Here is a 57671-nt window from a genome sequence, read left to right as displayed (position 1 = left end):
ATTAGTGTATATTTTTCAAATCTTTTTAAAACTTCATAATGGGTAACAGCTCTCTTTCCACCTTCTACTATCCCCATTTTCAGCCTATCTTTAGGATTTCTTCCTAGTGGCTTGTCAACTACTCCCTTATCCTGCTTTATTACGCCTTCTACTAATGCTATATATTCTCGCTTCATAGAATGCTCTTTTAATTGTTCAGATAACTTATTATGTGATTTATCATTTTTAGCAATAACTAATACACCTGAAGTATCTTTATCAATTCTATGAACTATGCCTGGTCTAGCAACACCATTTATTCCTGATAAATCTTTACAATGATACAAAAGTGCATTTACAAGTGTCCCACTATAGTTTCCTGGTGCTGGATGAACTACTAATCCTTGAGGTTTATTAACCACTATAATATCATTATCTTCATATAGAATATCCAGTGGTATATCTTCAGGTTCTACCACTAATTCTTGAACTTCAGGAAGACTAACTGTAACTTTATCTCCTAATCTTAGCTTATAATTACTTTTCTTTATATTATCATTAACCACAATGTATTTTTCTTCTATAAGTTTTTGTATGTAAGATCTTGATTTGCCTTGAAAATCTTTTGCAACAAATACATCAAGTCGAGTATTTACAAATTCATTATCAACTATAATTTCTCTTTTATCCATCATTTACCTTCCCTCAACACACAAATCGCCAATAAAAACGTTCCTACAACTACTAACATATCTGCTACATTAAAAGTAGGAAAATAATATATATCTCTATAGTGCAACAAAATAAAATCCACTACATATTTATAAAAAACTCTATCATAAAGATTTCCTATAGCACCACTTATAATTAATGCGAAGCTTAACCTTAAAACCTTAGAATCCGGCTTATATTTAATTAAATAATATATCATTCCAATAACAACTAGCAGAGTTACTGCTGTTAGTAAAAACACTTTCCCTTGGAATATTCCAAAAGCTGCTCCCCTGTTTTCCAGATATTGAAAAGAAAAAAAGTTGTCTATTACTACAATATCATTTCCTGTTTTTAAACTTTTAAGGGCCCAAATTTTACTAATCCTATCTAAAGAAATACCTAAAAAAACCAATAAAATTTCCATGCTTTTCCCCCACCCCTTAATTTATTACAAGTACTAAACATCTATCTATATTTTTATTAATCTGGCAATTGACTTTTATACTGTGCATTACTTATCTTTTCTACTTCTTCAACTATACCTATATTATCATCCTCATAATCATCACCATAATCATAAATATTCTCCATAGTATTAAATCTATCTACACTTTGATAACTATCCTCAGCATCAAATTCTACAGCATCTGTAAAATCATTATTTCCATATCCAAAAGGTTTTTCTATAATATCTTCTTCTGGAGGATCATTGTTCCAATCACCTGGCATAGATTTTACCTGTTCATTTTTACAATCAATACAATATTGTGTATATGGTATAAACTCTAGCCTTTCTCTATTTATCTCCTTGCCGCAAGCTCTACACTTTCCATAGGTTCCATTATCTATGTCCTTTAAAGAATCATCTATTGAATTTAAAATCTCTATTTCATTTTTTTGTAATGCTGCACCTTTTTCTTTATCAAATATCTGTTGTGCAGTGTCTGCTGGATGATTATCATATAGTGATAGCTCTGATGATAACTCATTTCCTAATTCTATTCCTTCAAACTCTTTTATTTGCTGTATTAAATTTTCCACCCTCTGCTTTTCTTTCATAAGTTTATCTTTATAATACTGCATTTTAGCTTTATCCATAATAACAGCTCCTTTAAGTTAAATAGTAATTTGCTAAATAATTAGGCCTATTATTATTTTTTCTAAAGTAAAATATTTTATTACAATTATAATAAATAGTATTAATTAACTAAAATGTAGAGTAAAGTTCCTTATGTCCTCTATTATTTTTCCTACTTGTTCTATAGAAACAGTTTGCTGTGCATCTGACACTGCTTTATCTGGATCTAAATGACTTTCAATTTCTAATCCGTCGGCTCCAGCAGATATAGACGCCATAGACATTTTATAAACTAATTCTCTTAAACCGGTACCATGACTTGGATCAACTATTACAGGTAATCTATATCTTTCCTTTACTAATGCAACAGCATTTAAATCTAATGTATTTCTAGTAAAGGTTTCAAAGGTTCTTATACCTCTTTCACATAATACTACATTTAGGTTACCTTCAGACATTATATACTCAGCTGCATATAGCCATTCCTCTATAGTTGCACTTATACCCCTCTTTAATAATATAGGAAGTTTACTTTTACCAACCTCTTTTAACAAACTATAATTATACATATTCCTTGATCCTATTTGAATCATATCAATATACTCTTCACTTTTCTCTACATCTCTTGTGTCCATTATCTCAGAAACAATAGGTAGTCCAGTCTCACTTCCAACTTCCTTCAGTATTTTAAGACCTTCATTTTGAAGCCCTTGAAAGCTATAAGGGGAAGTTCTTGGTTTAAAAGCTCCCCCACGTAAAATATCTACACCTAATTTTTTTAATTCTTTTGCAATATGAACCATAGTTTCATAGTTTTCTACTGCACATGGCCCAGAAATTATAACTTTTTTAGCTCCACCAATAATCACATCTTTAACCTTAACTTTTATTATGTCTCCCTGGGACTTATTTACTATTAATTTATCCATTAATTAATCACCTACATTGATTGCAACATATTTCTTAGAATCTCAGTTGAATTTTCTATAGCAATTGGAATAAATTTTTCATAATCTATATGAGCTCCATTATTAGCATTATCCGAAATGGATCTTATTATAACAAAAGGAATTGAATTTAAATAACATACTTGTGCTATGCTTGCACCTTCCATTTCGCACGCAATAGCTCCGAATTCACTACTTAACCATTTAATCTTATCAATATTGGCTATAAATTGATCTCCAGATACAATTCTTCCTACAAAGCTCTTATATTTTGTAGCATTATCACATGCCTCTTTAGCAAGTTTCACCAACTCATTATCACATTTAAAGTCATATACTTCTAATCTTGGTATCTGTCCAAGTTTATCTCCAAATGCTGATGTATCCATATCGTGTTGTATTAAATTATCTGCCACAACTACATCTCCTGGTAAAATATCCTTTCCTATTCCTCCAGCTACTCCAACATTAATAACCTTATTGACTTTATAATCATCTATTAAAATTTGAGTACATACTGCAGCATTAACTTTCCCAATACCACTTCTAACTATAACTACGTCTTTTCCCCATAGTTTACCTATATTAAATTCCATGCTGGCTTTTTTTTCTTTTTTGTTTAATTGTATGTTTTTTAATAATATTTCTATTTCTTCATCCATAGCACCAATAATTCCAATAATCATTTTACGACCTCCGATTTTAAATAATATATGCTTATAATAGAATACAGTAATCCTTTTTTATTGTCAATTAGAGTACTTTTTTATAAAATAAAAAAGGCTCACAACTTAAGTGAGCCTTAGTTATCCTTAGCAAAAAAGCTTTTTATAGCATCTAATTCATCATTGTTAAATTCTTTATGTTCCTCTATTTTGTTTTTTACACTATTCTCAATTTCTTTTGGCTCTACATTTGATAACTCTGAAATTTTTCCCACATTATAGTCTTTCATGAATTCATTTTCTAACGTGTTAAAAGTGTCTAATTGAGAACTCATAAAATTCTTAAATTTAGCTCTAAATTTCAAAAATTCCTGTTTAATTGTTTCATATTCGTCATTAATTTTTATTACATCATTATGAGCCTTATCAATAATTTGTTTTGCTGATTCATTTGCCTGCCTGATTATTAGTTCTGACTCATTCTTAGCAGATTCTCTTGCTTGTTCTGCAGCATTTTGCGCTAAAACTAGAGTATTTTGAATTGTAGATTCTATTTTAGAATAATGCTTTAGTTTGTCTTCTAATAACTCTAATTTCTCTTTAAGTGATGAGTTTTCTCTATATAGAACTTCATAATCCTCGCCTATTTTATCTAAAAATTCATCAACTTCATCACAATCATATCCTCTAAGTGACTTTTTAAATTCTTTGTTATTAATGTCCATTGATGTAATTACCATGCTAATCACCCCATACTCATATGTATTTTTTTATTATAATCTTTTCTCTCTCTCTTTGTGTCTTTCCAATAGACTCCATAATTTTAAACTTACCGTATCCACGGATTGTAATAATAGAGCCTAATTTTACATATGTATCTTTTTCCACGATCTTTTCATAATCTAATAAAATCATTCCACTTTTGATCATGTCAACAGATGAGTTTCTAGAAACTCCACTTAGTGAAGAAACTACGCAATCAATCCTTAAGGAAGAAATCGTTACAGTTTTCTTTTCGAAATTAAATTTAGGAACTTTAATATCATTTATCTCTAACATTTCTATACTACATGGATTTTTACCAACTCTATCTAAATTATCTTTAATGTATTGATATATATCATTACAAATTGGAACAAAACAACTTTGACCTTCTAATATTAAATCTCCAAACTTTTCACGCTTAATTCCCTGTCCCATTAAAGCTCCTAGAAAGTCAGAATGTTTTAAATTTTTAAAAGCAGATTTATTATTGATTTTAATGAGACAAACTGGATATTCATAAGGGTTATCCTCTGTATCAGGAGGCAAAATAGAAATTACCCTTCTATCACTATCCTCTAGTACACCATATGTACCTATTTTACATCCTAAGTTATGACTAATGTTAGTTAATGCTTTCCAAACATTAGGTGGATAAAATTCATTAAAATATATTGGCCTATTTATTTTTTCATAAAGCATTATTTTATCGTAAATATTAGATAATAAAACTTTATCTTCATAATTAATTCTATTTAAAAATTCTTTTTTATTCATATTATAAGAATCCTAGTAATATAAATATAATACGTCGTAACATTGATAAAATAAATAGTCCAATTATAGGTGAAAAGTCTAATGGAAGATTTGGCATTAAACTATCTTGTATCCTTCTTCCTGGTTCTAAGAATGGTCCAGTGAAAATATGGATAAGCCTTGTAATAGCATTCTCACCTCTATATACCCAAGATAAAACTATATCTACAAGTATTAGAACTTCTAAAAATTGGAACAATAAGTTTACAGCATTCTGCAATAATAGCATTTTTTCCTCCAATCTATCTAGTCCAGTTTAGCAACCCTTTACTTGATAGCTCATTTTTGAGTTCATTAGATATTTCTACGTTAGAAGGTGATATAATATAAACACCTTTTTCTACTTCTTCTAGAGATCCTTCCAGTGCATAACTTGCACCAGCCATAAAATCTAATAACCTTTGAGCTGTTTTTGACTCAAGATTAGTCATATTTATAACTATAATTTTTCTGTTTTTTAGATTATCACATATTTCTATTACTTCATCATAATCTATTGGTTTAACTATTAAAATTTTTGCACTAGCAGCTGTATGTATACTAACTACTTTACCCTTTTGTTTCTTCGGATTAGTAGAACTAATTATATTGTCTATTTCTGGATGTTCTTGTTCAACATTTTCGTTTTCCATTTCTTCTATTTCATCTACTTCTTCTTCTAAACCTAAAAAATCCATAACCTTATTTACTATTTTACCTGCCATTTTTATATCCCTCCTAAATATTATTATATATTCTTTTGCCAAATATTCCTTCACCGATTCTTATCATATTTGAGCCTTCTTCCATAGCTATTTGATAATCACCGCTCATGCCCATAGAAAGGTATTCCATTGATATATTATTATACATCTTTTTTGATAAAGAATCATAGATTTCTTTCATATTTTTGAAATATTTCCTATTACTCTCTTCATCTCCTTTAGGAATTACTGTCATAAGACCTTTGACCTTAACATTTTTACAATTTTCACAAGCTTCTATAAGCTCTTCTAAATTTTCTAATAGAACACCTGATTTGTTTGGATCTCTGCCAATATTTATCTGTATTAATACATTAGCAATTTCATTATTCATAGAATATCTTTTTTCAATTTCTTTTAAAAGTTCAATATTGTCTAATGAATGAATAATAAATACTTTGCCTACTATATATTTTACTTTATTCTTTTGGAGATGTCCAATAAAATGCCATCTTACATCATTATGGAATTCATCGTATTTTTCTACCAGTTCTTGAACCTTATTTTCTCCAAAATCTCTTGAACCTGCATTATAAGCTTCTTCTAATTCATCTAAAGTTCTAGTTTTAGAAACTGCAATGAGCTTTACATTTTCAGGAATTTCATTAATTATTTTATTTATTCTAGCCTCAATAGACAATCTCATCGTCTCCTTACAAGTTATTTAGTTTTTTTGATTTTTATTTCTTTCACATATTTATAATCTATTTTTCTATCATTAGCTAATATCTTTACATTATCCTTTTTAGATACAGATATATTTATATTTCCTCTAATTTTTAAGAATGAAATATAGCCTCCATCGGCTACCATATAACTGTATAATTTTTCTTTATCACCTATTACCTTTATTTCAAAAGGGGCTGGTATCTTTACACCATCTAATTCTATAAACACTCCCCAGCAAAGAATATTAGATCTATCGGTAATTCTATGACCATTTAAAGAAATAGCTTCAGCTCCAGCAATTTTAAGCTCATTTATTAAATTAACTAGGTCACTATCATGTACAATTTGAGCCCACCAATCATTAGGGTCTATAACTTCCCCTTGAGATTGACTTGTTGCATCATTTAGTTCTATTTCAATTCCTTCCCCTTCAATGTCTATATAACCTAAAGCAATTTCATTGCCATATAATTCTTTATTTATTTCACTTAATACGTTGCTCTTATTATTAGGGTTTTCTTTATAGTTTTGTAGCTTTGAATAATATTGATAATATTTTTCAGATAATGTTTTAATGTCTTTATTAAGCTTACTAGTAGACTCATATGCTTCTTGATATTCTGCTGGAGTTAAGAATACTTCATTATTTACTTTCTTAAAGTTCATACTAGTTGAAATTAATATTCCAATTATTATACAAGCTATAAAAACAAATATAGTAGCTTCATTTGTTTTCATCTAATCACCTCACTGATGAGACCTTGCTTTTTCAAGCAATAACCTCCTTAAAGATGCGAAATTATTAAATATTCTTTCTCCAAAAACAATTATTGCTGCCAAATATATAGGCATTCCTAACTTATCACCTAAATATGTTAGTGCTGCTGCTAATACAGCATTCCCAAAAAAGCCTGAAATAAATACATCAGCCCTAAATTTTTTATCCATAGATGCCTTTAAAGCACCAAATACAGAATCTAGGCAAGCAAAAATTGCAACTGATATATAAGGAGAAAATTTCATAGGTATGTTAATGTTCCAAAACATCCCTATAATTGTTCCAATTAAAAGTCCGATAAATATAACCATCTATAACACCTCTAGTCATTTTTAATAGGTTTTGCATATTCAAATTTAAAGTTGTCATTGTATTTTTTTATTTCAATTTTGTCAGATACTTCATATTTTATGTTAAATCCATTAGATCCTGTATCTAGGACTCCTGGAAATTCTAAAGCTTTCTTTAAATTAGTTTTATTTCCTATTGCTTTTATTGTAATTCTTTTATAAGGAGAAATTCTCTCTTCATTTATAATAATATAATTACTAGCACTCCTTATGCCTGTTCTTGCAGTTATTCTTATATCGTTAATAGAAACTGCTTCGGCATCTGCAGCATTTAATTCATTTACTAGTTTGATTAAATCAGTGTCTATTATAGCAGGTCCTTCACTAGTATTACCGAAGAATTCATTTTGAGGTGTTATGTATATAATAACTCCTTCGCCTTCTACATTTACACTTCCAGTAAGAATTCTAGTATCTTCAAGTTTTTTTGCTATTTCTCGAGATATTTCATTACCAGTAGTAGCCGCCGTTTCATAATTTTTTATTTGTGTTTGAAGCTCATTTACCTTATCCTCTAAATTTTGCTTCTGCTTCTTTAGTTGTTCAACTTCTACTGTAATTTGTGCCACATTTCTTTTTTCGTCTAATTCTTTTCTTTGTTTCATTACAGATTTTAACTGATATGTAAGCATAAATCCTAGTAATATACATACCACGCCTACAGAAATTTGTGATCGCAATTTATTCATAAAAATCCTCCTAGTTATTTACCAAGAATACAGGATCTCCTTTATAACTTACATCTATGTATCCTTTTTTGCTTTGAAGACCATTGTGCATCATTACATTTATTGCTTTATTGTACTTTTCCTTCAGATTACTACTTGTCCCTAATTTTATCATCATATTCCCATAAAAAATTTTTATATCTGTTGCATCCTCTATATTTACAATTGAAGGTTCAGGTATACCATCTTTTAAGCTCTTTATTAGGTCAGTAATCTCGCCAATCAACTGTATTTTTCTACTATCTTTATCACTAATTATCTGCCCAACCTTATAACTGTCCTTATCAAAGCCTTCTAATTTAATTAATTTCATATTATTAATTTGTTGTTTTTCTTCTAATACAATCCCATCTTTCCCTACAATTAAATATTTATCCTCTTTTTTTATATAAAATATAGCCGTTCTCTCTTCAACAGATATATTTATTGTATTAGGAAGTTTTCTTTTTATTTCTACATTTAATATATACGAATTGGTAAGTATATTAGTTTTACTCCTATTTAAATTTAAATAAAATATATTTTTGCCTTTATTTATATTAGAAAGTTTTATAATTTCTTCTGAAGGAATATTTCTGTTGTTAACAATTTCTATGTTTTTAATATTAAAATAAGATAGTTTTAGACACAAAGTTATACTTATGGATAATAGCATTATTATAAGTAAAATACCCCTTCTTATCTTCTTTTTTCTCCTTCTTTTTTCAATAAGCTCGTTATTGCCTTTATCTTTTGTTTTAGTATTTATACTTAGGTCACTGCTCATATTCTAATCCTCTCAAATATTCAATTTTATACCTATATGATACCACATTATATATTAATATTAAACGTATTTAATAACTTTTTTAATTAAATTAATTTACAAGCATATAAATAAAGCATTGCCTTAGCAATGCTTTATTCTTATACTTACTCTAAGTAGTTTGCCTTGATATGTTTAACAATACTCCCATAGCAATTAAGTTAAATAAAAGAGAAGATCCTCCATAGCTTATAAATGGAAGTGGAACTCCAGTAACTGGCATAGACCCTGTAACAACGGCAATATTTATTATAGCTTGAATTGCTATTACTCCAGTTATACCTACAGCTAGCAGTGTTCCAAAGATATCCTTAGCTCTTATTGCAATCTTTATACCTCTCCAAATGAAAACAAGGAATAGACATATAATAGCTATACATCCAATTAGTCCTAGCTCTTCGCCTATTATGGAGAATATGAAATCATTGTGAGGCTCAGGTATGTAATAACACTTTTGCCGGGATTGCCCTAACCCCATTCCCAACATGCCGCCGGAACCTAGTGCCAATAGTGATTGTATTAGCTGGTATCCATCTCCTTTTGGGTCTTCCCATGGATTTAAGAAGCTCATAAATCTTCTCATTCTATATGACTCCAATACAGTAAAGGTTACTCCTGCAGCGAATACTAAAGACAGTACTAAAGTAATATCTTTTTTTCTACATCCAGCTGAAAATAGTACTATTACTGTAACTATCATTATTACAGAAGCTATACTTAAATTTTTTTCTAACAATACCATTCCTGCAAAAAAACCAGAAACTAATAAATAAGGTAAAATACCATATTTAAATGTCTTAATTTTTTCACCCTTTTGTTCAATACTTTTAGCTAAATATAAAACTACCATATACTTAGCTATCTCTGATGGTTGAATAGAAGATCCTCCTGGAAGGTAAATCCATCTCCTAGCTCCATGATTATCCGGGAAAGCAAAAACAGCACAAAGTAAAGCTATAGTAATAATCATCAGAATTCCAGTATACTTCTTAAACATATGATAATCTATCTTTTCTGTAATAATCATAAAGGTTATACCTATTATAGCCCATAGGCCCTGCTTTTTTAGAAAAAACATATCATCATAACCATAGGCTTTACTATGTAATGCAGTATATGAACTAGCACTATAAACCATTATAATTCCTATAGATACTAATATCATTATTGTTGCAAATAAAATAAAATCAACTTGACCCATTTTAACTTTGGGTTTTTTCATAACTTATCCTCCTATTTTAATTACTTAAAGGGATAAACCATTCATTTGCATTAATGATAAGAATCCAATTAAACTCAATATAACTGTAATTATTGAAAATACAGTTACAATTTTAGTTTCATGCCAACCACTTAGTTCAAAGTGATGATGCAATGGACTCATTTTAAAAATTCTCTTGCCAAACAACTTAAATGATGCAACTTGAAGTATTACAGATATAGTTTCAGCAACATAGATTCCACCTACTATTACAACTATTAGTGGCAATTTTAGTATCATAGCTACTACCCCAACTGCACCACCTAAAGCCAATGAACCAGTATCTCCCATAAAAATTTGTGCTGGATGAGCATTGTACCTTAAAAATCCTAAAAGCGCTCCTCCTACAGTAGCACAAAATATTGAAAGTGTATAATGACCTGTTGCATAGCTGACTACAGCAAAAAAAGTCATTACAAGTAAAGTTACACTTGTCGCAAGTCCATCTAATCCGTCTGTTAGATTAACAGCATTAGTTGTAGCTGCAAAATATACTATTATAAAAGGTACATAAAACATACCCAAATCCCAAGTTTTGTGAGTAAATGGAATTAATATACTGCTTCCGATTTTAGGACTATTATATGCATAAAAAGCAACTATAGCAGAAACAATAACTAATAGTAACATCTTCTGATAGGCTTTAAGTCCTTCATTCTTTTTATGAATTATTTTTAATAAGTCATCTATAAATCCTATAATTCCAAAACCTACAAAGGCAAACATAGCAAGAGTAGTTTCAGAACCTGGTTTTTTTAAAATAATAAACACCGTAATTATACATGATATTATAAATATAATTCCCCCCATAGTAGGAGTTCCTGATTTCTTCTTATGACTTTCTGGGCCCTCATCTCTAATATTTTGGCCAAATTTTAGCTTATGAAGCAGCGGTATTAATATTGGTCCTTGAAGAATAGATATAAAGAAGGCAACCAATACTGAATAGATCATTAAACTCATTTTTTTCTATCTCCTTTAGCAATTTTTCCCTTTGAGGCTATTTACTATAGTTTCAAATTTCATACTTCTAGAAGCTTTTACAAGTATAACATCCTTTTCTCTAAAATTATCCATTAAAAAATTTGAAGCATCTTCTATATTCTCAAATCCTTTAAATTTGTTATCTTGATTAAGTCCTTCCCTATATGCTTCTTTAAATTCTCCAACAGCTATTAGTAAGTCTACATTCTTATTTTTAGCATACTCAGCAACTTCTTTGTGAAACTTATAGGAATCAACCCCAAGCTCTCTCATAGTACCTAGAACAGCAATTTTTCTACTACCTTTCACGGTATCTAGTACTTCTAAAGCAGCTTTCATAGAATCCGGACTAGCATTATAAGAGTCATCAATTATAGTAAATTTCTCTCCTTTTACAATGTCTAATCGCATAGACGTAAAACTTAAGTTTTTTATTCCTCGTTTTAGTTCATTATTTTCTATATCCAAAGCCTTTCCCGCTGCAATTGCTAATAAAGAGTTTAAAATGTTGTGTTTCCCTGGTACCGGAACTATAAATCGTCCCTCTTCACCATTATGTCCAAGTGAAAATTCAACATGTTCTTCATCCACTAAAATATCACTTGCCTGTACATCTGCATCTTCGTTAAACCCAATCTTAACTACCTTATACTCCTTTTCGGAAATAGTAGATAGTAAGTCATTTTCATCATTTATAATAAGTATATTATCATTGCCAAAAAAATCTGTTATTTCCATCTTAGCTTTTAGGATGTTTTCTCTAGTTTTTAAATTTTCTATATGAGATATACCTATATTAGTTATTATAGCTACATCTGGCCTAGCTACCTTTGCAAGCCTATGAATTTCCCCAAAGTCACTCATTCCCATCTCTAGTACAGCAGCATCATAGGTATTGTCTAATTTAAATATCATAAGAGGAAGCCCAATTTCGTTATTAAAATTCCCCTGTGTTTTAAATACTTTTAATTTTGAACTTAAAGCTGCAGCTGTCAAATCCTTTGTAGATGTTTTACCAGTAGATCCTGTAATCCCAATTATTTTTACACTTAATTTGCTTCTATAATACTCAGCTAAATCTAAAAGTGCCTTTCTTGTGTCCTCTACTAGTATAATAGATGTATTATCTTTTAAATTTGAATCTCTAAATTTGATTTCATCTACTATACAAAGATTGGCACCATTGCTGCTAGCCTGTTCTACATAATCATTGCCATTAAAATTCTGTCCCTTTAAAGCTATAAATATACTATCTTTACATATTTTTCTTGTATCTGTGCTCAAATTATTATATTTATGTTTGTCAGCATTTATGTATACTTTTCCTTGTACAGCTTTAACTATTTCTTCAAAGTACAATATCTCCACTTAAAACAACTCCTTTATAATGTCAGATATTACTTCTCTTTCATCAAAATGAATTACTCTATCTTTTAAAATTTGATAGTCTTCATGGCCTTTTCCTGCAACTACTATTACATCATCCTTTTCGGCCATCTTCATTGCTTCCTTAATAGCTTCTCTTCTATTTTCTACAACAACATAATTATCTTTTTTTATTCCACCTATAACATCTTGAATAATACTCATTGGCTCCTCACTTCTTGGATTATCTGAAGTTATTATTGCCACATCTGATAATTCTGAACCTATATTTCCCATTATAGGTCTCTTTGTCTTATCTCTATCTCCCCCACATCCGAATACACTTATAAGTCTTCCCTTTGTAAATTCTCTTGCAGTCTTTAATATATTCTCTAAACCATCTGGTGTATGTGCATAGTCAATAATAACATCAAATCTAAGGTTATAGTTTTTAGTTGCAATTTCACATCTTCCTGGCACTACAACATTTTCTAGTCCTTCTTTAATTAACTCTAGTGAAACCCCCTCACTAAGGCAAGCCCCTGCACTACATAAAGCATTATAAACATTATATTTTCCTGGTATACTTAAATTAATATGTACATTTTCTCCTTTAAATTGTAGATCAAATTCTGCTCCCCTAGAGTGGTTTTCGATATTTTTAGCAACTAAGTCACCTAATCCTTCAATAGAATATGTAACTATACTACTGCTTTTAGGAATGTCCTCTATCATCTTTCTACCATAAGTATCATCAATATTGATTATTGAATTATTGGTATTCTCAAATAAACTTAATTTAGCTCTATAATAATTTTCAAAAGTCTTATGAAAATCAAGATGATCCTGGGTAAGATTTGTGAATATTGCTTGAGAAAAGTTCAATCCATATACTCTATTTAGACTCAATGAATGCGAGGAAACTTCCATAATACAATATTCAATTTCCCTATTTTTCATTTCATTAAATAGACTGTGAAGCTCTAAAGATTCTGGCGTAGTCCTATCTGCTTTTAATTTCTCCCCACCAATATAATTTGCTATAGTACCTATTAAACCTGTTTTATATCCAGCACCTTCAAGTATTGATTTAATCATATAGGTAGACGTAGTTTTTCCATTGGTGCCTGTTATTCCTATCAGTTTTATATCTCTAGATGGGTTTCCATATAGATTGGATGATACTATTGCTAAAGCTTTTCTTGTGTCATTAACTTTAATAACTGTACAATCCAAGTTTGCGTTTATATCCTTACTACAGATTATCGCCGTAGCACCTTTGCAGACAGCATTATTTATATAATTATGTCCATCTACATTAAATCCTTCTATGCAAACAAATAAATCCCCACTGTCTATTTTTCTTGAATCATACTGAACTTCATTTATTTCAATTTCAACCTGTCCAGTAACCACTTCATATTCTAAGTCCTTTAATAATTCTAAAAGTCTCATAACTTCACCTCTTAATTTAACAAATTAATGTGATTAGCATAAATGCTAATCACATACTATTTTTTATTATATTCTGTAGCTATTTCCTCCAAAAACTATTTTAATCTCCAATTTCATTGAGTGTAAGTGTTACTACAGTAGTACCTCTGTTAACCTTTTGTCCGGCACCGATACTCTGTTCAAAAACAATTCCCTGCCCAATTATCTTAGTCTCAATTCCAAGACTCTTGAGGAGTTCAACGGCTTTTTCTTTATTATACCCTTTAAGATTTGGAACTACCACTTCCTTATTATAATTTTTTGAGTCTCCAGTGTAAAGTAGTATTTTGCCTCCTTCATTTACTGAATAGCCAGGTTTAGGAGTCATATCTACTATATACTCTCCATCTTTATCTATTTCATAGTTCAATTTATATTCCTTTAAAACCTTTATTGCATCATTTTTGCTAAGTCCTCTTACTTCAGGTATAACTACATTTTTTAATAATACTTTTTCTCCATCATTACTACTTAACGCCATATAATTAAAAATATCAGTAAATAGTTGTTTTGCAACAGGTGTTGCAATTTGTCCTGCATAATAGTTAGATGGATCTGGTTCATCTATTGAAATAAACACTGTAACCTTTGGATCATCTGCTGGAGCCATACCTCCAAAAGAAGCTATATATTTTCCAACTCCATATTTACCATCAACAACCTTCTGTGCAGTACCAGTTTTTCCTGCAATACGATATCCTTCAACAAAAGCCTTTTGACCTCCTCCTTCAGATATAACTTTTTCAAGATAACCTCTTAATCTTGCCATTACATCTGCATCTTCAACTTGCTCCTTTGGAATATCTTTAAAATCTTTATCAACTACTTTTTGATTATTTTCATCGTAATGAACTATTTCTTTAGCCACATGAGGTTGTATTAAATATCCCCCATTAGCTATAGCATTTAAGGCTGTTATATATTGTATACCTGTTAAAGTATTAGTCTGACCAAATGAAATAGTTGCTAAGTCCGTTTCGGTAATTGAACTAGTCTTCTTAATTATACCCTTTGCTTCTCCTGGAAGATCTATATTTGTTTTTTGACCAAGACCAAACTTTTGGATATGCTTGTTTAATTTTTCTGCTCCAAGCTTTCTTCCTAAATCCATAAATCCAACGTTACATGAATTTTTAAGGATGTCTACAAAGGTTTCAGTCCCATGACCTGTTCTTTTCCAGCAATGAATAGTTCTTTTACCAACAGATACACTTCCACCGCAAGTAATCTTATAGTTCTCCTCATCAACTACTTTTTCTTCCATGGCTGCAGCAGCTGTAACCACCTTAAATATAGAGCCGGGTTCAAAAGTATCACTGACAGCTCTATTTCTCCAATTTTTTTGAAGTTCTTCAAAACTCTTTCCTTCTTCCCATGGTGAGTTAGGATTATAATCAGGTTTATTTGCCATAGCTAGCACTTCTCCATTTTTAGGATTCATAACTATTATGGTAACAGCTTTAGCTTTATTATCTTTTAATGCTTGATCTGCTGCCTTTTCAGCGAAATGTTGTATCATTTCGTCAATGGTAAGTACAACATCTTTTCCTGGTATTGGCTTTGTATATTCTGATATAGTATAAGGAAGTTCCTGACTCTTATTGTCCGTTTCAGCAATTTTAACTCCCGGTACTCCTGCTAAGTACTTATTATAAGTAAGTTCAACACCTGTAAGCCCCTCTCCATCGGCTCTTGTATGTCCTAAAACTTGTGCTAAAAAATTATTATTAGGATAGTACCTTTTAGTATCTGGTGATACTATAACTCCCCTTAATTTTTTACCATTAATCTCTATGTTTCTAACCTTGTCCGCTTCTTCTTTTTCAATTCTTCTTTTTAGTGTAGCTGATCCAAGTGGTAATCCTCCTGGCAAAGTTTTCTTTAAGATTTTAGATACTTCTTCTTTATCCATTTCCACAGCTTCCGCCAATTTAGCTGCTATTTCATCATCAGTCATTTTATTGTCATCTCTAGTTTTTCTTAAAGTGTTCATATCTAGATCCACTCTGTATACATTTGCGCTTACCGCAAGCTCACTACCGTTTCTATCGAGTATTTTCCCTCTTCTTGCCTCAATTTTCACATCACTTGTCCATTGATCAGTGGCAATGGCTTTATATTTCTGTGATTTGAATATCATAAGATATGACAATCTACCTACTAGGCCAAAAAACAAAAGCAAAAGCATGCTAAAAACAACCAGCATCCTTCGCTTTACTATAACTTTATCCCTATATTCCCTTTTAGCCACACTAATTTACCTCCGTTAATATAGAATCTTTTTTAACTTGGAAATTACACTATCACTTTTATTTTCCCCTTCTTTAGCAGTGTCCTTAAAGTTATTTTTATCTAGATCTATGTATATAACATTCATTCTGCTTTTAGGAATCATATTTAATTTACTATTTGCATTTTTTTCAATAACTTCTATATTGCTATACTTCAAAAGTCCAATTCTTATGTTTTCATTGTCAGCATTAACAGATGCTATTTCTTTTTTTACATTTATGATTTCTTTTTCCATATTATAAATCAATGAATATCTATAAACTAATGTTATTCCTATAGCAAATAGTATTAAAATATTCCTTAGAACCTTGGCTTTCTTATTTATTGACTTTTGTTTATTTATTTTTATATGTTCTCTTTTTAACTTTTCTAAATCTCTATACTTTTGTTTTTCTGTATGTTTAGAAGGTATGTGTTGGGGTACTAAAGCATTGCTACCATTTATAGTATTTTTATTATTTGTTACTATCACTTTATTCCCTCCATTCTAAATTTAGAACTATATTTTCTCAGCTACTCTCAGCTTTGCACTTCTACTTCTTGAATTAACTTCCTTCTCTATTTCAGAAGGTTCAATAGGTTTTCTAGTAATAATTTCAATAACAGGTTTTTTCCCACACACACACACTGGAAATTCTTTTGGACACTTGCACGGATCTTCCAATTCTTTAAACTTAATTTTTACTATTCTATCTTCTAATGAGTGGAAAGTTATTATAGAAAGTCTTCCCTCTTCATTTAGATTTCTTATACTATCTTCTATTGCTTTATTCAATATCTCTAATTCACTATTAACTTCAATTCTTATAGCCTGAAAAGTCTTTTTAGCTGGGTGTCCATTCTTTTGAAATTTAAGTGGAATGGATTTTCTTATAATTTCTACTAATTCAAAAGTTGTTTCTATTGGCTTACTTTGCCTTTGATTTACTATGTTATTAGCTATTTTTTTTGCAAATCTTTCTTCTCCATAGTTTTTTATAACTCTATAGATTTCTTCTTCACTATAATCGTTTACTATTTCATAGGCTGAAAAACTATTCTCACTGTTCATTCTCATATCAAGAGGTGCATCTTTCATATAACTGAATCCTCTTTCTGCTGTATCCAGCTGATAAGAAGAAACCCCTAAATCCATTAAAATACCATCAACTTTACTAATATTAAGCTCTCTTAAAATATCATCTATATTGTAAAAATTGTCATGTACATACGTTACATTATCGTAATCTGCTAACTTTTCTTTAGCAGCTTTTAATGCATTAGTATCCTGATCAATTCCTATAAGACGTCCATTTTTTGATAATCTCTTGATTATTTCACTTGAATGTCCTGCCCCACCTAGGGTACAATCTACATAAATTCCATCTTCTTTTATATTTAAGGATTCTATAACTTCATCTAATAATACCGGTATATGTTTAAATTCCATGCTTTTCTCCTTTTTAAATACCTAGTTCACTCATCTTTTCTGCTATTTCATCAAAGTCCATATCTGAAGCATTGTATTCTTCCCATTTTTCTTTGCTCCAAATTTCAATTCTAGTCATTACTCCAATACTTACTATTTCCTTATTTATTTGTCCATATTCTAAAAGATTTTGCGGTATTAAAGCTCTTCCTTGCTTATCAATGTTTATTTCATTTGCTCCTGAAAAAAAGAATCTAACAAAAGCTCTGGCATCTTTACTGGTAAGTGGAAGCTGCCTCAACTTTTTCTCTAGGGATTTCCATTCATCCATTGTATATAGATATAAGCATCCATCTAATCCCTTTGTAACAACAAAGTTTTCCCCTAGCTCTTCTCTAAATTTTGAGGGGATTATCATTCTATTTTTGCTATCTAACGAATGTTTATATTCTCCTATGAACATACTTGACACCCCTATTAAACATTTAGCTCCACTTTACTCCACTTTTAACCACTATTTTTATTATTCTATATAAATTCTAAAATTCCTTCTAAAAATTCTCTGTTTTAATTAAAAATTTAATAATTATTAAATTTATAACTTAACTTTTTGAATAGCTCCCTGGAAATTACTTTCTCTATACTAGTAACTTCCTTGAAATGATAATTAATCTAGAGTATAATTTATTAAGATATTATACTAAACAGAAGGAAAGGAATGTACATAGATGAAATTAGGAATTGTTGGTCTACCTAACGTTGGGAAAAGTACTTTATTTAATGCCATTACTAAAGCAGGAGCAGAATCTGCAAACTACCCATTCTGTACAATAGAGCCTAACGTAGGAGTTGTAAGTGTTCCAGACAAAAGATTAGATGTACTAGAACAAATATATAATCCAAAAAAGAAGATATATGCCACTGTAGAGTTTTATGATATTGCAGGCCTAGTTAAAGGTGCAAGCAAAGGCGAAGGTCTTGGAAATAAATTTTTATCTCATATAAGAGAAGTTGAAGCTATAGTTCATGTAGTTAGATGTTTTCAAGATGATAATATAGTACACGTAGAAGGTTCTATAGATCCTATTCGTGACATTGAAACTATAAATTTAGAATTAATATTATCTGACCTTGAAGTTTTAGAAAGAAGAATAGAAAAAGCTGTTAAATCTGCTCGTGGAGGAGTTAAAGAGGCTAAAGCTGAACTAGAAGTTATGGAAAAAATAAAAACTCATCTAGAAGCTAACCTCCCTGTTAGAACTCTTGAATTTACAGAAGATGAAGAAGTAATTGTTAAAAATCTATTTTTAATAACATCAAAACCTATATTATATGTAGCTAATATTTCAGAAGACGATCTTATGTCCGGAAATTCTGATAACTCTTTTGTACAAAAGGTTAGAGAATATGCAAAGGTAGAAAATTCAGAAGTAATAACAATATGTGCTAGAATTGAGGAAGAACTATCTTCTCTTGAAGATTCAGAAAGAGATGAATTACTTTCTGAATATGGTCTTACAGAACCAGGCCTAGACAAACTTATTCGTTCAAGTTATTCATTACTTGGCTTAATGAGTTTCTTAACTGCAGGTAAAGATGAAGTTAGAGCTTGGACTATAAAAAAAGGAACAAAGGCACCTAAAGCTGCTGGTAAAATCCATACTGATATTGAAAGAGGCTTTATAAGAGCTGAAATTATCTCCTACGATAAACTTATAGAATGCGGTTCTGAATCAGCTGCTAAAGAAAAAGGATTTTATAGACTTGAAGGTAAAGAATATATAATGCAAGATGGAGATATAGTAAACTTTAGATTTAATGTTTAGTAATATAAGTATAGTGCAACAAAATAACGGCATGTAAGATTACTTGGCTAACGCATATATGTATCATTGAGAAACCTTCAGTTCATAGAGTAGTACTAAAGGCTGCTTTATTTAAAAATCTTACCCCGCTCCATTCGACGTCCTGTCGAGGAGCGGGCTGTGCTCGTCCTTGAGCACAATTACAGATTTTTAAAACATCAGCCTTAAGTACTACTAGCTATTTCTTCAAAGTTTCTTCAATTGATACATATATGCTAGCCAGTAATCTTACATGCCTTAATTAGTTACAACTAGTAATTACTATAGTAAATACTGAAATGACTTCAAAAAGCAAAATGATAATTTTGCATGGCGTAGCCACACTGTAAAGTTACTAAGTAAGTATTATTGAGTAAAACTTAAAAAATTATTATAAATAAATGCGATAGCATGTTGACGTTTTGCAAAACAATCTATAAACAAATCATCTATAAGATATCCTACATTTTATTCAATTACTAGCAAGTTCTTTTAACCTGTTATCTTTATACTAACATCTTCATTGATTCCAACTATTTCCTTAATAGTTATACATTTTCGAAATAATTTCATATATCCTAATTAATTGCAATCATAAAATACTAATATAACCTCAACAGGCTTCGCCTAAAACCCTGGCACCCTATGGGATTAAGCGCTTTGCCCTTTTCTAATAAGTCAGTTAATATAATACTTACATCGGTTAATAAATTAGCTATAGTCTAAATAGTAATTAATACTACAGTTCTTAATATATGTTTTGTGTAAGTAATAGCGACCTTGTTTTACATAATTTAAGGTACTAAAAGTTAGAATGCGTATAATTCATTAAGAGAATTTTGAGCAAGTTCTAGAAGTTCTTAGTTTGTGAATTTAAAAATTACCGTAATTCCAACCTAGGACTGGTTGGAGCCAGGTCTGCAGCAGGACGCTGCATAGGACTGGGTAGGAAATTTTTAAAGGCACAAACTTAGAACTTCTTAACGCAGCGAAGATTCTCTGTTGAATTATACACCTTCGATTTTTAGCACCTTATTTTGCAGTTACCAAGGCCGCTATTTTGTAGCACTTTACTTATATTATTAAAATAGGCTGTTAAATTATTTTTTTATTATATTTTTTTAGTTCTCTCTTTATAGCATATATAACCTCTTCATAATTTGCCATTAAAACTTTAGCTGCATCCCTTACATTTTTCATAGCATAAATATGAAATTTTCCTTCTTCAATTGCCTTTTCTACTTCGCTGCTTAAAACCAAATCATTTTTATTGGAAAAAGGAATTAATACACCTTTGTTCTCAAATCCATCAGTACATTTACATACTTTAAAAAATCCCTCTATTTTTTCATTAACTCCTCCTATAGGCTGTATCTCTCCAAACTGGTTTATTGAACCTGTTACTGCGATATTCTGCTTAATAGGAATATTACTTAAAGAAGATATCATAGCAATAAGCTCTGCAACAGAAGCACTATCTCCATCAACTTTTCCATATACTTGTTCAAAACTTAAATGAAAATTAATAGGTATCTTACTATATTTTCCCAATAACTCACTTATAAAGCCTTTTAATATATTAACTGCTTTACTATGGATATTTCCACTTAAATCACTTTGCTTTTGAACATCTATAATTTCTCCTTCTCCCTTGTAGCAGGAGCAGGTTATCCTTATAGGTTTGCCAAAACTAGTATATCCTGCATCAATTACAGAAAGTCCATTAATTTGGCCAACTTTTTTATTTTTTACATCCAGTAGTATCTTATTCTCTTCATAGTATTCTCTAATTTCTCTTTCAATTATATCTTCACTGTATGCCACTCCTATAATATCTTCTCCTGTAATTTTATCTCTCTTTTCTCTTTCTACTTTATTATTAGATAGTAATAAAATTTTACTTAATTCCTCATTATCAATAAGAAGTTTATTTCTATCTTCAGCCTTTCGGGACATAAATTTAGCAACTTCTTTGATTGCGCTACTATCTAAGGACTTTAATCCATTAGCATTGCAAATGTCTACAATATTTTTCACTAATGAACCTTTTGTATTTTGATTTATAGCAACAATTGGATTAAACTGTGCCTTTATTTTAAATATTTTTTTGAAATCTTCATCATAGTTATACAATATATCATAAGTTTCATAATCGCCAATCATAATTATTTTTAGGTTAACATTAATAGGTTCTGGATCTAAACTACTCAATGCAAATAGTTCTACATATCCTTTATTATAATTAAAATTAATCTTACCGCTTATTAATGTTTTCTTTAAGTTATAATAGGCTGTTGGATTTGACAATAGGTTATTAATTCTAATTATTAAACATCCTTCATTTGCCTTAAGAATAGAACCACTTTTAATTAAAGACATGTCTGTAACATAAGTTCCATTTTGATTTTTATAATCTATGCTTCCTAAAAGATTTATTACATTAGGATCTTCTTCAAATATTACTTGTGGATATACATTTTTACTGTTATCTACTAAAATTTTAATTTCATATCTATTTATTATCTCATTAATTTTTTCTTCATCGTCTTCATATACTATAGAATAATTTTCTACTATGTCCTCTTCTATTTCATTACACATGTCATTTATAAACTTCACAGCATCAGGATCATCACAAAAAAACTGTTCATACTTATCTTTTATTTCTTTACACTCTATATCAAAATAATCAATCATTATCCTTTTTATTTTTTCTATTTCAACTATTTCAATTTCTTTTAACTGCTCTAAGATTTTAATGGATTTTAGTTTAAGCTCACTAACTTTTCCTAATATTTCTTCTTTTTTTTCAGTTTCTAAAGAATCATATTCCTTTTCAGTCATTGCTTCTTCATTCTTTACAGGAATAAAAGTAAATCCTTTACTTGTGGACCTAATTTCAAATCCATAATTATGTGCACTATCCATAAGTTCTGTAACTAATTCGTTTCTCTTTTTTTGTATATTTTCTATTATCTTTTCTTTTTCCTTATTAGTAGAACTATTGTAAAAATCATATATAATTTTAAAATAGTTATCCTGAATGTCTTCAATAGCTTCTTTTAGAATATGCCCTCTTCCATTGGAAACATATATAGGAAAAGGGTTATTTTCATCTTCCTTTACAGCATAGCATATATCTTTAGGTCTATCTCTATCTTTCAATATTTCACTTATATATTCTCTAATGTTTTCCAACTTTATTTTTGAAAAGTCATCTATTAAATAAACATTATATCCCTCTTCATTTATATCTAGTGCAGTTTTTATTTTTTCATAAACTTCTCCCTCATATTCAGGTAAACTAAATTTGTCTCTCTTTAAGTCAATATCATCAAATTCAATATTATATTTTATATCCTGGGACGATATCTCCATAGTCTTATCCCTCCCTTTCCTTGCACTTATTATATTAATATTCTTAATTAACTAATTTAGGAACAAGTTTCATCATAATATTTTCTACTTTTGCTTGTCCCTACATGTATTTAAGATAATAGGCTAAACTATAATTAGTTGTTTTAAAAAAAAAGATACTGTGATATAATAAGCCTTAGTTATAATTGTCATTTTTTTATTTGTTATAGAAATTATATGTAAAGGAGTCATTTATATGGGTTTTAAAGAAAAACTAACTGAACATTATACTAATTCTTATTTAAAAAAATACGGCGACAGAATTACTCAAGCTCAAGGTAAAGTAATTTCAGTAAAAGTTGAAGAAAAGGCCATCTTATGGATTTTTCATAAATTAACTGTTACCATATTAATAAAACCTGAAAGAAGCAAAAACATACTAAAATGTGTTTATAAGAAAAATAAATGGTTTAAGAAGCCTGAATTTATAACTGTATCACAAGGTCATTCTGTTGTAATACAAGGACTGAAGGGTATTAAAGGTAAGGCTAATAGCGAGTTAATTCAAATACTAAACGTTATGAATATGACCACTAAAAAGCATCTAGTTCCAATTGAGGGAGACGCCGTAAAGAAAATTCAACAAGCACAAAAAATTAAATACAGATAAAAAAAACGTTGACTATGTCAACGTTTTATCTTTTTCTTGCAAATAGATATAGACTATTTATAAAAGCTATTGATCCTGAGAAGAACATAATTATTACCCATTGAGCTAAGTTCAAAGGTACAGTATGGAATACTCCTTGTAAAAAAGGAATGTATATTATTGATAATAACATAGAAATAGATACTAATACTGCTCCCACTAAATATATATTAGTGAATAATTTAATTTCAAAAATAGAATGACTTTCAGATCTGCATTCGAATACATGAATTAATTGAGACATTACTAATGTTCCTAAAGCTAGTGTCCTACAGGTTTGCAAATTCATTCCATAGTACTTTCCGGATAGAAAAGCAAGTACAGTGCATACTCCAATTAAACTTCCCCTTAAGAGTATTTTCTCTTTAAGGCCCCTTGCAAATACGCTTTCATTCTTGCCTCTAGGTCTCCTTAGCATTATATCACTATCTGGAGGATCTACACCTAATGCTATTGCTGGCAGTCCATCAGTTGCTAGGTTTACAAATAAAATTTGTATTGGAAGAAGAGGAGTATCTAAATAAAATAGAGATGCTAGAAACATTGTAAGAACTTCTCCTAAATTACATGATAATAAGTATCTAATAAACTTTCTTATATTATCATATATAATTCTTCCCTCTTCTATAGCTGCCACTATTGTAGCAAAGTTATCATCCAAAAGTATCATAGATGATGCTTCTTTTGTAACATCCGTACCAGATATCCCCATAGAAACTCCAATATCTGCTTCTTTTACAGCAGGAGCATCATTTACTCCATCGCCAGTCATTGCTACTATGTTATTTTTCTTTTTAAAGGCTTTAACAATACGTAATTTATGTTTAGGACTTACTCTTGCAAAGACTGACAATTTATTTATTCTACTTATTAACTCTTTTTCTGATAACTTGTCTATCTCTTCTCCTACCATTACTTCATCTTCGTTTTTACATATACCCAGCTCTTTTGCTATGGCATATGCTGTATTTTTATGGTCACCAGTTATCATAACCGGCCTAATACCGGCCATTTTACATTTTAAAACAGCTTCTTTAGCTTCAGTTCTTGGTGGATCTTTCATTCCTGCTACACCAATAAATATTAAATTCTCTTCTAAGCCATTTCCTTTTACTACGTTATCATCTTTGTATGCAGCTGCAATACATCTTAATGCATTATAAGACATCTGTTCCACCTGCGTTACTACTTTCCTTTTATATTCTAAATTAAATGGAACAACTTTATTATCAATTAAAATATATTTACACCTTTCTATGATTCTTTCTGGTGCACCTTTAACATAGCATCTTTTTCTGCCTGATTCTTCTACTATAACTGACATCATCTTTCTAGTTGAATCGAAGGGTATTTCATGAATTCTATTTGTCCTATTTAAAAAATCTTTTAAACTTTTACTATCTTTAAAGAACGCCTTTATAAGCGCTGTTTCTGTTGGATCACCTAATAAAACTTTTTCAAATTTATTCTGTTTAAAATCATATCCACAATCATTGCAATATACAAAAGCTTTCTTTAAAATATCCAAATTAGCTTGCCTATCCTTATTTATCTCTGTCATAACGTTATTATAAAATACTTTTTCAACTGTCATATTATTTTGTGTCAGAGTACCAGTTTTATCACTACATATAATAGATGTACATCCTAATGTCTCTACTGCTGGAAGTTTTCTAATAAGTGCATTTCTTTTTAACATTCTTGATACGCCTAGCGCTAAAGCCACAGTAACTATGGCAGGCATTCCCTCTGGAATAGCGGCTACAGCAAGGCTAACACCTAATAAAAACATTTGATACTTATCTTGTCCCCTTACTATCCCCATCAGAGTTACAACAATACATATAGCAATACAAATAACTACCATTACTTTACCTAAAAAAGCAAGTTTCTGTTTTAATGGAGATTTTTCAGTTTCTATGCTATCAAGCATATTTGCTATTTTGCCCATTTCAGTTCTCATTCCAGTCTTAACTACTTTAGCTAACCCTTTACCCTTAAGTATAATAGTCCCCATATATATATTATTACTTTTGCCTTCACAGGTTTTCTCTACTCCTACAGATTCTCCAGTTAATAGAGATTCATCTACTAATATACTGTTTCCTTCTAATATTATACAGTCTGCGGGAACCCTATCTCCACTTTCTAATATAATTAAGTCCTCTGGCACTAAAAGCTCTGCATTTATTACTTTAACTTGTTCATTTCTAATAACTTTTGCCGTAGGTGCAGCTAAGCTTTTCAATGCCTCTAGTGATTTTTCTGTCTTATACTCCTGTATAAAACCTAATACAGCATTCATTATTACTATAATAACTATTGTTATTGCATCTGCTTTCTCCCCCATAAAAAATGATAAAGCAGTAGCTGCAATTAAAACCCATATGATAAAATCATTAAACTGCTCTAAAAATATCTTTAAAGAAGATATTTTTTTTCTTTTCTCTAGTATATTTAATCCATATTCTTTTAGTTTTTTTTCAGCTTCAGCATTTGTAAGGCCTTTAATCTTATTTTTTTCCCTAATCATGTTCCTCCCCCTATCATTTACGCTATCATTTAATTCTCCTTATCCTTAAGCCTCTAAAATAATATATGAGTAGTACATGCTATCTTATGAAAAAATTATATTTTTTTATAAAAATAATAAAATCCATTGATTTTATGGTAAAATAGTAAGGTGAAATTTGATTTAATTACTAATATACAGGAGGTACCATTAGATGAAAGATGTAATTTACATTACTGGACACAAAAACCCAGACACTGATTCAATATGCGCTGCTCTTTCATATGCTGAATTTAAAAATAAATCTGCTAATGTAAATGCAATCCCTATTAGATTAGGTGAGGTGAGCAGAGAAACTCAATTTGCATTAGATTATTTTGGAGTTGAAAAACCACAATATGTAGATAGCTTAAAGGCTAGAGTTAGAGATTTAAACATGGATAAAATACCAGCAGTTTATCCTGAAACATCATTAAAAACTGCTTGGTCTATAATGAAAAAAAACAATATTAAGTCTATCCCTGTTATTAATACCACTGAAACACTTGTTGGTATTGTAAGTTTATCTAACTTAACCTCATCATACATGGACATATGGGATAATTATATAATAGGAAAAAGCGATACTCCAATTGAAAATATAATTGAAACTTTATCTGGTAAATTATTATATAAACCTGATAAATTATCAAAATTCGGCGGTAAAATATTAGTTGCCGCTATGGATCCAGAAAGCATGAAAAAAATCATGGAACCTGGAGATATTGTAATTTGCGGAAATAGAGAAGACACTCAAGAAGCAGTTATAGAAAATAATGCTTCATTAATGATTATTACAGGTAGCCATACTGTAAATAAAAACATTATTGAAAAAGCTGCTAAGTTCAATTGTTCAATAATAAATACGCCTTATGATTCATTCACTTCAGCAAGAATGATTATTCAAAGTATCCCTGTAAGATACGTAATGGCAAATGAGAACTTAGTTTACTTTAGAGATACAGATTACGTAGAAGATATAAAAGATACTATGGGCAAAACTAGATTCACTAGTTATCCTGTACTTGATAGCAATAATAGAGTACTTGGAACAATTTCTAGATATCATTTGATATCTCAATTTAATAAGAAAGTTATACTTGTAGATCATAATGAAAGAGCTCAATCTGTAGATGGACTTGAAGATGCAGAAATAATAGAAGTAATTGATCACCATAGAATAGCAGATATTCAAACTGGTAACCCAATTTACTTCAGAAATGAGCCTGTAGGATGTACTTCATCTATAATAGGATCAATGTTCTTCGAAAATGGCATTACACCATCTAAGCAAATAGCTGGACTTTTATGTAGTGCTATAATTTCAGATACACTATTATTTAAATCACCAACTTCAACTAATTTTGATAGAGTGATATTAAATAAATTAGCTAAAATAGCTGACATAAACCCTGAAGAATATGCTAAGGAAATGTTTAAAGCAGGTACTTCCCTTACTGGAAGAAGTGTTGATGAAATATTTAATACAGATTTTAAGACATTTACTCTTCTAAACTATAAGATAGGAGTTGCTCAAGTTAGCACAATGGATTTAGAAGGATTTGCTTCTATGAAACCTGAAATGATATCTTATATGAATGGTAAGTGTGAATCTGAAAACTATGATTTACTTGTACTTCTATTAACAGACATAATTCAAGATGGTTCTGAAGTAATAGCAGTAGGAGATAAAACAGAATTTGTAAATAAAGCTTTCAATGTAACTTTAGAAAATGATTCTGTGTACATCCCTAACCTTTTATCAAGAAAGAAGCAAGTTATACCGCCTCTTACAGCAGCTATTGAATCAAGTAAATAATAAAGTATAGTGTAACAAAAATGGCGGCATGCAAAATTACTAGGCTAACGCATATATGTATCATTGAAAAACCTTCAGTTCATAGAGTAGTACTAAAGGCTGCTTTATTTAAAAATCTTACCCCGCTCCATCCGACGTCCTGTCGGGGAGCGGGCTGTGCTCGTCCATGAGCACAATTACAGATTTTTAAAACAGCTGCCTTAAGTACTACTAGTTATTCCTTCAAAGTTTCTTCAATTGATACATATATGCTAGCCAGTAATTTTTCATGCCTTCATTAGTTGCAACTAGCGATTACTATAGTAAATACTAAAATGACTTTCAAAAGCAAAATGATAATTTTGCATGGCGTAGCCACACTGTAAAGTTACTAAGTATGTGTTATTGAATACAACTTAAAGAATTACTCTCAATAATGCGTTAGCATGTAGATATTTTTAAAAACAATCTATAAACAAATCATCCTATCAAATAGCTTATCTTTTTATCCTATGATTAGCAATTTTCTTTAGCCCGCCCTCTTCAAACTAATATCTTCATTGATTCTAATTATTTTTACAATAGTTATATACACTTGATTATACTTTTAAATACCTTTATTGATTGCAATCAACAAACATTGTGGTAAATACTGTTATAACTTCAACAGGTTTAGCACAAAATCACGACCTCCTCATCGGGTTAAGTAAAGCTCTGCGCTTTTATAATAAGTCAATTAATCTGATGACTACCATCCGTAACACTCTCACTTCTAAAGTGAGAGATAACGGCTGCTACGTCCCTAGATAAGGGCTTCTAAGCTTCAACTGGAGGAAAAACTCCATCTGAAGCCAAGAATCCTCTTTATATAATATTTACATCGATTAATAAATTAGTTATAGTCTAAATACTAATTACTACTACAATATTTTGTATAAGTAATAGCGGCCTTAGTTTGCCTAATTTAAGGTACTAAAAGTAAGAAGATGTATAATTCACCAAGAGAATTTTGAGCAAGTTCTAGAAGTTCTTAGTTTGTGAATTTAAAAATTACCGTAATTTCCACCTACTAGGACGGGGGGAGCCAGGCCTGCATCAGGACGATGCATAGGACTGGGTAGGGAATTTTTAAAGGCACAAACTTAGAACTTTTTAACGTAGCGAAGATTCTCTGTTGAATTATACACCTTCGATTTTTAGCACCTTATCCTACAGTTACCAAGGCCGCCACTTTGTCGCAATATACTTAAAGCATTCTCTGTTTAGTATATTTTGACTATATTACATCCTAAAAATACAATAAAAAATATTGTGCACACGATATAGGCTATAGCTAAATAATCTTTAATATGTCCATATTGAATACTATTGTTGTATTTCCCGTAGCTCTTAATATAATCTGTTCCTTTAATATTAAAGTAATAGTAAAAGTTTATAGATTCTACATATGCAGCTAAAATGTTAGCATTTAAAAGAGGATTTATAAAAATACCCGATATATACTCATTTTTATAATCAACTGAGATTTCTTTATTTCTAATTAAAAAAATTACATATAAAAACATTTGTAATATTAATGATGGGACTATAGTAAAGATTCTCCAGATAAATAAAAATAGTTTATATTCCTTCTCGTAACTTAAATTATGTATTATAGTATAGGTAATAGCAAAATAATTTCCCAATATCAGTATATATAAAAGAGGCGCAATAAAGCCACATACTATAGCCCTTGTAATAGTGGTAATAGTATTATAAAAATCAACTTTCTCTTTTATATTTAAGTTGTACCTTTCCGTATTGCTAATATCTATTACTAAAAAAGCTGTTATAGCATTATATAGCTCTTTAGGAGCTGCTTTTTTTAATAATAGGCAAACTAGTATTATAGATAAAATGTAAAAAGCTTGTACTAACAATGGATATTTAAATATCTTTCTAATCCTTAAATCCATGTATTTTAATAATTTATGTCTATCAACCTTCCAAAATAGAATGCTAAATAAGCAGCCAACAGCATATCCTATCCCAAACTTATCCACTCCTTTAAAATAAAAAATACTTCTCATATAAATGTATATTAGTAAACATACATTTATATGAGAAGTATTAACAATTATTTTTATCTTCCTCTTAAATTATTTGCCATTTGCCACATCTCATCAGCAGTTCTGAGAGCACTTGAGTTTAGTTGGAAAGCTCTTTGTGTAATAATCATATCTGACATTTCTTTTCCCAAGTCTACATTTGAATTTTCAAGAAAACCTCTTATAATATCAGCATCTTTAGTTTCTACAACATCAACTTGTCTTGAAGTTCCACCTGCATTAACTATAATTTCAGGAGAATATAAATTTTTACCTATGCTTTTCATAGAATTATCCCCTATTGTATTATATAGAGGAATTCTAAAATTTTTATATCTATCTCCTTGAAGATTACCATTCGAATCAACTATAAAACTTTCTTTTGTAAAGCCGATACCTTGTACATTTACGTTTTGTCCATTGGCATTTAGTATAACAAGCCTATTACCATTATTATCTACAATTGTACCATCTCTATCAATACCAAAGGAACCACCTCTTGTATAAGCTTCATTTCCATTTGAATCCATTACTTTGAAAAATCCAGCACCATCGATTGCTAAGTCTGTATTAATATCTGTTGGCATAAGATTTCCTTGTGAATTATCTTTAATAAATTCTGAAGCTTTTACTCCTGTTCCAGTATATGGAGGATTGTTTTCCCCTCTTGCATTATTCTCAACAGGGTACCCTCTCCTTTTTAAAGTTTCCTGTACTAAATTATCAAAATCTACGTCTACTCTCTTATACCCTATAGTGTTCACATTTGCCATATTATTTGAAATAGCATTTAACTTATCCATTTCAGCAGACATTCCGCTTCTAGAGTTCCATATACTTCTTATCATATACTTTTTCACCGCCTAATTTAAATATGTTTTTTAGATCACTTTTAAACTCTTCCAACTTCATTTACAGTTTTTCCAAGAACCTCATCTAACGATTGTACTATTTTTTGATTACTTTCAAAACTTCTCATTGTCATCATCATATCAGATACTTCAGCCATTACATCTACATTAGATTTTTCTAGAGCTGACTGTTCCACCTTAGCATTTGTAGCTTCAATTGGATTCTGCCCTGAATATAAATTGTCTTCCATTTTCTTTAGGTTATTGTAATCTTCAAAATCTGCTATATACATTTTATATGTAGGAACTCCATTTAGACTTATATTTCCATTTTCATCGCATTTTATTTTAGCAACTTCTCCATTTCTAACTACATTAATGGGTTCTAATGCACCTGTATTTAGATTTCTAGCCATAACCCTATCTCCGTTACTACTTACTAAATCCCCATTTTGATTAATATGAAAATGACCATTACGTGTATAATAATTTTGATTATTAATTCCATCATTTCGAGATACTACAAAAAAACCGTTACCTTGTATAGCAAAATCAGTATCTTTGCTGGTTGCTTCAATTACTCCTTGCTCATGATTAATATAGGTTTCATCTATCTTACTTCCCATGGATAAGCTTCCTATTACATTTCGAACATTTTTTCCATTAACTACTTTATCATAATTTTGAATCATAACGTCATCAAATTTCTTAGTGATTAAGCTATCTTTTTTATATCCTACAGTATTAGCATTAGCTAAATTATTACTTATAACATCCTGCCTTGCTTCTTGATTTATCAATCCTGAAACAGCTGTATATATTGATCTTATCATTTCTTCACATCCTTGGCTTTATTATTTGAAGATTCATCTTCGATAACCTTATGCTCACCCTTATACTCCATGCCATATTCTCTTGCTTTCATCTCAATTTCTGTCTTTGAAATACTAACTTTAATCTTTGCATTTGCCATAACTGCAGTTCCAATAATAATTCCTATGCCTATACCTACAAGAACTCTTCTATCGCTCAAAAAGTCCACTATATTTTTTATTTTAGATATAATTCTTTTATTAATAGTACTTCCCCCTTACCAATTTTAAGGGCATCTGATATTTCATCTATGTTTAACCCCTCATTTAAAAGCTTTTCTACTTCCTTTATCTTTATACTATTATTTTCGGCATTGTCATTATTATCTTCCTGCTCTATATTTGTTCCATAGTTTTCTTTTGCCGTTAATGGCTTATTATTTTCCACTTGCAATTTTACTTCATTATCAAGACTCTTAATTCTATTAAAATCTATATCTACAATATCTCTTATTTTATCGTTAAAACTTGCTATATCTTTACATTTTTCTAAATTATTTATATCGTTTTCATTATTAATATATTTTTTATTCTGATCTTTTATATAATCATTATTGGACTGCATTTTTTCTTCCAGCTCAACTAATTGAGTTTGTATTTCTAGCAGCGTTTCCGCAAATTCTCGTCTTAGCTTACCAATTTCTACTTGAAATTCATCCATATTATTTTCACTGCTTTTTAAAATACCTTGAAAAGATCTTTTGTCCTTCAGTAAAGCTCTTAAATTCAGAAATATTAAGATAACTGCAATTAATATTAATGTAATGGCTGTTCCCATAAATTCACCCCTTATGTCTATATGAGCTTTAAAATTTTAGATTAAACTTCATATTTAAGCTTGCTCATCATTTTTCTAAGATGAATGATGGCCCTGCTATGTAATTGACAAACTCTTGATTCTGAAACTCCTAAAACCTTTCCAATTTCTTTTAGGGTCATCCTTTCATAATAATATAATGATAAAACAGTATTATCCTTTTCGTTTAATAGCTCTAAAGCTCTTGTAAGGTACTCTACCTGTTCTTGCTCTTCTAAAGCCTTTTCAGGATTTGGGCTCTTCTCATCTTCTATAGTACCCATCAAAAGCATATCATCATCTTCTGAAAAAATTAGATCTTCTAATGACACAATAGATATGTAATTTATAAAATTCTCTATCTCTCCTACACTTGTAATATTTACTCCAAGTTCCTCAGCAATTTCTTTACTACTCGGTTCTTTAAGATTCCTTTTTTGCAATGTTTCAACTGCATTATTATAACGGTTAAGCTTGTCCATAGCTCCTTTAGAAATAGGGCTGTTTTTTCTGATTTCATCAATCATAGACCCTCTGATTCTTATTGAGGCATAGGTTGAAAATTTCATTCCTTTGCTTTCATCAAACTTATTTAATGCATCCATAAGACCGACCATACCATAACCGATCAAATCTTCAAATTCAATATATTTGCTTTTTCCAATAATAACCCTTGAAGCAATATACTTAACCAATGGTATATACTTTTTCACTATCTGTTCTCTAAGATCCAAGTTACTTGCTAAGGACATTCCCTATTCCTCCTTTAATCCTTTTTTCATCTGTTCACGCATGATTGCAAAAACATACTTAATTATCTTGTCTTGTTCTATCATCTTCAAATCCACAAAGCTTATTCCGCAAAGCTTGTCCCCGGCTTCATCTTTTACTACTCTTTTTATCTCTCCTTTAACAAGGATATACATTTCTTCTATTGGCAATATTACTACTATTGAATCGTCTCTTTTTAAATCTAGTGAAGTTTTTAATTTTGATCCTCCTCCACTTAAATCTAATAGAGTTCCCTTTTCAAATTTCACAGTTGCTAAATTTTCTTTATTAAGTTTAAAATTCTTACCTATTAACCCAAACTTAACATCAATAAGCACTGGTACACGTACATATTTTCTTCTTTGAATTTTTTTTACCTTCTGAGGCTTATTAATCCAAATTAATGGTATATTAGATTTATTTCTTGAAACTACCATAGAGGGAAACTGATATATGCAATTTCCATCGTAGTAAAGTACCTCAATTCTTTCATTTTCTCTTAGTGGCAAGTATTGGCTATCTTTAATTGGAATACTTATGGCTACATAATCATCCTTAACATCTTGAATATCACAAGTGTATATTTCCTCATATGATATTATTTCTACTTTGTTGTTTATTTTAAAATTTACTTCAGTCATTATTAACCCTCCTATGAAAAGATGCTAAAAATCTTTTTAAATAAACCCTGTATTCCTTCACCACTGTTATTAACACTTAAGCCACATAGCTTTGATGCTACTCTTTCAATATCTTGAGCTGCTTCACAATTTGGGTGATTAATTACAAAGGGTTTTTGCTCTCTGACAGATTGAATTAGCTTTCTGTCCTCAGCAATACTTCCTAGATGCTCCAATTGTATGTTTAAAAATCTCTCTGCAGCATTCTTGAATTTATTAAAAGTAATTTCACCTTCTTGTCTCTCAATAACTCTATTTACAATAATTTTTGCTGATAACTTTATTTTAAAATGATCAACAGCTTTAACAAGACTATAAGCATCTGTAAGGGAGGTAGGTTCAGGGGTTGTAATTACTATAAGCTCTTCACAACATTTTATAAAGCCCAACACTGTTCTGTTAATCCCAGCTCCTGTATCCATTAATATAAAATCAAATCCACTAAGTTTACCTAATTTATTTAAGAAATTTTTTCTTCTCTCATCATCAATTTCATCGATTTTATTTATACCTGTTCCCCCTGGCAAAAGCTTTACTCCATAAGGTCCTTCTATTATTACATCTTCAATTTCTTTATTATTAAATATAATATCATATACGTTATATCTTGGTAAAAATCCCATTAATACATCGTCATTTCCCATTCCTACATCTGCATCAAAAATTAACACAGACTTTCCCATCTTCTGTAGAGCTATTCCCAAGTTTACTACGAAATTACTTTTGCCTACTCCACCCTTACCAGACGTAACTGTAATTATCTTGGCTCCTCCACTATCTTTATGGGAAATGGGTTCCTCTATATCTTTTTCTTTAGCTAATTGTCTAAGTTTCTGAGCTTGATCTAGCATATAAATTCCTCTCCTAGTATAAGGTTACAAACATCTTCTTTATTTAGCATCTTAAAATCATCTGGTACATTTTGGCCTACAGTTACAAAGCTAAGCGGCTTTCCTGTACACTCTAGTATATTCAAGATGGATCCATAAGTTGTTGTTTCGTCTAGTTTTGTAATTATTACATTATTAAAGTTTAATGTCCTATATCCTTCAACAATAGAATCTATATCTTTATCTTTAGTTGTACAACTTATAACAAGATATATATTATTTGCATCCACTTTTTGTATAAATGCATTTAATTCTGCTATCTGCATGGCGTTTTTACTACTTCTTCCTGTAGTATCAATTAATATAACATCACATTGGTTCATGCACTCTATAGCTGTCTCCATTTCCTTTACAGAAAATACCGTTTTAAATGGTATATTCATTATATCTGCATAAGTATTTAATTGTTCTACTGCACCTATTCTATATGTATCAATTGTAATTAATCCAACTTTTTTCTTCTCAATTAGAGCAAGTCTTCCTGCAAGCTTAGCAATAGTGGTAGTTTTTCCAACTCCTGTAGGGCCAGTTAAAACTACTACTCCCTTCATTTCTTCATCAGACAAATGGATCATATCATGAATTGCTTTTTTAACTTTTTCTTCTTCACTTATCTCTTCATCTATAATGCTTACCCGAGATAGTATTTTTTTTATAGTTTTTTCATTTAAATCATTTTTCTCCAGTAATAATTGAAGATCACTTTTTTTAGTACTTGAATTCCTATCAACCTGAGATATTTGTGATAACATATCTTTCATTTCTTTCATTTGTTTTAATATCTCACTATTTGAATTATTGCTTTTTTCTACAGTAATATTTTTATTTACTGTAGCATCTTCCGAACACTCTTTTGCAGGCGAAGCACTTTTTATCTCCATAACTTTTTTTATTGCCTCTATGCTATTTTGCATATCTTTTTCCATATAATTTTTATTATTATCAATTGCAGCTGTAACCTCTAAAACCTTAGATGAAAATAATCCTTTAATACCAGGTTTTCTTATTTTTCTCTGGCTTATTATAACTGCATCTTTCCCTAATTCATATCTTATTCTATTCATGGCTTCATTCATGTTGTTAACTATATACTTTTTAACTATCATTTATAAGTTACAACTCCTTCAGTCCTAATTTCTACATCATTAGGTATTTCATTTAATGAAAGAATATTAATGTTAGGAAATACCATCTCCGTAAGCCTTCTAAATGCTGGTCTTATCTTAGGTGAAACTAAAATCACAGGCTGATTTTCATAAAAGTGAACTGTATCTAAAACATTTTTAATTGAATCAAATATTCTGCTTGTAGTTTCAGGATCTACTGCTGGGAATGATCCCTGCATTGACTTTTGAATATTATTAGCAATAACCTCTTCTAACTCAGGTTCAAGTACCGCAACAGTTATAACACTATTTTCATCTACTAATGGATTGCATATAGTTCTTGAAAGTGAAAATCTAACATATTCAGTTAAAACTTCAATTTCTTTAGTATTTCTAGAATTGTCAGCTAATGATTCCAGTATAGTAACCATATCTTTTATAGATACTTTTTCTTTTAAAAGGTTTTGAAGTACCTTTTGAACCTCTCCTATAGTCATTAAGTCTGGTATTAGTTCTTCTACTACTGTATTGTACTTTTCTTTTACGGTATCTATTATCATCTTTGTTTCTTGTCTTCCTAATAACTCATATGAATGTGCCTTAATTGTTTCAGTTAAATGAGTTACCATAACAGTAGTAGGATCTACAACTGTTAGGCCCTTAATTTCAGCTTCTTCCCTTTGATCATTATTAATCCATATAGCTGGAAGACCAAATGTTGGTTCAATAGTTCTAATACCTTGGAGTCCAATTTCGTCTCCGCTAGGATCCATACATAAAAGCATATTAGGCATTAGTTCACCCTTTGCAATAACTGTCCCTCTTATCTTAATAACATATTCATTAGTCTTAAGTTGAAGGTTGTCTCTTATTCTTATAGGTTGTACAATTATGCCCATTTCAATAGCACATTGTCTTCTTACAGATGCAATTCTCTGAAGAAGATCTCCGCCAGAGGCCTCGTCTGCAAGAGGAATTAATCCATAACCTATTTCAATATCCATAGGTTCAACAGAAATTAAGTTAGTAACATTATCAGGTTCACGCTTTTCAGTTTCTATAATTTCCTGCTGCTCATTTTGTATTTGCATAATAGCATGTTCTTTTTCTTCTTTATATAGGAAATATGCACTTGCTCCTGTAGCTGTTGATAATATAAAGAAAGCAAGCGTAGGAAGTCCTGGAACTAAACCTAAAAATAAAAGCACAACAGATGCAATAGCTAATACCTTAGGAAATCCAGTTAACTGTTTTAAAAGCACATTACCGAAGTTCTCACTAGAGGATGAACGAGTTACCAATATACCTGATGCTGTAGAGATTAGTAATGCTGGTACTTGAGATACCAAACCATCTCCTATGGTTAGCTTTACATAAGTTTGAGCAGCCTCTCCAACAGGCATACCTTCCATTGCAGCACCAATTATGATTCCAACAATTGCATTTATAATGGTTATTACAATACCAGCTATGGCATCACCCTTTACAAACTTTGAAGCACCATCCATTGCTCCATAAAAATTTGCTTCTTCTTGAATTTTTAAACGTCTCTCTCTTGCTTCAACTTCAGAAATAAGTCCTGCATTTAAATCTGCATCTATACTCATTTGTTTTCCTGGCATAGCATCAAGTGTAAATCTTGCTGATACTTCTGCTACTCTACCAGCACCATTTGTTATTACCACAAATTGTATAATAGTTATAATTAAAAATATAGTTATCCCAACTACATAGTTATCGCCAGCAACAAAGTTTCCAAAGGTTTCTATTATTTGTCCAGCGTAATGATCTTTAAGTATAAGTCTTGTAGAAGATATATTAAGTCCTAATCTAAAAAGTGTTGTAACAAGCAACAATGTTGGAAATACTGAGAATTGAAGTACTTCAGTAGTAAACATTGTCAGTAGAATAATTACTGATGCTATTGTTATATTAAGTGCAATAAAAACATCCAATAATGCTGTTGGTATAGGAATGATGATCATTAGCACTATTCCCATAACTCCAAAAGCTACTATCATGTCTAAATAATTTTTAAAATTTAAGTTGAGCTTTCTTTCACTTTCCAACGCATTCACCCTTTACTTTACATTCGTTTTTTCAACTTATATACAAGAGCTAAAATTTCAGCCACAGCCTGATACATCTCTGAAGGTATCTCACTTTCTAGCTCTACTTCCTGATGTATTAATCTTGCTAGAGGTTTATCTTCAATAATTGGAATATTATTTTCTTTTGCTATTTCTTTAATTTTAATTGCCACATATCCACTACCCTTTGCAATAAGAATCGGGGCGTTTGTTTTTCCAGATTCATATTTAAGCGCTACTGCTATATGGGTGGGGTTTGTTACAACTACTGATGCATTTGGTACTTGCTGCATCATTCTCCTTGTAGCCATTTCTCTTTGCTTTTGCTTTATTTTGCCTTTTACTTGTGGATCTCCTTCCATCTGTTTAAATTCCTCTTTAACTTCCTGTTTTGTCATTCTCATATCCTTCTTAAATTGGAATTTTTGATACATAAAATCAATTAAAGCTATTGCTAGCATAATTAAAGTCACCCTAAAAAAAATATTGGTAGCCAATTTAAAAAACACATTTATTATTTCAGGAAATCTTAAATTACTTACAGATAAAACTTGTCTAAAGTTATCCTTTAAAAACTTGTAGCCAACTGAGCCCACTATAATTATTACTGCTATATTTTTCACTAAATCAACTAAACTTCTAAGTGAAAACATCTTTTTAAAACCACTTATTGGATTTATTTTAGATAATTTAGGTTTAATAGCCTCTGTTGATCTTATAAATCCAGATTGAATCAAGTTAGCACCTACACCTATAATCATAATTGGAATTACAACTGGGAGGACTATAATAAAAAATCTCCACAATACTGTAACTATAATGCTTTGTAAGCTATCCATATCTAAATTACTATTTAAGTTATTCCCTATAAATTCGATAATGTTTGCTCCAAAAGAATTAGTTACATATTTTCCTAAAGTTATCAATATAATAGTCGATGCTAATAATGTAAGAGCAGAACTTATCTCTTTACTTTTTGCTATCTGACCCTTTTTCTTTGCTTCACTTAATTTATGTGGAGTTGCCTCTTCCGTTTTGTCATCTGAAGCAAATACAATCATTAAGGGTATTAACTTATATATCTGCCTTATACTAGCAGGTATGTTATCAAAGGCAGAAGCAAAAATATTATAGATCATTGGAAGAGATAGTGATATAACACTTAGCCCTAATAAAATTTTTATAGGCAATCCTAAAATCATTACATTTAATTGAGGTACAGTTTTTGCAACCAAACCTAGGGTCAAGTCAGTTAATATAATAATCAATACTATTGGTATTGCTATTCTCAATCCTAATTCAAAATATTTGATAAAGACTTCTATTACATGCATGGCACTTTTCCCAGACAAAATAAACTTCCCTAAATGTACAACATTAAAGCTATCTATTAAAGTCTTTAAAAGTATGTGATGTGCATCTACTACAAAGAATATAATTAAACTAAACCAGTATAATAACTTTTCGATTAGGGTTACATTACTCTCTGCGCTAGGATCAAACATGGAAAGCATAGCTAATCCAACTTGCATATCCAAAAGTGTACCTGCATACCTTATGCAATGGAAACAAATGCTTGTTATAAATCCTAGTGTTAATCCTGTAGTAAGTTCACTTATACAATATACAATTAATTGAAAACTATTAGTTATTTCACTTATGTATTTATAATCTAAGCCAGGCATTAATATAAAAGCTACTACTAAAGTAAACATTACTTTCAATATCTCTGGAGTCCCTTTTGGAAAAAACACTGGAACAACTAAAGTGAAAGCAAATAATCTAAGAAAAACTAAAATAAGTGCCGTAAAATATGCTATATCAATCAAATTAATCCCACCTAATGAGTTATATTTGCAATAATAGCAAATATTCTTTCTGTAAATCCTACTATTGTATGGTTTATAAACTTAGCTGTAATAAGTCCTACTAACGCTATACCTATAAGTTTTGGTACAAAGGTTAATGTTTGTTCCTGAATTTGTGTAGTAGCCTGAAATATACTTACAATAAGACCTATTACTATAGAAACAATTAATATGGGAGCTGATGCCGCTATTCCAGTTGCTATAGCATCTTTTAATATACCAATTACCATATCTTCACTCATTTATATCACCTCACGAAAATCCCATAACTAAAGATTTTACCAACAAGTACCAACCATCAACCATTACAAATAAAAGTATTTTAAATGGCAGTGATATCATAACTGGGGGAAGCATAAACATTCCCATAGACATAAGGATACTGGCCACTACTATATCAATTATTAAAAATGGTATAAATATTAAAAACCCAATTTTAAATGCAGTTTGAAGTTCACTTATAATAAATGAAGGAATTACAATGTAAAGCGGTACATTGTCTTTTGTTATTTTAGTTTTATCAACTTTTGATATATCTAAAAATAAACCTAAATCCTTTTCTCTAGTCTGTTTCAGCATAAATTCTCTCATGGGCTTGGCAGCTTTGCTCATAGCCTGTTCTTGGTTGATTTTATTTTCTAAAAATGGCTTAACTGCTTCTTTATTTATAGTATTAAAAGTTGGAGCCATAATAAATATAGTCAAGAATAAGGCAAGTCCAATTAATACTTGGTTAGGTGGAGCCTGCTGGGTTCCTAGAGCATTTCTCGTAAAACCTAATACAACAATAATTCTAGTAAAACTAGTCATCATTACTAAAAAAGATGGTAATAACGAAAGTACTGTTAACATTATAAGCAGTTTAATATTGTCAACATAATTCTTAGGTGATCCTGCCCCATCTATTGAAATATCAATTTTAGGTACTGGTACAGGATTTGGGGCAGCATAGACATTTGTTTTTATAAAGAACAAAGCCCCTAAAAAAACAAGAAATATCAAAAGAAATTTTTTTCTTCTCATTGTTTATCTTCCTTTTTGGTTTTAAGTTTTATAATTGCATCTTTTAAACTTGTATATTGAGGAGTACTATTTGTAATTTCAATTTTTCTTATTTCTTCTTCTGAAAGTTCCATATGTATTTCCACCTTACCTTGGCTAGAAGAAACTACATATGCTTTTTCACCAATTTTAACTATTAATAAGTTGTTATCCTTGGATAATGGCATTCTATCAAGAATCTTCATATATCTTCCATTTTGCATTTCTTGAATTTTTGTCCCACCATATTTAAACAATAAATAAATAAGAAAAACTATAAAAGGTAAAAAAATTATAAGTTTTATGAAGGTTTCTAAGGTTTCTTTATCTCCCATTTGACAACACCCTTACTGCGCCTGAACTATTATTTCATAAAAATAGATATCTTCAATTCTTCCGTTTTGAAGCATTGGGTTTATTTTTTCCTTTATCTCTTTCTTAAGTTTTGGAACATTATCATCGTTAAAATCATTAGCTTTTTTGCTTCTAAGAACTGAGTTAACACAATCTCTTAGAATAGCTTTTTTATCTTCCAATTCTGTTGGTAGTTTTTTATTGTCCTTTGTATCTGCATAACCAATATATATTTTTGCTTTTAAATAAGCTCCGGGATTGTTAGCGTCTCCCTTTACATTTAATAAGAAATCATCTAAAGAAAAAGTTTTTTGATTTAGAACTGTTTGACTACCATTATTATTATTATTAATATTATTATTGTTTGCCGCCGGTCTAGCTTTGCTTGCAAAAATATATCCTGCAGCTACCCCACCAGCAACTAGTATAGCTACTAATAAAACAATAATTACTATTCTCAAAATATTACCCTTTGAGCCTTCTTTTTTTTCTTTCTTTTCCTTTTCTGCCATGTTACTTTTTCTCCTTTTCTCCTGTTGAAATCAAAATATTAACTCTTCTATTCTTTGCTCTGTTTTCATAAGTATCATTTTTTGCTATAGGGCGATGCTCTCCATATCCTGCAGCTTGAAATCTATTAGGAGCAAATCCCTTATTTTGAACAAAGTATTTTAGTACGTTAACTGCTCTTTGGGTGGACAGTTCCCAATTACTAGCAAATTCATAATTATGAATTGGAACATTATCTGTATGTCCTTCTACAGTTATCTCATTAGATAATGAAGCCATAAGTACACTTAATTTGTCTAGTATAGGCTTACTTTCCTCTTTTATATCAGCTTTTCCAATATCAAACAAGATGCTATCTTTAAGCTCCATAATAATTCCTCTGCTGTCTTTTTTAATCTTTACATCATCCTTTAGATTATTTGAGTCTACAAAGCTTTTTACTTTATTGTACATCTGATCTTGTTCTCCACCCTCTTGAGGGCCCATATCCTGTGGAGGCCCTACAATAGGCACTTCACCATTATAGTTAAATTCAAGTATTGAATTACTATTCTGCCCTGTAAAGACAGAGGAAAGAGAATTTGTTAACTGTTTGAACTTTACAGAGTCAACACTGGAATATGAATACAGCAAAACGAAAAATGTTAAAACCAGTGTTATGGTATCTGCATAAGTTGCTAGCCATCCTTCAGTGTTAATTTCACTTTCTGGGGCTTTTTTTCTTTTAGACATCTGTTTCCACCTCACTAGCCGCTTGGAGAGTATAATATTGTTTCTTGTCTAAAGGATTTAAATATGATACCAATTTTTCTTCTACTATTCTTGGATTAACACCTGATTGAATAGCAAGTATACCTTCTAACATCATTTCTCTTATAGTAGATTCTCTACCACTTTTGTAAGTTAAATTTGCAGCCATAGGATTCATTATCAAGTTTGCAATAAGAGAACCATAATATGTTGTAATAAGTGCTTTACCCATACCAGGTCCAAGTGCTGATGGATCATTTAAGTTTGCAAGCATTTGTATAAGTCCAATAAGTGTACCCAGCATACCAAAAGCTGGAGCATAAGCTGCCCATGATCTTAACATATCTGAACCATCTTTATGCCTTTTTTCCATTTCTCCAATTTCAAGTTCAAGAATTTCTCTTATAGTCTCAGGTTCAATTCCGTCAACTACCATTTGAAGACCTTTCTTTAGAAAGGCATCTTCTACCTTGTCAATATCATCTTCAAGAGATAATAGCCCTTCTCTTCTAGCTTTTTTAGATAACTCTCCAAATTCATTAATGATATCTAACCCTGCCATACTTGTTTCTTTAAAAGATTGGACAAGTACTTTAACTAGTCTTTTAAATTCATTTAAAGGATAGTTAATCAATAGGGCACTGAATGAACCACCTACAGTTATTGCTATAGAAGCAGGGTCAAAAAACATTTTAAATGTGCCACCGCCACTAAGCATACCGTAAATCATAAGTACAGTTCCCGCCAGTAGTCCTAGAAGAGTTAGCATGTCTTGTCTTTTCATTGTAAATTGCCTCCTATAAACCCAGTGTAAAAATCTTTCTCTTGTACTCTATAATTTTATCAATTACTACTTTTGTTGATTCGAGTACTATGTACTTTTTACCGTTGGTTAATGTGATTAGTGTTTCTGGAACTTCTTCTATTTTTTCAATATGGTCTGCATTTAAATATAGCTGTTTGTTATTTAAACCTGTTAAGCTTATCATTTGAAAACCACCTTCTTTTTTAGTAACCAGTAACCAGTTTCCAGTAACCAGTCGCTAATCTCTAGTCCCTAGTCGCTAGTTTTTAGAGATTAGAGATTAGTGATTAGTAATTAATAATTAGCTATTATTACCTATCCAGTAGAAAATGACTACCGGTCACTAGTTATTAGTTATTAGTTATTAGTAACTAGTTACTAGTTACTAGTTACTAGTTACTAGTTACTAGATTCTGGTTACTTTAAACTATCTCTTCAAATTAATAATGTCCTGAAGAATTTCATCTCCAGTTGTAATCATCTTGCCACTAGCTTGGAAGGATCTTGTAGTTACAATCATATCTGTAAATTGTTCTGCTAAGTCAACGTTTGACATTTCAAGAGCACCCTGCATAATATCCCCATACCCATCACTATTGTCATATTGTGGATCACAGTTTACTCCACTTCTTACTATTGGCTGCCCTGTATTTGCTGTATTTTGCAAAAGGTTTTTACCTAGTTTTTTAAGTCCTGCAGGATTCTTAAAAGAAGCTAAAGCAAATTGTCCTAAGACAGCAACACTTCCATCATCCAACACTCCTTTAATAAGACCCTCTTTTTCAAAAGAGAAACTTCTAATCTTTTTATCTCCCTCTGCTCTTATGGTTGTAGTCCATGAATATTTCATGGCATCAGCCGAAGAAATATCAGTATCACCTATGTTTGTAATATTTATAGTGCCACTTCCCAATGTACCTTTATCAAATCCAAGAATAGCTTCTGCACTTGCTAAATTTATAGTAATATCAGTACCTCCAAAGGCAGCTGAACCAACTATTGTATCACCTATCTTGGAATACCATGTTAATGTTCCAGATGCATTTTTTTCTGCTACAATATTAATGCCCAGATCCTTCTTTCCCTTATAAGCAGCACTACCTGTATTAACTTTTGGTGCATCTATTATGACAGTATCTGTTCCAGATGCCCATTTAATTCTTCCATTTCCAGTGTAGGTCATGTTTTCTCCTGAACCTACAATTTTTGTCGCATTTACATGAACTGAATCAGGTATTCTTAGAGGTACTAATGAAGAATTAGCAACTTCAAGTTCACCTGCACTGTCAGCATCTACAAAATTTACTGTTCCATTGGCATCATAATCAACGCTTATAGTTGATGAATTTGGCCCTGATTTTTCTTTTATTGCATATCCTAAAACTCTATATCCATCAGAAGTTAAAAGGTTACCTTGGTTGTCTAGTGCAAAGGCTCCATCCCTTGTAAAGTTTATTTCCATGTTACCGCCGCTCATAGTATGTTGAGCAGGATTAACTGTTATTCCTCCTGCATTTGAGTCTGGTAAAGCGCCTCTTGATACAATAAAATATCCTTCACCATCTACAGCTGCATCAAGAGGTCTACTAGTTGGCTGCATCATACCTTGTGTTACTATAGTATCTATTCCTGCAACTTGAACTCCAAGCCCTACTTGCCTACCATTAACACCACCAGTGTTCCTACCAGGGCCTACTGCTTCAGACATATTCTGACTTAACATATCTTGAAATCTTGTTCTTGAGTATTTAAATGATGTAGTCCCTACGTTAGCTATATTGTTACCTGTAACATCAAGTTTCGTTTGATTTACCTTCATTCCACTGATTCCAGAGTACATTGCTCTAATCATTTTTTGAAACCTCCCGTTTTTTTAGGTGCTAGGAATTAGGTTCTAGGTACTAGGAAATGATGTTTTGCCTTAGGCAAAACTACCCCTCCTATCACCTAGTATCTACTACCTAGTATCCTCATAATAACTTTCCGCTTCTTTCATTCCACGGTTATTGGCTTCCTTTCGGTCCAGCCTAGTTAAATTAAAATCACACTATCTATATTAGTAAAAATTGTACCTTTACCCTCTTCTTTATCCATAGCAGTAATTATTGTTCTATTTTTTATGCTTGTAACTAAAGCTACATCTTTGTATATTATTAGAGAGTCTTTTGCTCCTTTATCTTCAGCTATGTTAATTCCTTTATTAATATTCTCCATATCTTTACTATCTAGAACAATATTTCTCTTATCAAGCCTTTGAGCTGCATGCTTTGATATTGTAAATCCTTCTTGAGCTTTAATATCTTTATGTATCTCATTTTGAAGAATATTTTCAAAACAAGTTTTATTATTTTTCTTGTTTATTGCTCGTGAACTTTTATTTTCAAGAAAATTTCCCACAGGATAAAGTTTTCCGTTAATTACTCTATATCCCATATTACCACCTGCATTTAGGTTTATTCATTTCTAACTTTTTGAATTTGATTATATAAATATTCTTTTTCTTCCCCATTTACATCAACTCTAATTTTGATTCCATCTGGAGTGTTGTAAACCTCTTTTACCTTTCCAGTAGCTACTTCTTCCCCTTTTCCTGTTGGTATTTCAACAGTTTTATCTAATAATGCAGAAGCTAGCATAAAGCCTAAATTGCTGTTAATAAAAGTTAAAAGTTTAGTATCATCACTAGGTACGTCTAATACTCCAGCTAAATCTCCATATTGAAATTCTTTGCTTTCATATCCTATTGCCTTGTCTCCTTTATACTTAAGAACTTTAACGCTTAATTTAATTAAATCACCTGTTTTAGAGACACCTTCTACTACTCCTCCATATTGGTGTCCATATGGATCATAAGAATTTAGTGCAATAGTTTTTCCAACCAGACTTCCAGCTGAATTCAGACTCATAGTACCATTTAAGTTAGCCATTTGTTCCAGGCTCGAAAACTGTGCAAGCTGGCTTACAAAAGCTGTTGAGTCTTTTGCATTCATAGGATCTTGATTTGTAAGTTCTGCTGTTAGTATTCTTAAGAAAGAATTTTTATCAAGTTCATTACCCTTTTTAACGATTTTTGTACCTCTTTGGGTAGCTCCTTGTGAAGCTTCAATTGAATCTATCACAATATCCCTCCTCAGTTCGTTGAAATTTATACAAGAGTATTTATGCTATTATCTTGTAGTGTCACTTGTGGCTCTACTAATGCGCCTTCTTCATCAATTGTCAATACACTTCCACTTTTTCTATTATTAGCATCTTCTCTCTCTTGCCCTTTACTATTTTCTCTACTAAAGAATGTAGTATCTCCATTGTAGATATCTACAGTAAAGTTCTGTATTTTGATTTCTCCATTGCCTAACTTATTATTAATTTCTTGGATATTAGAATTTAATAAGTTATATGCTTCTTTATTATTAGCAGTAATGTTAGCCTTCATCAATCCATTTTCCATGGTTAATTTGATTATTACTTCTCCAAGTTCTCTCGGCATTATCTTAACTGTCATCTCTTTCATATTGCTTTGCTCCATGAATTTAACAGATTTAATAATATCATTTACAAATGTATTTTTATTTATAGTTACATTTTGATTAACTTCACTTAATCCACTTAAATCATTAATTTTATTAAATCCATTCATAAAGCTTACTACTTTATCAAGCTTTGAACTTACATCATTCTTATTTCCAGAGGCTAAATCTTGAAGAAATTTATCTTCATTGCTACTTTCTTGGAAATTGTTCTTACCATTAGTATCTGCATTTTCAGCTATCTTGAGATTTAATTTAGATTGCATCTCATCATTAATAAAACTTTTTAAAGTGAGATTTTCTGCCTTGTCTGGTTCTAGATTATTTTTACTTTCACCTTGGAATAATTTAGCCTTTAATAAGTTAACTATTTGTTCTTTAAAATCTGCATTTCCATCAGCACTTACTTTAGATAGATTTAACTGAGATTCATCTAGAACTTTAACAATCTTTTCATTAAGATTGCTAACAATCTCATCTAAAGAAATGTCTTTTAAATTACTACTATTTAAAGTGTTTTCTAAAGCTTCTCCAATCTCATTCTTTAATTTACTGTACAAATTAGCAAGTTGACTTTCAGATAACTGTAACTGTCCCTTGATTTTGTTCAGTATATCATTGCTAAGAACATCCGATATCTGATCCATAGTCTCTGGATTTTGTGATAATTTGTCTCTAAATTCTTTTGTGTCTATTTCTCCATTCATTAACTTAAGGAGTAATAACATTAGTAAATCAATTGGATCACTTACCTTCTTTGAATCCTCTTCTTTTACTTCACCTAAATTATTACTATCTACTTTGTTTAAATCGGTTGTTTCTGAGTATGCTGACTTTTTAATTTCATTTTCAGTACTATTAATTGCTGTCTTATCATTACTGCATGTCTTATCTAATAGTTTTTTAAAGTTGTCTTTTTTACTGATATTATCTTTTGTGTTTCTTGTACAATTATTTTGCAGAAAATAATTATCTGACTTATTTGTAACTTTTGTATTAGTAACTGGTTTTACATTTACTGAAGCATTTATTACAGCATTATTCAAAAATCTTCCCTCCTTCCACTTATTTATTTTTTAAATTTCTTATAAATCCATAAAGAGCAAATTCGTCATTGTTCTTCTGTTCTATTAAGTTTTGCTCTTTAAGATAAGCTTGTTTTTGTTTGTCCTTCAAAATTTCAACAGTCTTTCTTTCAATTTGACTTTTCTTTAAGTCTTCTCTTTTAATTTCAAGTTCTTCACTTTTTTTGCTAAGTTCTACTGTTGTTTCATTTATATTAAAATGTAGTACGTTACAATAATTTTGTCTAATTTTTCTTTCTACCATACTACAGTTTGTTTCCAACCTAGAATATTTTTTATAATTGTACTCTAATTCATTTAGTTTTTTTTCAATTACGTTCTTATTATCTTGAGCTTCTTTGAATAATCTTTTGCTTTCTTCTTCTCTTTGGTATCGAATATCAAGAATTTTTTGCAATCTAAAATTAAATCCTGACATATTCACTCCTCATTTACTTAAAAATATTTACAAGTTGTTTTATACTTTCTCTAAAATCTGCATGTTCATCAATGTTTTGCTTTAAATATTTATTTATTTCATCTACATATGCAATAGCTAAATCTACCTTTTTATTACTTCCTTTAACATAAGCTCCTATGTTTATTAAATCTTCTGAATTGTTATATGTAGCTAAAAGGTCTCTTGCAAAGGAGGCTGCCTGTTTATGGTTGCTTTCTGCTATTTCCGACATAAGTCTACTTACACTATTTAAAATATCAATAGCTGGATAATGATTCTTAGCGGCTAAATTTCTAGATAAGACAATATGTCCATCCAATATACCTCTAACTGCATCTGCAATTGGTTCATTAAAGTCATCTCCATCAACTAACACTGTATAAAAAGCTGTTATAGAGCCTCTATCTGACATTCCTGACCTCTCCATTAATCTTGGAAGCATTGCAAATACAGATGGAGTATATCCTTTAGTAGCTGGAGGTTCCCCAATAGCAAGTCCCACTTCTCTTTGTGCCATGGCAAATCTTGTAACAGAATCCATCATAAGAATAACTTTTTTCCCTTGATTTCTAAAGTACTCTGCTATTGCCGTAGCCGTAAAAGCTCCTTTAAGCCTTACTAAAGCTGGTTGGTCTGAAGTAGCACAGACTATAACAGACTTTTTAAGTCCTTCTTCTCCTAAATCTTTTTCAATAAAGTCTAATACTTCTCTTCCTCTTTCTCCAATTAACCCAATTATATTTACGTCAGCCTCTGCTTCCCTTGCTATCATACCTAATGTAGTACTTTTTCCAACACCGCTTCCTGCAAATATACCAATTCTTTGTCCTTCTCCACAGGTCAAAAATCCATCAATTGCTCTAACTCCTGTAGGAATAGCTTCTTTTATTCTTCTTCTCTTAAGTGGATCTGGAGGTGCAGTGTCTAGTGGATATTCTTCTATTCCAGTCTTTAGTTCTTCACCTCTTAAAGGTCTTCCTAATCCATCAAGTACCTTACCAAAGAGTTCATTAGAGCATTTTACACTTAACGGTTTTTTTGAAGGAACAACTCTACACCCTGGTGCTATACCAATTAGTTCTCCTAGAGGCATTAATATAACATTGTCTTCTTTAAAACCCACTACTTCACAAGTTATTGGTTTATTTCTTTCATTATATATAGTGCAAACTTCTCCAACAAAAGCTTTAATACCCTCAACTTCAATAGTCAATCCAATTACTTGTTTAACTATCCCCTCAACATATTTGAAGTCTAATTCCTTAATTTTATTTTCTAGTGTTTGAAAGTCTATTGAAATTGACATATATCCACCTCTTATTTAGTAACCAGTTTTCAGTAACCAGTAGCCAGTTTTTAATCGCTAGTCGCTAGTTTTTAGAGATTAGTAACTAGCTATGACTTCTTTAACCTTTTCTATGGCATCCTCTATGCTTACAGTAATCTTACCTTTGTCACTTTGTATTACAGCATTTCCTTCTTCTAAATTATCATCACTAACCACAAAAACTTCGCCTCTAAAAACAGATTGATGTTTCCATGCTTCTATCTTTTCATTTAAATTTTCCACATATTGATCTCTACATTTAACTATTATAGTTTTAGATTTAGAAACCATTTCTATAGCCTCTATTACCATGCTATCTATAGAATCCTTATCCTTAACTTCCTTCTTTAAAATACTTTCAGAAATACACAGAATTAGAGACTTTATTTCTCCTTTTTTCTCTTCTAGATAATTTAAATACTCATTTTTACATTGAAGTAAAAGTTCCTCTGCATTTTTATTCATAATTTCAATTTCGTATTCAGCTTTAGCTTTTATATCTTGATAATAATTGTCAGCATCAGCAATTCCTTGCTGATGCCCTTCTTCGTAGCCTTGTCTTAATCCTTTATTATATGCTTCCTGCTCTACTCTACTGGCATCATCATATGCAGAGGCAAGTATCTCATCACTTTGTCTTCTTGCATTTTCAAGCATAGTTCTTGCTAAAACCTCATAACTATCTATGAAATTCTTAGCATTTTTTTCTCCTAGCTCTTTTTTATTATCGTTATGAGAATTTGGAGAATACTCAGTATTTATATCTATATTTCCATTGCTAATAACACTGTTACTTTTTATAACCTTATACGATGATAGCATCTTCTCCACCTCTTGAAACGATTATTTCGCCAGCATCTTCTAACCTTCTTATTATGCTAACAACCTTTTGTTGTGCCTTTTCCACATCCATCAGCCTAACTGGGCCTAAGAATTCTATATCTTCCTTCAATGAAGCAGCTGCTCTCTTAGATTGATTTCTAAATATAGCATTTGCAACTTCTTCTGAACATCCCTTTAATGCAAGAGCAAGATCTTTTGATTCCACCTCTCGAAGTACTCTTTGAATTGATACATCGTCCAATGAAATAATATCTTCGAATACAAACATAGATTGCTTGATTTTTTCTGCAAGCTCTGGATCTTCTCTTTCTAAGCCTTCCGTAATATTCTTCTCAGTTGTTCTATCAACCTGATTCAATATGTCAACAAGAGTCTCTACCCCTCCTATAGTTGTCATATCAGTTCTTACTACTGAAGATAGTTTGCTATTTAATACTTTTTCAATTTCCTTTATAACCATAGGTGAAGTGTTGTCCATAGATGCCACTCTAAAAGCAACCTCAGTCTGTATATCTTCAGGTAATTCTGCAATAATTTGAGCTGCTTTATCAGCTTGAAGATAGCATAATATAAGTGCAATAGTCTGGGGATGCTCATTAGAAATAACATTTAAAAGTTGATGAGCATCTGCCTTTCTTGCAATTGCAAAAGGTCTGTATTGTTGAGTAGCTTCTGTAACTTTTTCTAAAATCTCTCTAGCTCTTTGACTTCCAAGTGCTTTACCTAAAAGATTTCTTGCGTATTCAAAACCACCCTCTAATATATAGTCTTTAGCCTTGTTCATTTCTATAAATTCTTCAAGGATATCAGATCTTTGTTCTTGTTTTACAGCTGTAGTATTAGCTATTTCGTAAGTTATCTTTTGTATTTCAGCATCTGATAATTTCTTTAGAATTCCCGATGCTACCTCTGGTCCAAGTGTTATAAAAAGAATGGCGGCCTTTTGTACACCTGTCAGTTTATTTTCTTTTGCCATCCTTATCACCTCTCATCCTCAGCCATCCAAGATTTTATAATCTCAGCAACTTGATCTGGCTTGTTAGTAGCATATTTTCTAATTTCTTTTTCAACATGATTCTTTTCATTTTCTTCTTCAAAGTCAATTGGCTTAAGTGCCTCTTTTGGCTGAATATTATCATCAATAATAAAATCTATTCCTTCTTCCATCTCTTCAGCTTGTTGTTTTGCTTTCTTTGATTTTCTTAAAGCTATTAAAATTACTAACAGTAATATAAGCGCTGCAGCACCGGCCCCTATATATTTATACATAAGCATCTTCTTCTTCGCCTCTGCTTCTTTTGCTAGTCTTGCTGCTTCCTCTGCCGCAGCATCGTCTAAATCATTGTTAAATTTAATACCTTCAACATTAATTATATCTCCCCTATTTTGATCAAAACCTACAGCAGCAGAAACTGAATTTTTAACACTTGATCTTTCTTCTTCAGTAATATTTTCATTATTTACAACTACTGAAGCAGAAACCTTTTTTACTCTTCCTGGGGCTGCTACAACTTTTTGTTCTACTTTTCCTACTTCATAGTTTCTAGTTTGCTTTTCATGAGTAGATTGTGTGTTGTTACCACCATTGGTATATGTATTTGTCATATTATTATCTACAGGTCCAGCACTTGTATTACCCTGTGCTGCATTATTTGTGTCCTTTTCTATCTCTTCACTTTTAACTACATTTTTAGGATCAAAAGTTGTAGAAGTTTTTTCCGATGCATCAAAATCTACATCTACATCTACTGTAGCTTTAACTCCGCTTCCATATTTAGGAGTTAACAATGAAATTATTTTTTTCTCATATTCTTTTTCCAATTTACTTTTATAGCCCTGTTGCTTATCCACAGTAGTAGCTAAATCATTTTTCTCGTCAGTAAATAAATCTTCTGTTAGTTCTGCAGTTTTTCCATTGACTACTCCAATGACTTTTACATTTTCTTTCGAAAGATTTTTTACACTTCCTGTCAATAATGACACTATAGCTTTAATTTGATCCTTTGTTATGTTTTTGCCTGGTTGGAATTCTAATGTTACTGAAGCTTGGGATGGTTCAGCTTCTTTAAAAAAGTTTCCATCTTCCTGCATTACTAAAAGTACTGTAGCTTTTTTTACTTCTGGAAAAGACATTATATTTCTAGCTAGCTCTCCTTCAAGAGCTATTTTATATTTTAAGTTTCTTTCTTTGTCAGTCATTCCGAAAGCACTAGAGTTCTCTAATATTTCATATCCCTTACTGCCCCCTGTCAATTGAGGAGCAAGTTCAAGTCTTAATTCTGATACTTTTTCTTCTGGAACCTTTATAGTGTTATTCTCTACCTTGTACGAAATCTTCTTTTCGTTCAATTTAGAAATAACCATATTTGCATCGTTAGGATCCATATCTTTGTATAGAGCAGCATACTTAGTAGTGTTAAAAAAGATGAATAAATATACAATTCCTACAATTAAACCAACAGTGAGTATGCTGAATGCTATTTTTTTACCTTTACTTAGGTTCTTAATTTTTTCTAACATTTTATTTAAACTTTCTTTAATTTTGTCCATTTATTTAGCACTCCTAACTATACCTGCATTCTATTGATTTCTTGATATGCCTCCACAATTTTATTTCTAATTTGTACTGCAAGTTGGAGAGAAAGTTTAGCTTCTTCTGTTTTTATCATTACTTCATGAATATCTGTACCCTCACCCTTTATGAAACTTTCTGTTGTACTTTCAGATTCTAATTGTTTCTCATTAACCTGATCTAATTTATTTTTTAAAGTATCAGCAAAATTTACAGTGTTAGGTTCACTTTCAACCTCTTTTTTTACTGAATCCCCTAAGTTTACTGAATTCAATTTTGAATAAATATAATTATCTGGTATAAAATCGTTAACTTTCATAATCCATACTCCTATCTACCAATTTCTAATGCTTTCATAAACATACTTTTTTCTGAATTTATAGCAGTTACATTGGCTTCATAAGCACGAACAGATGCTATCATATCAGCCATTTCATTTAAAATATTAACGTTAGGCATTAAAACATACCCTTCTCTATCTGCATCAGGATGTGATGGATCATACACTCTTCTAAGAGGAGATTCATCGTCAACAATCCCTACGGCTTTTACTCCTTTAAAATTCGGTTCATTAGGATTATTTTTATTTAATTCCCCTGTCAAATTTTCTTGAAAAACAGCTATCTTTCTTCTGTATGGTTGTCCATTTTCGCCCCTTGTAGTAGAAACATTAGCTACATTTGAAGATATTGTATCCATTCTAAGTCTTTCAGCTGAAAGACCACTTGCACTTATTCTAAGTGAATCAAAAGCACCCATCTTATCTTCCTCCTGATATTACATATCGTTTTGTTGACATTCTTGAATTAAGTTCAGTTATTAATGCATTATACTTTAGTGTATTCGCAGCTAAGTTTACTGTTTCAGTGACATCATCTACATTATTGCCGTCTTTTCTCATGCTGGTTGAATCATCTCGTTTAACTTCTATTTGACCATATTCACTTTCGTTGGAAATATGTCTTTTATCTGTTGTCTCAAGCTTAAGCTTGTCTTTACTTTCCTTTAAAGTTTCTTCAAAAGTTACGTAAAGTCTTTTATATCCCTTGGTATTTATATTGGCTAGATTATTTGCAATAACTTTTTTTCTATCTTCTGCTGCGTCTAATGATTTTTTTAATAATTCGTAAGTTCTTTCGCTTTCTGACATATTGTTTATCTTCAAATTACCACCACTCCTTAAATTCACACACACTACAATTTTTTTCAATTTACTCTTAAATGCAACATATTCTCTTAGGCGTCAACCATATTATTTAAAATAAACCAGCAATAACATCTCTTTTCCTATATAATACTCACATGTAATATATTATAATACATTTTCTTCTATTTTTAAACAGTTTTAATCAAAATTTTATTTATAATTAAAATTACTATTAAAATTAAGTATTTTTTGTACATTTATATTCTATTCATAATATATTTTCAGAAAATTACAACAGTAACAGCTAACTTTATAACAAGATCTACCTCCAAAAATCATAATTCACCATATATGTCTAAATTATTATGTCATAATAATTATATAACCTAAATGAAAAATTTGCTAGAATATTATAATTATACGTAAAAAAAGACTAGTAAATTATTCATTTACCAATCTATTTTTCATACAATTCATAATTTGTGCTCTCATTTTAATATGTTTTATTATTTACATTAAAGCTCATTTTATAAATCTTTCAAATTCATCTGCCGAAATTGGCCTACTAAAGTAATATCCTTGTATTTCATCACAGTTGATATCTCTTAATACACTATATTGATCTTTAATTTCTACACCTTCTGCAATTACAGTAATCCCTATTTTATGAGCTAATTCTATTAAACCCTCCACTATAGACTTATTGCTTTCACTTAAATGAATTTCATCTATAAAGGATTTATCTAATTTCAATTTATTAATTGGCAGTATTCTTAAATAACTTAAAGAAGAATATCCTGTTCCAAAATCATCTAGTGCAATTTTAATTCCTAATGCTTTAAGTTCATCTAAGATCAATAAATTTTGTTTTACATATTTCATTAGTATACTTTCAGTTATTTCTAACTCTAAATATTCAGGTGGAAGTTTAGTCTCTTCTAAAATATCCTTTACGGAATCTAAAAATCCTTCCTGCTGAATTTGAACTACAGAAACATTAACACATATGGTAATAGGTGAAAAACCCCCATCTAACCATTCCACATTTTTTAAGCAAGCTTCTTTCAGCACCCATCTTCCTATCGGATTTATAAGAGATGTAGCTTCAGCTAGAGGAATAAATTCTCCTGGACTAATGTTTCCAAATTCATTGCTTTTCCATCTTAAAAGAACCTCTGCTCCTTTAGTTTTCCCACTTATTACATCTATTTGAGGTTGAAAAACTAGTTTTAATTCATCCTTTAAAATTGCCTCTCTAAGTCCTTTTTCTAAATTATTTTTCCTCATTATTTCATCAAACATGTTAGAGTCATAGAATAAGTATCTATTTTTACCAGCTTCTTTAGCCCTATACATAGCAGTATCAGCATTTTTTAAAAGAAAATTTTCCTCTACTCCATCTTTAGGAAATACAGTTATACCAATACTAATGGTTGCAAAAATCTTTCTCTGTCTAACATTAAAAGGATTTTGAAACAAATTTAATATTTCCTCTGCAAGATTTTCTATATCTTCTATATCTTCTATGCCAGATTGCAATACTAAAAATTCATCTCCTCCTAGCCTGCTTAGAATTTCATTATTTATTAAAACTCCTGATATTTCCCTAGCTATAACCTTTAGAAGCTCATCTCCAAAGTCATGTCCTAAAGTGTCATTGATATTTTTAAAGTTGTCTAAATCTATAAAAAACACTGCTCCCATCTTATTACTATTCTTTATTTTTTCAATTTCCGCTCTTAATTTATCTAAAAAAAGAGTTCCATTAGGTAATTTTGTCAATTTATCATAATATGCTAAAAATCTAATTTTTTCTTCTGCTTTTTTTCTTGTAGTTATATCAGTTACGGAGCCAGCCATCTTTATTGCCTTGTTATCTCCATCTCTCAATACTTTTCCTTTTGCTAAAATCCATTTTTCTCTTCCATTATTATTTTTTATTTTATGTTCTATTCTTAAATTAGATAAATCTCCATATATGTAACTGTCTAGTTCAGCTAAAAGTCTTTCAACATCTTCTTTATCCATAATATTTCTTATAACTGTCTTAATATCATCACTATCCATAACTTCATATCCGGTAATGTCCTTCCATTTATCTGATACAAAGAATTTTCCATTTGCGATATCCCACTCCCATATAGCATCCCTTGCTCCATCAACAGCAAGTTTATATCTTTCTTCGCTTACTCTTAAAAGCTCTTCATTTTCTTGGAGCTCATCATATTGCGCTCTTAATTCTTCTTCCGTAGCTGCCAATTCTTCATATACAGCACTTAATTCCTCGTAACTTTCTTTTACACGTCTTTCGCTTACAATTCGTCTCTTAACATTAAAAGCAAGTACTAATATAAATATAATAAGCATAAGTATTATACTTATAGTTGCAAAAACAAGTTTCTTATAGGTTTTATAAAAAGAAAAGGGCTTATTTATTATATTGTAATTTTGAGGAATATCATTTAAATTAATATCATATTTTAGAAGTTCATTATAATTAAAAACATATTTGGTAGGGCAATCCGCAATTACCGGAATATTTTGTACACTTTCTCCATTTAAGACTTTATTAACAAGTTCTGCTGCAATCCTCCCTTGAGTATACCCATCTACAAGTTTTCCGCCCATTATTCCATTTCCAAGTATAAAATCCCATGTAACATAAATAGGAACTTTTATATCAGAAAGTACTATTCTAGTGTTTTCTAAGCGTATAAGACTTCCATCCTCTCCCCTAAGATGTCCAATAGTTAAAATTGCTGCACTCTTTTCTATATCTTTAACTTTTTCTTTAAGCTGTTTAGCGCTTATATCTTTATAATAGTAAAATTTAGCTTTATCCTTAAATTCTTCTATTACTTTCTTAGCTATTTCTTCATTTATCTTTCCTGTTGTAGAATTATCTCCAACTATAATAATATCTTTTCTATCAGGCTGAAGTTTAAAAATACTTTCTATGGTGCCTTTAACATCTATTTGTTCAACCACTCCTGTAAAATTAGTCTCACCCTGAAGCATAGAGCTATTAAAATCATTTACTCCACAAAACACCACAGGAGCATCATTGAAAAGCTCATCATCGTAATTCACCATAAATTTAAGTGCATCGTTATCAGAACATATAATTGCATCAAATTTAATATTTTTATACTTTTCGCTATAA

At 30.6% G+C, this 57671-nt stretch carries 58 protein-coding genes (2 of these 58 only partly in view); 3 read left to right on the top strand and 55 right to left on the bottom strand.

Annotated features, from left to right (window positions below; translation table 11 throughout):
* The 22 genes from ACWW38_RS16965 to mraZ all read right to left on the bottom strand — a co-directional run.
* Nucleotides 1-671, bottom strand: partial view of an RluA family pseudouridine synthase gene (locus ACWW38_RS16965; protein WP_456258705.1) — the 5' portion only. Its footprint begins 238 nt before the window's first position; the window shows 671 of its 909 coding nt (coding positions 1-671); it begins with the start codon at nt 669-671; its stop codon lies off the left edge, out of view.
* The gene (gene lspA, locus ACWW38_RS16960; protein ID WP_456258704.1) at nt 671-1117 is read right to left on the bottom strand and encodes a signal peptidase II; all 447 of its coding nucleotides are present in this window, start codon (nt 1115-1117) and stop codon (nt 671-673) included. The genes ACWW38_RS16965 and lspA overlap by 1 nt, the downstream gene beginning before the upstream one ends.
* 56 nt (nt 1118-1173) lie before the next feature.
* Entirely contained in the window at nt 1174-1791 is a 618-nt protein-coding gene (locus ACWW38_RS16955; RefSeq protein WP_456258703.1) for a TraR/DksA C4-type zinc finger protein, read from the bottom strand.
* Nucleotides 1792-1896: 105 nt separating this feature from the next.
* Complete coding sequence (gene aroF / locus ACWW38_RS16950) at nt 1897-2700, bottom strand: 3-deoxy-7-phosphoheptulonate synthase (RefSeq protein WP_456258702.1); 804 nt, start codon at nt 2698-2700, stop codon at nt 1897-1899.
* 11 nt (nt 2701-2711) lie between these two features.
* The gene (locus ACWW38_RS16945; protein ID WP_456258701.1) at nt 2712-3404 is read right to left on the bottom strand and encodes a 5'-methylthioadenosine/adenosylhomocysteine nucleosidase; all 693 of its coding nucleotides are present in this window, start codon (nt 3402-3404) and stop codon (nt 2712-2714) included.
* A gap of 116 nt (nt 3405-3520) precedes the next feature.
* Nucleotides 3521-4123 carry a DivIVA domain-containing protein gene (locus ACWW38_RS16940; protein WP_456258700.1) on the bottom strand — a complete coding sequence of 201 codons (603 nt, stop codon included), beginning with the start codon at nt 4121-4123 and terminating at the stop codon, nt 3521-3523.
* A 16-nt stretch (nt 4124-4139) separates the two neighbouring features.
* Entirely contained in the window at nt 4140-4922 is a 783-nt protein-coding gene (locus tag ACWW38_RS16935) for a YlmH family RNA-binding protein (protein ID WP_456258699.1), read from the bottom strand.
* A 1-nt stretch (nt 4923) separates the two neighbouring features.
* Nucleotides 4924-5190, bottom strand: a complete 267-nt coding sequence (locus ACWW38_RS16930; RefSeq protein ID WP_456258698.1) for a YggT family protein — start codon at nt 5188-5190, stop codon at nt 4924-4926.
* A 13-nt stretch (nt 5191-5203) separates the two neighbouring features.
* Nucleotides 5204-5665, bottom strand: coding sequence for a cell division protein SepF (locus ACWW38_RS16925; protein WP_456258697.1), 462 nt, complete (start codon nt 5663-5665; stop codon nt 5204-5206).
* Nucleotides 5666-5678: 13 nt separating this feature from the next.
* Nucleotides 5679-6350, bottom strand: coding sequence for a YggS family pyridoxal phosphate-dependent enzyme (locus ACWW38_RS16920; protein WP_456258696.1), 672 nt, complete (start codon nt 6348-6350; stop codon nt 5679-5681).
* Nucleotides 6351-6364: 14 nt separating this feature from the next.
* Complete coding sequence (locus ACWW38_RS16915; protein WP_456258695.1) at nt 6365-7111, bottom strand: DUF881 domain-containing protein; 747 nt, start codon at nt 7109-7111, stop codon at nt 6365-6367.
* Nucleotides 7112-7120: 9 nt separating this feature from the next.
* Nucleotides 7121-7462, bottom strand: a complete 342-nt coding sequence (locus ACWW38_RS16910; protein WP_456258694.1) for a small basic family protein — start codon at nt 7460-7462, stop codon at nt 7121-7123.
* Between the two features lie 11 nt (nt 7463-7473).
* Nucleotides 7474-8190, bottom strand: coding sequence for a DUF881 domain-containing protein (locus tag ACWW38_RS16905; protein ID WP_456258693.1), 717 nt, complete (start codon nt 8188-8190; stop codon nt 7474-7476).
* A 10-nt stretch (nt 8191-8200) separates the two neighbouring features.
* Nucleotides 8201-8995, bottom strand: coding sequence for a cell division protein FtsQ/DivIB (locus ACWW38_RS16900; RefSeq protein ID WP_456258692.1), 795 nt, complete (start codon nt 8993-8995; stop codon nt 8201-8203).
* A gap of 151 nt (nt 8996-9146) precedes the next feature.
* Nucleotides 9147-10256 (bottom strand): stage V sporulation protein E, encoded by a 1110-nt coding sequence (gene spoVE, locus ACWW38_RS16895; protein ID WP_456258691.1) that lies wholly within the window; start codon nt 10254-10256, stop codon nt 9147-9149.
* Between the two features lie 24 nt (nt 10257-10280).
* Nucleotides 10281-11258, bottom strand: a complete 978-nt coding sequence (gene mraY, locus ACWW38_RS16890; protein ID WP_456258690.1) for a phospho-N-acetylmuramoyl-pentapeptide-transferase — start codon at nt 11256-11258, stop codon at nt 10281-10283.
* A 15-nt stretch (nt 11259-11273) separates the two neighbouring features.
* On the bottom strand, nt 11274-12647 hold the full coding sequence (locus tag ACWW38_RS16885) for a UDP-N-acetylmuramoyl-tripeptide--D-alanyl-D-alanine ligase (protein ID WP_456258689.1): 1374 nt from the start codon (nt 12645-12647) through the stop codon (nt 11274-11276).
* Nucleotides 12648-14099 (bottom strand): UDP-N-acetylmuramoyl-L-alanyl-D-glutamate--2,6-diaminopimelate ligase, encoded by a 1452-nt coding sequence (locus ACWW38_RS16880; protein ID WP_456258688.1) that lies wholly within the window; start codon nt 14097-14099, stop codon nt 12648-12650. It abuts the gene before it with no gap.
* Between the two features lie 100 nt (nt 14100-14199).
* Nucleotides 14200-16389 carry a stage V sporulation protein D gene (locus ACWW38_RS16875; RefSeq protein ID WP_456258687.1) on the bottom strand — a complete coding sequence of 730 codons (2190 nt, stop codon included), beginning with the start codon at nt 16387-16389 and terminating at the stop codon, nt 14200-14202.
* Nucleotides 16390-16404: 15 nt separating this feature from the next.
* On the bottom strand, nt 16405-16902 hold the full coding sequence (locus ACWW38_RS16870) for a hypothetical protein (protein ID WP_456258686.1): 498 nt from the start codon (nt 16900-16902) through the stop codon (nt 16405-16407).
* Between the two features lie 27 nt (nt 16903-16929).
* Entirely contained in the window at nt 16930-17859 is a 930-nt protein-coding gene (rsmH, locus tag ACWW38_RS16865; RefSeq protein WP_456258685.1) for a 16S rRNA (cytosine(1402)-N(4))-methyltransferase RsmH, read from the bottom strand.
* Nucleotides 17860-17872: 13 nt separating this feature from the next.
* Entirely contained in the window at nt 17873-18301 is a 429-nt protein-coding gene (gene mraZ, locus ACWW38_RS16860) for a division/cell wall cluster transcriptional repressor MraZ (RefSeq protein WP_456258684.1), read from the bottom strand.
* 265 nt (nt 18302-18566) lie between these two features.
* Between mraZ and ychF the strand changes: the two genes are divergently transcribed.
* Nucleotides 18567-19664, top strand: coding sequence for a redox-regulated ATPase YchF (gene ychF / locus ACWW38_RS16855; RefSeq protein WP_456258683.1), 1098 nt, complete (start codon nt 18567-18569; stop codon nt 19662-19664).
* Nucleotides 19665-20777: 1113 nt separating this feature from the next.
* Here the strand turns inward: ychF and ACWW38_RS16850 are convergent.
* The gene (locus ACWW38_RS16850) at nt 20778-23060 is read right to left on the bottom strand and encodes an AAA family ATPase (protein WP_456258682.1); all 2283 of its coding nucleotides are present in this window, start codon (nt 23058-23060) and stop codon (nt 20778-20780) included.
* A gap of 235 nt (nt 23061-23295) precedes the next feature.
* Here ACWW38_RS16850 and ACWW38_RS16845 point away from each other — a divergent pair, with 235 nt between their 5' ends.
* Nucleotides 23296-23709 (top strand): hypothetical protein, encoded by a 414-nt coding sequence (locus ACWW38_RS16845; protein WP_456258681.1) that lies wholly within the window; start codon nt 23296-23298, stop codon nt 23707-23709.
* Between the two features lie 25 nt (nt 23710-23734).
* Here the strand turns inward: ACWW38_RS16845 and ACWW38_RS16840 are convergent, their stop codons facing one another.
* Nucleotides 23735-26281: a calcium-translocating P-type ATPase, SERCA-type gene (locus ACWW38_RS16840; RefSeq protein WP_456258680.1), complete on the bottom strand. Its 2547-nt coding sequence runs from the start codon at nt 26279-26281 to the stop codon at nt 23735-23737.
* Between the two features lie 193 nt (nt 26282-26474).
* Between ACWW38_RS16840 and ACWW38_RS16835 the strand changes: the two genes are divergently transcribed.
* Complete coding sequence (locus tag ACWW38_RS16835) at nt 26475-28118, top strand: putative manganese-dependent inorganic diphosphatase (RefSeq protein WP_456258679.1); 1644 nt, start codon at nt 26475-26477, stop codon at nt 28116-28118.
* A 1241-nt stretch (nt 28119-29359) separates the two neighbouring features.
* Here ACWW38_RS16835 and ACWW38_RS16830 read toward each other — a convergent pair.
* The 31 genes from ACWW38_RS16830 to ACWW38_RS16680 form a co-directional block, all read right to left on the bottom strand.
* Nucleotides 29360-30139, bottom strand: a complete 780-nt coding sequence (locus ACWW38_RS16830; RefSeq protein WP_456258678.1) for a hypothetical protein — start codon at nt 30137-30139, stop codon at nt 29360-29362.
* Between the two features lie 80 nt (nt 30140-30219).
* Entirely contained in the window at nt 30220-31032 is an 813-nt protein-coding gene (locus ACWW38_RS16825) for a flagellar hook-basal body complex protein (RefSeq protein WP_456258677.1), read from the bottom strand.
* A 44-nt stretch (nt 31033-31076) separates the two neighbouring features.
* Nucleotides 31077-31868, bottom strand: coding sequence for a flagellar hook-basal body complex protein (locus ACWW38_RS16820; protein ID WP_456258676.1), 792 nt, complete (start codon nt 31866-31868; stop codon nt 31077-31079).
* Entirely contained in the window at nt 31865-32077 is a 213-nt protein-coding gene (locus ACWW38_RS16815) for a hypothetical protein (RefSeq protein ID WP_456258675.1), read from the bottom strand. Before ACWW38_RS16815 ends, ACWW38_RS16820 begins: the two co-directional genes overlap by 4 nt.
* Before the next feature lie 8 nt (nt 32078-32085).
* Nucleotides 32086-32685, bottom strand: coding sequence for a DUF6115 domain-containing protein (locus ACWW38_RS16810; RefSeq protein WP_456258674.1), 600 nt, complete (start codon nt 32683-32685; stop codon nt 32086-32088).
* Nucleotides 32686-32726: 41 nt separating this feature from the next.
* Nucleotides 32727-33455, bottom strand: coding sequence for a FliA/WhiG family RNA polymerase sigma factor (locus tag ACWW38_RS16805; RefSeq protein ID WP_456258673.1), 729 nt, complete (start codon nt 33453-33455; stop codon nt 32727-32729).
* 3 nt (nt 33456-33458) lie between these two features.
* Nucleotides 33459-34115, bottom strand: a complete 657-nt coding sequence (locus ACWW38_RS16800) for a flagellar brake protein (protein ID WP_456258672.1) — start codon at nt 34113-34115, stop codon at nt 33459-33461.
* Nucleotides 34116-34126: 11 nt separating this feature from the next.
* Complete coding sequence (locus ACWW38_RS16795) at nt 34127-35005, bottom strand: MinD/ParA family protein (protein ID WP_456258671.1); 879 nt, start codon at nt 35003-35005, stop codon at nt 34127-34129.
* A complete protein-coding gene (flhF, locus tag ACWW38_RS16790; RefSeq protein ID WP_456258670.1) occupies nt 34999-36150 on the bottom strand; it encodes a flagellar biosynthesis protein FlhF in 1152 nt (383 codons plus the stop codon). Before flhF ends, ACWW38_RS16795 begins: the two co-directional genes overlap by 7 nt.
* Nucleotides 36147-38171, bottom strand: coding sequence for a flagellar biosynthesis protein FlhA (gene flhA, locus ACWW38_RS16785; protein WP_456260479.1), 2025 nt, complete (start codon nt 38169-38171; stop codon nt 36147-36149). Before flhA ends, flhF begins: the two co-directional genes overlap by 4 nt.
* A gap of 65 nt (nt 38172-38236) precedes the next feature.
* Nucleotides 38237-40069, bottom strand: a complete 1833-nt coding sequence (locus ACWW38_RS16780) for a fused FliR family export protein/FlhB family type III secretion system protein (protein ID WP_456258669.1) — start codon at nt 40067-40069, stop codon at nt 38237-38239.
* A gap of 11 nt (nt 40070-40080) precedes the next feature.
* Nucleotides 40081-40350, bottom strand: a complete 270-nt coding sequence (fliQ, locus tag ACWW38_RS16775) for a flagellar biosynthesis protein FliQ (protein ID WP_456258668.1) — start codon at nt 40348-40350, stop codon at nt 40081-40083.
* Nucleotides 40351-40360: 10 nt separating this feature from the next.
* Nucleotides 40361-41131: a flagellar type III secretion system pore protein FliP gene (fliP, locus tag ACWW38_RS16770; RefSeq protein ID WP_456258667.1), complete on the bottom strand. Its 771-nt coding sequence runs from the start codon at nt 41129-41131 to the stop codon at nt 40361-40363.
* Entirely contained in the window at nt 41128-41484 is a 357-nt protein-coding gene (gene fliO / locus ACWW38_RS16765; RefSeq protein WP_456258666.1) for a flagellar biosynthetic protein FliO, read from the bottom strand. Before fliO ends, fliP begins: the two co-directional genes overlap by 4 nt.
* A gap of 12 nt (nt 41485-41496) precedes the next feature.
* A complete protein-coding gene (locus ACWW38_RS16760) occupies nt 41497-42015 on the bottom strand; it encodes a flagellar basal body-associated FliL family protein (RefSeq protein WP_456258665.1) in 519 nt (172 codons plus the stop codon).
* A gap of 1 nt (nt 42016) precedes the next feature.
* Nucleotides 42017-42745, bottom strand: coding sequence for an OmpA family protein (locus ACWW38_RS16755; protein ID WP_456258664.1), 729 nt, complete (start codon nt 42743-42745; stop codon nt 42017-42019).
* On the bottom strand, nt 42738-43547 hold the full coding sequence (locus ACWW38_RS16750; protein ID WP_456258663.1) for a motility protein A: 810 nt from the start codon (nt 43545-43547) through the stop codon (nt 42738-42740). The genes ACWW38_RS16755 and ACWW38_RS16750 overlap by 8 nt, the downstream gene beginning before the upstream one ends.
* A 13-nt stretch (nt 43548-43560) precedes the next feature.
* On the bottom strand, nt 43561-43752 hold the full coding sequence (locus ACWW38_RS16745; protein ID WP_456258662.1) for a flagellar FlbD family protein: 192 nt from the start codon (nt 43750-43752) through the stop codon (nt 43561-43563).
* A 243-nt stretch (nt 43753-43995) separates the two neighbouring features.
* Nucleotides 43996-45420, bottom strand: a complete 1425-nt coding sequence (locus ACWW38_RS16740; RefSeq protein ID WP_456258661.1) for a flagellar hook protein FlgE — start codon at nt 45418-45420, stop codon at nt 43996-43998.
* 179 nt (nt 45421-45599) lie between these two features.
* Nucleotides 45600-46001 (bottom strand): TIGR02530 family flagellar biosynthesis protein, encoded by a 402-nt coding sequence (locus ACWW38_RS16735; RefSeq protein WP_456258660.1) that lies wholly within the window; start codon nt 45999-46001, stop codon nt 45600-45602.
* A gap of 20 nt (nt 46002-46021) precedes the next feature.
* Complete coding sequence (locus ACWW38_RS16730; protein WP_456258659.1) at nt 46022-46687, bottom strand: flagellar hook capping FlgD N-terminal domain-containing protein; 666 nt, start codon at nt 46685-46687, stop codon at nt 46022-46024.
* Nucleotides 46688-46713: 26 nt separating this feature from the next.
* Nucleotides 46714-48141: a flagellar hook-length control protein FliK gene (locus ACWW38_RS16725; protein ID WP_456258658.1), complete on the bottom strand. Its 1428-nt coding sequence runs from the start codon at nt 48139-48141 to the stop codon at nt 46714-46716.
* A gap of 19 nt (nt 48142-48160) precedes the next feature.
* Nucleotides 48161-48598 (bottom strand): flagellar export protein FliJ, encoded by a 438-nt coding sequence (gene fliJ / locus ACWW38_RS16720; protein WP_456258657.1) that lies wholly within the window; start codon nt 48596-48598, stop codon nt 48161-48163.
* Nucleotides 48599-48611: 13 nt separating this feature from the next.
* On the bottom strand, nt 48612-49925 hold the full coding sequence (fliI, locus tag ACWW38_RS16715; protein ID WP_456258656.1) for a flagellar protein export ATPase FliI: 1314 nt from the start codon (nt 49923-49925) through the stop codon (nt 48612-48614).
* Between the two features lie 78 nt (nt 49926-50003).
* The gene (locus tag ACWW38_RS16710; RefSeq protein ID WP_456258655.1) at nt 50004-50768 is read right to left on the bottom strand and encodes a FliH/SctL family protein; all 765 of its coding nucleotides are present in this window, start codon (nt 50766-50768) and stop codon (nt 50004-50006) included.
* Nucleotides 50752-51765 (bottom strand): flagellar motor switch protein FliG, encoded by a 1014-nt coding sequence (gene fliG / locus ACWW38_RS16705; RefSeq protein WP_456258654.1) that lies wholly within the window; start codon nt 51763-51765, stop codon nt 50752-50754. The genes ACWW38_RS16710 and fliG overlap by 17 nt, the downstream gene beginning before the upstream one ends.
* Before the next feature lie 5 nt (nt 51766-51770).
* Complete coding sequence (fliF, locus tag ACWW38_RS16700) at nt 51771-53339, bottom strand: flagellar basal-body MS-ring/collar protein FliF (RefSeq protein ID WP_456258653.1); 1569 nt, start codon at nt 53337-53339, stop codon at nt 51771-51773.
* A gap of 17 nt (nt 53340-53356) precedes the next feature.
* Entirely contained in the window at nt 53357-53680 is a 324-nt protein-coding gene (gene fliE, locus ACWW38_RS16695; RefSeq protein ID WP_456258652.1) for a flagellar hook-basal body complex protein FliE, read from the bottom strand.
* A gap of 11 nt (nt 53681-53691) precedes the next feature.
* Nucleotides 53692-54120 carry a flagellar basal body rod protein FlgC gene (gene flgC / locus ACWW38_RS16690; RefSeq protein WP_456258651.1) on the bottom strand — a complete coding sequence of 143 codons (429 nt, stop codon included), beginning with the start codon at nt 54118-54120 and terminating at the stop codon, nt 53692-53694.
* Between the two features lies 1 nt (nt 54121).
* Complete coding sequence (gene flgB, locus ACWW38_RS16685; RefSeq protein WP_456258650.1) at nt 54122-54526, bottom strand: flagellar basal body rod protein FlgB; 405 nt, start codon at nt 54524-54526, stop codon at nt 54122-54124.
* Nucleotides 54527-55030: 504 nt separating this feature from the next.
* Nucleotides 55031-57671: the 3' portion of an ABC transporter substrate binding protein gene (locus ACWW38_RS16680; RefSeq protein WP_456258649.1), read on the bottom strand. It continues 260 nt past the right edge of the window; the window shows 2641 of its 2901 coding nt (coding positions 261-2901); the start codon falls outside the window, past its right edge — the gene reads right to left on this strand; its stop codon occupies nt 55031-55033.

This window comes from Clostridium sp. JNZ J1-5 (assembly GCF_053901425.1).
This window is presented reverse-complemented; position numbering and strand designations above follow the sequence as displayed.

Excerpts from the sequence above, each read along its gene's own strand:
- lspA (WP_456258704.1), bottom strand. The coding sequence starts at position 1,117 with ATGGAAATTTTATTGGTTTTTTTAGGTATTTCTTTAGATAGGATTAGT.
- ACWW38_RS16955 (WP_456258703.1), bottom strand. The coding sequence starts at position 1,791 with ATGGATAAAGCTAAAATGCAGTATTATAAAGATAAACTTATGAAAGAA.
- aroF (WP_456258702.1), bottom strand. The coding sequence starts at position 2,700 with ATGGATAAATTAATAGTAAATAAGTCCCAGGGAGACATAATAAAAGTT.
- ACWW38_RS16945 (WP_456258701.1), bottom strand. The coding sequence starts at position 3,404 with ATGATTATTGGAATTATTGGTGCTATGGATGAAGAAATAGAAATATTA.
- ACWW38_RS16940 (WP_456258700.1), bottom strand. The coding sequence starts at position 4,123 with ATGGTAATTACATCAATGGACATTAATAACAAAGAATTTAAAAAGTCA.
- ACWW38_RS16935 (WP_456258699.1), bottom strand. The coding sequence starts at position 4,922 with ATGAATAAAAAAGAATTTTTAAATAGAATTAATTATGAAGATAAAGTT.
- ACWW38_RS16930 (WP_456258698.1), bottom strand. The coding sequence starts at position 5,190 with ATGCTATTATTGCAGAATGCTGTAAACTTATTGTTCCAATTTTTAGAA.
- ACWW38_RS16925 (WP_456258697.1), bottom strand. The coding sequence starts at position 5,665 with ATGGCAGGTAAAATAGTAAATAAGGTTATGGATTTTTTAGGTTTAGAA.
- ACWW38_RS16920 (WP_456258696.1), bottom strand. The coding sequence starts at position 6,350 with ATGAGATTGTCTATTGAGGCTAGAATAAATAAAATAATTAATGAAATT.
- ACWW38_RS16915 (WP_456258695.1), bottom strand. The coding sequence starts at position 7,111 with ATGAAAACAAATGAAGCTACTATATTTGTTTTTATAGCTTGTATAATA.
- ACWW38_RS16910 (WP_456258694.1), bottom strand. The coding sequence starts at position 7,462 with ATGGTTATATTTATCGGACTTTTAATTGGAACAATTATAGGGATGTTT.
- ACWW38_RS16905 (WP_456258693.1), bottom strand. The coding sequence starts at position 8,190 with ATGAATAAATTGCGATCACAAATTTCTGTAGGCGTGGTATGTATATTA.
- ACWW38_RS16900 (WP_456258692.1), bottom strand. The coding sequence starts at position 8,995 with ATGAGCAGTGACCTAAGTATAAATACTAAAACAAAAGATAAAGGCAAT.
- spoVE (WP_456258691.1), bottom strand. The coding sequence starts at position 10,256 with ATGAAAAAACCCAAAGTTAAAATGGGTCAAGTTGATTTTATTTTATTT.
- mraY (WP_456258690.1), bottom strand. The coding sequence starts at position 11,258 with ATGAGTTTAATGATCTATTCAGTATTGGTTGCCTTCTTTATATCTATT.
- ACWW38_RS16880 (WP_456258688.1), bottom strand. The coding sequence starts at position 14,099 with ATGAGACTTTTAGAATTATTAAAGGACTTAGAATATGAAGTGGTTACT.
- rsmH (WP_456258685.1), bottom strand. The coding sequence starts at position 17,859 with ATGGAATTTAAACATATACCGGTATTATTAGATGAAGTTATAGAATCC.
- mraZ (WP_456258684.1), bottom strand. The coding sequence starts at position 18,301 with ATGTTCATAGGAGAATATAAACATTCGTTAGATAGCAAAAATAGAATG.
- ychF (WP_456258683.1), top strand. The coding sequence starts at position 18,567 with ATGAAATTAGGAATTGTTGGTCTACCTAACGTTGGGAAAAGTACTTTA.
- ACWW38_RS16850 (WP_456258682.1), bottom strand. The coding sequence starts at position 23,060 with ATGGAGATATCGTCCCAGGATATAAAATATAATATTGAATTTGATGAT.
- ACWW38_RS16845 (WP_456258681.1), top strand. The coding sequence starts at position 23,296 with ATGGGTTTTAAAGAAAAACTAACTGAACATTATACTAATTCTTATTTA.
- ACWW38_RS16840 (WP_456258680.1), bottom strand. The coding sequence starts at position 26,281 with ATGATTAGGGAAAAAAATAAGATTAAAGGCCTTACAAATGCTGAAGCT.
- ACWW38_RS16835 (WP_456258679.1), top strand. The coding sequence starts at position 26,475 with ATGAAAGATGTAATTTACATTACTGGACACAAAAACCCAGACACTGAT.
- ACWW38_RS16825 (WP_456258677.1), bottom strand. The coding sequence starts at position 31,032 with ATGATAAGAAGTATATGGAACTCTAGAAGCGGAATGTCTGCTGAAATG.
- ACWW38_RS16820 (WP_456258676.1), bottom strand. The coding sequence starts at position 31,868 with ATGATAAGATCAATATATACAGCTGTTTCAGGATTGATAAATCAAGAA.
- ACWW38_RS16810 (WP_456258674.1), bottom strand. The coding sequence starts at position 32,685 with ATGGGAACAGCCATTACATTAATATTAATTGCAGTTATCTTAATATTT.
- ACWW38_RS16805 (WP_456258673.1), bottom strand. The coding sequence starts at position 33,455 with ATGTCCTTAGCAAGTAACTTGGATCTTAGAGAACAGATAGTGAAAAAG.
- ACWW38_RS16800 (WP_456258672.1), bottom strand. The coding sequence starts at position 34,115 with ATGACTGAAGTAAATTTTAAAATAAACAACAAAGTAGAAATAATATCA.
- ACWW38_RS16795 (WP_456258671.1), bottom strand. The coding sequence starts at position 35,005 with ATGCTAGATCAAGCTCAGAAACTTAGACAATTAGCTAAAGAAAAAGAT.
- flhF (WP_456258670.1), bottom strand. The coding sequence starts at position 36,150 with ATGATAGTTAAAAAGTATATAGTTAACAACATGAATGAAGCCATGAAT.
- flhA (WP_456260479.1), bottom strand. The coding sequence starts at position 38,171 with ATGATAGTAGCTTTTGGAGTTATGGGAATAGTGCTAATGATCATCATT.
- fliQ (WP_456258668.1), bottom strand. The coding sequence starts at position 40,350 with ATGAGTGAAGATATGGTAATTGGTATATTAAAAGATGCTATAGCAACT.
- fliP (WP_456258667.1), bottom strand. The coding sequence starts at position 41,131 with ATGAGAAGAAAAAAATTTCTTTTGATATTTCTTGTTTTTTTAGGGGCT.
- fliO (WP_456258666.1), bottom strand. The coding sequence starts at position 41,484 with ATGGGAGATAAAGAAACCTTAGAAACCTTCATAAAACTTATAATTTTT.
- ACWW38_RS16760 (WP_456258665.1), bottom strand. The coding sequence starts at position 42,015 with ATGGCAGAAAAGGAAAAGAAAGAAAAAAAAGAAGGCTCAAAGGGTAAT.
- ACWW38_RS16755 (WP_456258664.1), bottom strand. The coding sequence starts at position 42,745 with ATGTCTAAAAGAAAAAAAGCCCCAGAAAGTGAAATTAACACTGAAGGA.
- ACWW38_RS16750 (WP_456258663.1), bottom strand. The coding sequence starts at position 43,547 with ATGAAAAGACAAGACATGCTAACTCTTCTAGGACTACTGGCGGGAACT.
- ACWW38_RS16745 (WP_456258662.1), bottom strand. The coding sequence starts at position 43,752 with ATGATAAGCTTAACAGGTTTAAATAACAAACAGCTATATTTAAATGCA.
- ACWW38_RS16740 (WP_456258661.1), bottom strand. The coding sequence starts at position 45,420 with ATGATTAGAGCAATGTACTCTGGAATCAGTGGAATGAAGGTAAATCAA.
- ACWW38_RS16735 (WP_456258660.1), bottom strand. The coding sequence starts at position 46,001 with ATGGGATATAGAGTAATTAACGGAAAACTTTATCCTGTGGGAAATTTT.
- fliJ (WP_456258657.1), bottom strand. The coding sequence starts at position 48,598 with ATGTCAGGATTTAATTTTAGATTGCAAAAAATTCTTGATATTCGATAC.
- fliI (WP_456258656.1), bottom strand. The coding sequence starts at position 49,925 with ATGTCAATTTCAATAGACTTTCAAACACTAGAAAATAAAATTAAGGAA.
- ACWW38_RS16710 (WP_456258655.1), bottom strand. The coding sequence starts at position 50,768 with ATGCTATCATCGTATAAGGTTATAAAAAGTAACAGTGTTATTAGCAAT.
- fliG (WP_456258654.1), bottom strand. The coding sequence starts at position 51,765 with ATGGCAAAAGAAAATAAACTGACAGGTGTACAAAAGGCCGCCATTCTT.
- fliF (WP_456258653.1), bottom strand. The coding sequence starts at position 53,339 with ATGGACAAAATTAAAGAAAGTTTAAATAAAATGTTAGAAAAAATTAAG.
- fliE (WP_456258652.1), bottom strand. The coding sequence starts at position 53,680 with ATGAAAGTTAACGATTTTATACCAGATAATTATATTTATTCAAAATTG.
- flgC (WP_456258651.1), bottom strand. The coding sequence starts at position 54,120 with ATGGGTGCTTTTGATTCACTTAGAATAAGTGCAAGTGGTCTTTCAGCT.